This window comes from Actinoplanes philippinensis, assembly GCF_900113015.1.
GTDB classification, from domain to species: domain Bacteria; phylum Actinomycetota; class Actinomycetes; order Mycobacteriales; family Micromonosporaceae; genus Actinoplanes; species Actinoplanes philippinensis.
On record NZ_FONV01000033.1, the window covers coordinates 1 to 54,475 of the forward strand.

General features: G+C 71.1%; 48 protein-coding genes and 1 pseudogene. 28 read left to right on the forward strand and 21 right to left on the reverse strand.

Annotated features, from left to right (window positions below; translation table 11 throughout):
* Window positions 1–483: 483 nt before the first annotated feature.
* Window positions 484–1,380, forward strand: a complete 897-nt coding sequence (locus tag BM290_RS44960) for an aminoglycoside phosphotransferase family protein (RefSeq protein WP_239144123.1) — start codon at window positions 484–486, stop codon at window positions 1,378–1,380.
* Window positions 1,381–1,424: 44 nt separating this feature from the next.
* On the opposite strand, the gene BM290_RS44965 is transcribed toward BM290_RS44960, so the two are convergent.
* From BM290_RS44965 to BM290_RS44975, 3 genes are read right to left on the reverse strand one after another with little or no spacing between them, the layout of a single operon-like run.
* Complete coding sequence (locus BM290_RS44965) at window positions 1,425–2,051, reverse strand: hypothetical protein (RefSeq protein ID WP_093622149.1); 627 nt, start codon at window positions 2,049–2,051, stop codon at window positions 1,425–1,427.
* A gap of 45 nt (window positions 2,052–2,096) precedes the next feature.
* On the reverse strand, window positions 2,097–2,576 hold the full coding sequence (locus BM290_RS44970) for a SigE family RNA polymerase sigma factor (protein WP_093622150.1): 480 nt from the start codon (window positions 2,574–2,576) through the stop codon (window positions 2,097–2,099).
* A gap of 53 nt (window positions 2,577–2,629) precedes the next feature.
* The gene (locus BM290_RS44975; RefSeq protein WP_093622151.1) at window positions 2,630–3,343 is read right to left on the reverse strand and encodes an alpha/beta hydrolase; all 714 of its coding nucleotides are present in this window, start codon (window positions 3,341–3,343) and stop codon (window positions 2,630–2,632) included.
* A gap of 87 nt (window positions 3,344–3,430) precedes the next feature.
* Between BM290_RS44975 and BM290_RS44980 the strand changes: the two genes are divergently transcribed.
* The 3 genes from BM290_RS44980 to BM290_RS44990 all read left to right on the forward strand — a co-directional run bounded on the left by BM290_RS44980 (window position 3,431) and on the right by BM290_RS44990 (window position 6,868).
* A complete protein-coding gene (locus BM290_RS44980) occupies window positions 3,431–4,390 on the forward strand; it encodes a GlxA family transcriptional regulator (RefSeq protein WP_093622152.1) in 960 nt (319 codons plus the stop codon).
* Window positions 4,391–4,432: 42 nt separating this feature from the next.
* The gene (locus tag BM290_RS44985; protein WP_093622153.1) at window positions 4,433–5,803 is read left to right on the forward strand and encodes a DJ-1/PfpI family protein; all 1,371 of its coding nucleotides are present in this window, start codon (window positions 4,433–4,435) and stop codon (window positions 5,801–5,803) included.
* A 66-nt stretch (window positions 5,804–5,869) separates the two neighbouring features.
* Complete coding sequence (locus BM290_RS44990; RefSeq protein WP_177320175.1) at window positions 5,870–6,868, forward strand: GNAT family N-acetyltransferase; 999 nt, start codon at window positions 5,870–5,872, stop codon at window positions 6,866–6,868.
* Between the two features lie 1,066 nt (window positions 6,869–7,934).
* Here the strand turns inward: BM290_RS44990 and BM290_RS44995 are convergent.
* On the reverse strand, window positions 7,935–9,032 hold the full coding sequence (locus tag BM290_RS44995) for an alpha/beta hydrolase (protein ID WP_093622155.1): 1,098 nt from the start codon (window positions 9,030–9,032) through the stop codon (window positions 7,935–7,937).
* Between the two features lie 121 nt (window positions 9,033–9,153).
* Between BM290_RS44995 and BM290_RS45000 the strand changes: the two genes are divergently transcribed.
* Both BM290_RS45000 and BM290_RS45005 read left to right on the forward strand, forming a co-directional pair.
* Window positions 9,154–10,446 carry a sensor histidine kinase gene (locus BM290_RS45000; RefSeq protein ID WP_093622156.1) on the forward strand — a complete coding sequence of 431 codons (1,293 nt, stop codon included), beginning with the start codon at window positions 9,154–9,156 and terminating at the stop codon, window positions 10,444–10,446.
* Between the two features lie 346 nt (window positions 10,447–10,792).
* On the forward strand, window positions 10,793–11,437 hold the full coding sequence (locus tag BM290_RS45005) for a response regulator transcription factor (RefSeq protein ID WP_093622157.1): 645 nt from the start codon (window positions 10,793–10,795) through the stop codon (window positions 11,435–11,437).
* A 64-nt stretch (window positions 11,438–11,501) separates the two neighbouring features.
* Here BM290_RS45005 and BM290_RS45010 read toward each other — a convergent pair whose 3' ends face one another.
* Both BM290_RS45010 and BM290_RS45015 read right to left on the reverse strand, forming a co-directional pair.
* The gene (locus BM290_RS45010; protein WP_093622158.1) at window positions 11,502–16,880 is read right to left on the reverse strand and encodes an ATP-binding protein; all 5,379 of its coding nucleotides are present in this window, start codon (window positions 16,878–16,880) and stop codon (window positions 11,502–11,504) included.
* A gap of 328 nt (window positions 16,881–17,208) precedes the next feature.
* Window positions 17,209–17,643 carry a GNAT family N-acetyltransferase gene (locus BM290_RS45015; protein WP_239144125.1) on the reverse strand — a complete coding sequence of 145 codons (435 nt, stop codon included), beginning with the start codon at window positions 17,641–17,643 and terminating at the stop codon, window positions 17,209–17,211.
* Between the two features lie 98 nt (window positions 17,644–17,741).
* Between BM290_RS45015 and BM290_RS51175 the strand changes: the two are divergent.
* The 3 genes and pseudogenes from BM290_RS51175 to BM290_RS45025 form a co-directional block, all read left to right on the forward strand.
* Window positions 17,742–17,819: pseudogene (locus BM290_RS51175) on the forward strand (MOSC domain-containing protein); the annotation flags it as partial.
* A gap of 382 nt (window positions 17,820–18,201) precedes the next feature.
* On the forward strand, window positions 18,202–18,456 hold the full coding sequence (locus BM290_RS50910; protein ID WP_177320174.1) for a hypothetical protein: 255 nt from the start codon (window positions 18,202–18,204) through the stop codon (window positions 18,454–18,456).
* 53 nt (window positions 18,457–18,509) lie between these two features.
* Window positions 18,510–19,043, forward strand: a complete 534-nt coding sequence (locus BM290_RS45025) for an MOSC domain-containing protein (protein WP_244903964.1) — start codon at window positions 18,510–18,512, stop codon at window positions 19,041–19,043.
* Window positions 19,044–19,073: 30 nt separating this feature from the next.
* On the opposite strand, the gene BM290_RS45030 is transcribed toward BM290_RS45025, so the two are convergent.
* From BM290_RS45030 to BM290_RS45050, 5 genes are all read right to left on the reverse strand, one after another.
* Window positions 19,074–19,850, reverse strand: a complete 777-nt coding sequence (locus BM290_RS45030; protein WP_093622160.1) for a GNAT family N-acetyltransferase — start codon at window positions 19,848–19,850, stop codon at window positions 19,074–19,076.
* A 406-nt stretch (window positions 19,851–20,256) separates the two neighbouring features.
* The gene (locus BM290_RS45035) at window positions 20,257–20,952 is read right to left on the reverse strand and encodes a GTP pyrophosphokinase (RefSeq protein ID WP_093622161.1); all 696 of its coding nucleotides are present in this window, start codon (window positions 20,950–20,952) and stop codon (window positions 20,257–20,259) included.
* Window positions 20,949–22,733 (reverse strand): substrate-binding and GGDEF domain-containing protein, encoded by a 1,785-nt coding sequence (locus tag BM290_RS45040; RefSeq protein ID WP_177320176.1) that lies wholly within the window; start codon window positions 22,731–22,733, stop codon window positions 20,949–20,951. Before BM290_RS45040 ends, BM290_RS45035 begins: the two co-directional genes overlap by 4 nt.
* Window positions 22,734–23,003: 270 nt before the next feature.
* Window positions 23,004–23,891 carry an excalibur calcium-binding domain-containing protein gene (locus BM290_RS45045; RefSeq protein ID WP_177320177.1) on the reverse strand — a complete coding sequence of 296 codons (888 nt, stop codon included), beginning with the start codon at window positions 23,889–23,891 and terminating at the stop codon, window positions 23,004–23,006.
* 261 nt (window positions 23,892–24,152) lie between these two features.
* Complete coding sequence (locus BM290_RS45050) at window positions 24,153–24,869, reverse strand: hypothetical protein (protein WP_143134205.1); 717 nt, start codon at window positions 24,867–24,869, stop codon at window positions 24,153–24,155.
* 61 nt (window positions 24,870–24,930) lie between these two features.
* On the opposite strand from BM290_RS45050, the gene BM290_RS45055 reads away from it, so the two are divergent.
* The 4 genes from BM290_RS45055 to BM290_RS45070 are packed head-to-tail and all read left to right on the forward strand — an operon-like array spanning window position 24,931 to window position 28,017.
* Window positions 24,931–25,647 (forward strand): GNAT family N-acetyltransferase, encoded by a 717-nt coding sequence (locus BM290_RS45055; protein WP_093622165.1) that lies wholly within the window; start codon window positions 24,931–24,933, stop codon window positions 25,645–25,647.
* A complete protein-coding gene (locus BM290_RS45060; protein WP_093622166.1) occupies window positions 25,644–26,480 on the forward strand; it encodes an MEDS domain-containing protein in 837 nt (278 codons plus the stop codon). The genes BM290_RS45055 and BM290_RS45060 overlap by 4 nt, the downstream gene beginning before the upstream one ends.
* Window positions 26,477–27,394 (forward strand): sensor histidine kinase, encoded by a 918-nt coding sequence (locus BM290_RS45065; protein WP_239144126.1) that lies wholly within the window; start codon window positions 26,477–26,479, stop codon window positions 27,392–27,394. The genes BM290_RS45060 and BM290_RS45065 overlap by 4 nt, the downstream gene beginning before the upstream one ends.
* 8 nt (window positions 27,395–27,402) lie before the next feature.
* Window positions 27,403–28,017 carry an HAD family hydrolase gene (locus BM290_RS45070; RefSeq protein ID WP_093622168.1) on the forward strand — a complete coding sequence of 205 codons (615 nt, stop codon included), beginning with the start codon at window positions 27,403–27,405 and terminating at the stop codon, window positions 28,015–28,017.
* Here BM290_RS45070 and BM290_RS45075 read toward each other — a convergent pair.
* Complete coding sequence (locus BM290_RS45075) at window positions 28,012–28,344, reverse strand: DoxX family protein (RefSeq protein WP_239144127.1); 333 nt, start codon at window positions 28,342–28,344, stop codon at window positions 28,012–28,014. The two genes, BM290_RS45070 and BM290_RS45075, sit on opposite strands and share 6 nt — an antisense overlap.
* Window positions 28,345–28,473: 129 nt before the next feature.
* Here BM290_RS45075 and BM290_RS45080 point away from each other — a divergent pair, with 129 nt between their 5' ends.
* Window positions 28,474–28,845 carry a winged helix-turn-helix transcriptional regulator gene (locus tag BM290_RS45080; RefSeq protein WP_373871155.1) on the forward strand — a complete coding sequence of 124 codons (372 nt, stop codon included), beginning with the start codon at window positions 28,474–28,476 and terminating at the stop codon, window positions 28,843–28,845.
* Window positions 28,846–28,992: 147 nt separating this feature from the next.
* Here BM290_RS45080 and BM290_RS45085 read toward each other — a convergent pair whose 3' ends face one another.
* From BM290_RS45085 to BM290_RS45105, 5 genes are all read right to left on the reverse strand, one after another.
* On the reverse strand, window positions 28,993–29,379 hold the full coding sequence (locus BM290_RS45085; RefSeq protein WP_093622170.1) for a VOC family protein: 387 nt from the start codon (window positions 29,377–29,379) through the stop codon (window positions 28,993–28,995).
* A 45-nt stretch (window positions 29,380–29,424) separates the two neighbouring features.
* Window positions 29,425–29,898 (reverse strand): DinB family protein, encoded by a 474-nt coding sequence (locus BM290_RS45090; RefSeq protein WP_093622171.1) that lies wholly within the window; start codon window positions 29,896–29,898, stop codon window positions 29,425–29,427.
* Window positions 29,899–30,136: 238 nt separating this feature from the next.
* On the reverse strand, window positions 30,137–31,423 hold the full coding sequence (locus BM290_RS45095; RefSeq protein ID WP_093622172.1) for a PEP/pyruvate-binding domain-containing protein: 1,287 nt from the start codon (window positions 31,421–31,423) through the stop codon (window positions 30,137–30,139).
* A complete protein-coding gene (locus BM290_RS45100) occupies window positions 31,420–32,019 on the reverse strand; it encodes a transcriptional regulator (protein WP_093622173.1) in 600 nt (199 codons plus the stop codon). The genes BM290_RS45095 and BM290_RS45100 overlap by 4 nt, the downstream gene beginning before the upstream one ends.
* A complete protein-coding gene (locus BM290_RS45105; protein WP_093622174.1) occupies window positions 32,016–33,233 on the reverse strand; it encodes a TetR/AcrR family transcriptional regulator in 1,218 nt (405 codons plus the stop codon). Before BM290_RS45105 ends, BM290_RS45100 begins: the two co-directional genes overlap by 4 nt.
* 239 nt (window positions 33,234–33,472) lie before the next feature.
* Here BM290_RS45105 and BM290_RS45110 point away from each other — a divergent pair, with 239 nt between their 5' ends.
* Together BM290_RS45110 and BM290_RS48950 are read left to right on the forward strand one after the other, a co-directional pair.
* Entirely contained in the window at window positions 33,473–35,074 is a 1,602-nt protein-coding gene (locus BM290_RS45110) for an ATP-binding cassette domain-containing protein (RefSeq protein WP_093622175.1), read from the forward strand.
* Window positions 35,071–35,229, forward strand: coding sequence for a hypothetical protein (locus BM290_RS48950; protein WP_177320178.1), 159 nt, complete (start codon window positions 35,071–35,073; stop codon window positions 35,227–35,229). Before BM290_RS45110 ends, BM290_RS48950 begins: the two co-directional genes overlap by 4 nt.
* Here BM290_RS48950 and BM290_RS50915 read toward each other — a convergent pair.
* Complete coding sequence (locus tag BM290_RS50915; protein WP_177320179.1) at window positions 35,217–36,824, reverse strand: methyl-accepting chemotaxis protein; 1,608 nt, start codon at window positions 36,822–36,824, stop codon at window positions 35,217–35,219. The genes BM290_RS48950 and BM290_RS50915 overlap by 13 nt on opposite strands.
* 193 nt (window positions 36,825–37,017) lie before the next feature.
* On the opposite strand from BM290_RS50915, the gene BM290_RS45120 reads away from it, so the two are divergent.
* The 6 genes from BM290_RS45120 (at window position 37,018) to BM290_RS45145 (ending at window position 45,092) form a co-directional block, all read left to right on the forward strand.
* Window positions 37,018–37,416 carry a PLD nuclease N-terminal domain-containing protein gene (locus BM290_RS45120; RefSeq protein ID WP_093622177.1) on the forward strand — a complete coding sequence of 133 codons (399 nt, stop codon included), beginning with the start codon at window positions 37,018–37,020 and terminating at the stop codon, window positions 37,414–37,416.
* Window positions 37,417–37,524: 108 nt separating this feature from the next.
* A complete protein-coding gene (locus BM290_RS45125) occupies window positions 37,525–40,107 on the forward strand; it encodes an MMPL family transporter (RefSeq protein ID WP_239144128.1) in 2,583 nt (860 codons plus the stop codon).
* The gene (locus BM290_RS50920; protein WP_093622179.1) at window positions 40,104–42,335 is read left to right on the forward strand and encodes a YhgE/Pip domain-containing protein; all 2,232 of its coding nucleotides are present in this window, start codon (window positions 40,104–40,106) and stop codon (window positions 42,333–42,335) included. Before BM290_RS45125 ends, BM290_RS50920 begins: the two co-directional genes overlap by 4 nt.
* Window positions 42,336–42,423: 88 nt before the next feature.
* Window positions 42,424–43,545 carry a 5-methyltetrahydropteroyltriglutamate--homocysteine S-methyltransferase gene (locus BM290_RS45135; protein WP_093622180.1) on the forward strand — a complete coding sequence of 374 codons (1,122 nt, stop codon included), beginning with the start codon at window positions 42,424–42,426 and terminating at the stop codon, window positions 43,543–43,545.
* A 207-nt stretch (window positions 43,546–43,752) separates the two neighbouring features.
* Window positions 43,753–44,109 (forward strand): hypothetical protein, encoded by a 357-nt coding sequence (locus BM290_RS45140; RefSeq protein ID WP_093622181.1) that lies wholly within the window; start codon window positions 43,753–43,755, stop codon window positions 44,107–44,109.
* A gap of 41 nt (window positions 44,110–44,150) precedes the next feature.
* A complete protein-coding gene (locus BM290_RS45145) occupies window positions 44,151–45,092 on the forward strand; it encodes a redoxin domain-containing protein (protein ID WP_093622182.1) in 942 nt (313 codons plus the stop codon).
* Here BM290_RS45145 and BM290_RS45150 read toward each other — a convergent pair.
* Window positions 45,064–45,705 carry a nuclear transport factor 2 family protein gene (locus BM290_RS45150; protein WP_093622183.1) on the reverse strand — a complete coding sequence of 214 codons (642 nt, stop codon included), beginning with the start codon at window positions 45,703–45,705 and terminating at the stop codon, window positions 45,064–45,066. The two genes, BM290_RS45145 and BM290_RS45150, sit on opposite strands and share 29 nt — an antisense overlap.
* Before the next feature lie 256 nt (window positions 45,706–45,961).
* Here BM290_RS45150 and BM290_RS45155 point away from each other — a divergent pair, with 256 nt between their 5' ends.
* Window positions 45,962–47,485 (forward strand): FAD/NAD(P)-binding protein, encoded by a 1,524-nt coding sequence (locus BM290_RS45155; RefSeq protein ID WP_093622184.1) that lies wholly within the window; start codon window positions 45,962–45,964, stop codon window positions 47,483–47,485.
* Between the two features lie 722 nt (window positions 47,486–48,207).
* On the opposite strand, the gene BM290_RS45160 is transcribed toward BM290_RS45155, so the two are convergent.
* Entirely contained in the window at window positions 48,208–48,600 is a 393-nt protein-coding gene (locus BM290_RS45160; RefSeq protein ID WP_143134206.1) for a hypothetical protein, read from the reverse strand.
* Window positions 48,601–49,011: 411 nt separating this feature from the next.
* Here BM290_RS45160 and BM290_RS45165 point away from each other — a divergent pair, with 411 nt between their 5' ends.
* Genes BM290_RS45165 through BM290_RS45180 form a run of 4 tightly spaced genes read left to right on the forward strand, consistent with a single transcriptional unit; the run spans window position 49,012 to window position 52,047 of the window.
* The gene (locus tag BM290_RS45165; RefSeq protein WP_093622193.1) at window positions 49,012–49,425 is read left to right on the forward strand and encodes a TOBE domain-containing protein; all 414 of its coding nucleotides are present in this window, start codon (window positions 49,012–49,014) and stop codon (window positions 49,423–49,425) included.
* Window positions 49,422–50,210: a molybdate ABC transporter substrate-binding protein gene (gene modA / locus BM290_RS45170; protein WP_093622186.1), complete on the forward strand. Its 789-nt coding sequence runs from the start codon at window positions 49,422–49,424 to the stop codon at window positions 50,208–50,210. Before BM290_RS45165 ends, modA begins: the two co-directional genes overlap by 4 nt.
* Window positions 50,211–50,215: 5 nt before the next feature.
* Window positions 50,216–51,004, forward strand: a complete 789-nt coding sequence (locus BM290_RS45175) for an ABC transporter permease (protein ID WP_093622187.1) — start codon at window positions 50,216–50,218, stop codon at window positions 51,002–51,004.
* On the forward strand, window positions 51,001–52,047 hold the full coding sequence (locus tag BM290_RS45180) for an ABC transporter ATP-binding protein (RefSeq protein ID WP_093622188.1): 1,047 nt from the start codon (window positions 51,001–51,003) through the stop codon (window positions 52,045–52,047). The genes BM290_RS45175 and BM290_RS45180 overlap by 4 nt, the downstream gene beginning before the upstream one ends.
* Before the next feature lie 36 nt (window positions 52,048–52,083).
* Here the strand turns inward: BM290_RS45180 and BM290_RS45185 are convergent, their stop codons facing one another.
* Window positions 52,084–52,641: a hypothetical protein gene (locus BM290_RS45185; RefSeq protein WP_093622189.1), complete on the reverse strand. Its 558-nt coding sequence runs from the start codon at window positions 52,639–52,641 to the stop codon at window positions 52,084–52,086.
* A 152-nt stretch (window positions 52,642–52,793) separates the two neighbouring features.
* Here BM290_RS45185 and BM290_RS45190 point away from each other — a divergent pair, with 152 nt between their 5' ends.
* Window positions 52,794–53,189 (forward strand): hypothetical protein, encoded by a 396-nt coding sequence (locus tag BM290_RS45190; protein ID WP_093622190.1) that lies wholly within the window; start codon window positions 52,794–52,796, stop codon window positions 53,187–53,189.
* Window positions 53,190–54,475 lie beyond the last annotated feature (1,286 nt).

Genomic DNA, 54,475 nt, shown 5'->3' on the forward strand with positions numbered 1-54,475 from the left:
GCTTCGACGTCATGCTGATGTGCTCTCCTCAGGGCCGTCCAGGAAGAGTATCCCCTGGTAGACGGGCTGTCTCACATCAGCGTGACAGGGAGGGCTCGCGTTACGGTGCGGCGGTTCCTTTGCCGTGGTGGCTGTTGCGTTGCGGCGTTGCCGGTTCCTTTGTCGTGGTGGCGGTTGGTTGCGGTGTCTTCGGTCTCCTCGCCGTGGTGGTGGTCGCGTTGCGATGCCGGCGGTTCCTTTGCCATGGGTGTGGTCGTGTTGCGCTGCCGTCAGCTCTTCTCCCATGGTGCTGGCCCGCTTACCGTGTCGCGGTTCCGTTCGGCGTGGTGTCGGGAATTGCTCCGCCTTGCCCCGCGCATCCCGCTTGCGCCGGTTGAGTTGCTCGGCGTTGTGCCGGCATCGGGAATCCGCCGGCGTTCGGTGACGTCTCGGGCCTCCTGCTCGTAGCATCGGCACCGCGTCCACGCGTCTACAGTGGCGGCGGTGAGTGTTGATCGTCGGCCGCTGCTCAGTGAAGCGCCGGACCTGGTTCAGGACTGCGTGGCCGGGCTGCTCGGCGAGCCCGTCCTGGTGGAACAGGCTGCGGCGGCCGGGTTCACGCCGTCGATCGCCTCCATCGTCATGGGGCGGTCGGGAGTCCGGCTGTTCGTCAAGGCTGCACCCGTCGGGAACGGACTCGGGGAAGCTGTCGAGGCCGGAGCCGTGCTGGCCGACGCAGTCGGGGATCTCGGACCTCGCCTCGTGGGTGCTGCCACTTGCGGCGGTTGGCGGGTTGCCGCCTATCACGTTGTCGACGGAGTGACGATCGAGTCGTGGAGTGCTGCCGACGTCGACGAGTTCCTGCGGATCGTCGACCGGATGCGGGAGCGGCTCGAACCTTGCCCGGTCGAGGGCGTTCGGCCGTACGCCCACGATTTCGTTCCCTTGCTCGGGGATTGGGCGACGCTCGGGGTGACACGGCCGCCACCGATCTCCGCGCCGGTGGCTCGGCTCGCCGAGCTGGAGGCGCGCTGGACGGCCGTGCTCTCGCCGGGTGTCGCGCTGCACCATGGTGATCTGCGGCGCGACAACGTGATCCGGGAGCCTGGCGGGCGGCTCCGTATCGTCGACTGGACGCATCTGTGGACTGCCCCCGGCTGGTTGGACCTGGTTCGTGTGCTTCCCGACCTGGCGTCGTGCGGGCATGATCCGGAGTCCGTGCTACGACGGTCCTGTTGGAGGGACACACCGGCCGACGATGTGAACGTTGCGCTCGCCGGTCTTGCCGGACGGGCATGGCGTGACTGCGTGCTACCCGGCGAGCCGCGGCTGCGAACCATGCAGCGTGAGCAGGCCGAGCAGTTGTTGTCATGGCTGGATGCCCGCCTCCGCCGGAAATGAGTCCACAGCCCATGGCCCGGCCCCGCGCCGGTGGGTGCCGCGGTTCAGGCTGGGGTGAGGCCGGTGGCTACCGCCTTCAGGACGTCGGCCGGCACCCGGAGGTTGGCCTCGATCGTGATCACGGTGCGATCGGTTCCGGCGATCACGATGCCGTAGCCCGCGTTGTCGGCGGTGGATGTCCTCGTCAGGCGTGCCTTCCCGGCCGGGACGTCGAAGTTCTCGACGATGATCGCTCCGGTCAGATGACGGTTCAGGAGCCCGTTGAACGTCGTTGCGGAGACAGGTTGTGACGGCGGCGTCGACGGGCGGAACACCGTGATCCACATGTACGAGCCGCCATTGGCCTGCTCGAAGCGGCGCATCGACACTGCCACGTTCAAGTCCTGAGGGCCCGACGGGGTGCCCGCGTCGGTGCCGTCCGATCGGATGATCAGGGTGCTGCTGCTGCCCTGCTCGTCGATCCGGACACCGGTGGGGATGTAGCTGATCAGGAACCGGTCCACGTCGGGGACCGCTGCGGAGGCCGCCGGAACCGAACCGGGCGCCGGACGCAGTTGCGTGACGGCGACGGCGCTGGTGACGGCCAGAACCGCGAGCCCAGCGGCAGCGACCCGGAACATCCGGCGGCGGCGGACACCGCGCTGAACCCGATGCAGGAACTCATCCGTCACGGGTAGATCAAAGTCGGTCGTTTTCAGAATCTCCGGCATATGAGATCAGCCCTCCGCCGTCATGCGTTCACGAAGTGTCGCCAGGCCCCGCGACAGGTAGGAACGAACCGTGCCCGCGCTGCATCCCAACGCTGTGGCGATCTGGTCGTCCGGTTGATCGGCCAGGTAGCGCAGAGCGATCGCGGCCCGCTGCTGGGGTGGCAAACCGGCCAGCAGGTGCCGAACCGCCGCGATGTCGGCAACCGACGCCAGCGCCGCATCCTCGGCCGGACGGTCCGGCACCTCAGCGACCGGAATCGGACGGCGACGCCGCCGCTCGTTGAGGAACAGGTTGACCATGGTGCGCTGGGCATATCCGACGGGATTGCCGTCCCGGCGTACCCTCGACCACGCCAGGCCCACGCGGATCAGCGTCTCCTGAGCCAGGTCCTCAGCCGCGGTCCGATCCAGGGTCAGAGCGTTCCCCAGGCGCAGCAGGGCGGGAGCGCTCTGCCTCAGGAACGCTTCGAACCCGTTACCTCTCATACCCCTAACTACACAGCGGCGCCCCAGGTCTGTTGCGTCCTCGGCGGAATTTCCTAGGAGAGATGTGCGAGCACGCTGTCGAACGCCTGCACGACTGCTGTCCGGGACTCCTCGGTGTGGTCGAGCATGTCGAAGCCATGCCGGCCGTTCGGCACGTCGATCACTTCCAGGCGAGCGTCGGTGGCGGCTGTGACGAACTCCTGGACCGCCTCCGCTACGTCCGGGCGCTCGAGACCCGCACGAGTCAGCACGATCGGTAGCGTGCCGGAGCCGGTGACCGCCTCGATCGGGCGGAAGGCCGGGTCGACGGGCCAGCCGGCCAACGGCGCGAGAAGGGGATAGGTGGCCGCGACACAGCGCAGCCAGCCGGGCGGGGTGCGCAGCCAGTCGGCAAGCAACAGGCCACCTCCGGAGAAGAACCAGACGGCGATCCGGTCCGCGTCGACCTGCGGCAACTCGCGAGCGAGCCGGACCGCCGCGGCAACATCGGCGGCCGCCTCCGGATAGGCGGCCGGATGGTGCAGCCGGTGATCGACGGTCACCCCGACGACACCACGGGCCGCCGCGAGCGAGCCGTATCCCCGGTAGATCGGCCAGTCGCGTGGCGTCGGGCTCACCGCGGCCGGCACCGGGCCGCCGTGCACGAAGATGATCGCCGGACGCGTCTCGGTCGTCGCGGGAAGATACACGTCGACGTTCCCCCGGCGATCCGGCGTCACGGTCTCCACCGGCAGGACGAACGGCTGAAGGTGCTCGGGAAGCGGCATCCCCGCAGAGTACCGCTACCGGATCCGTCCGGTGGGTGACGCTCACAGCCCTCCTCCCAAGCTCGCCCGTCGCCTACCGTCATTGCCGTGAGCAGCAAAAACAAAGCCGGACGGCGAGTGATCGTGCTGGTGCTCCCGGACGTGAACCTGCTCGACCTCGGTGGTCCGGTGCAGGCCTTCGACGCGGCGGCACACCTGGGCGCCGACTACCGCCTGGAGTTCGTCGCCGCTGGTGCCGGCGAGGTGCGCTCGGCGCAGGGACTTCACCTGGCCGGCCTCGGGCCGCTGCCGGAGACCGGCCCCGGCGACCTGGTGCTGGTGCCCGGCCCCCGGTTGCCGGCGCCCGGCCCTGACTTCCCCGAAACAGCGGTGACCTGGGTACGTGCCGCGGTTCACGCCGGTGCACGAGTGGCGTCGGTGTGCACCGGCGCGGCCGTGCTCGCCGAGGCCGGCGTGCTCGACGGCCGCCGGTGTACCACGCACTGGTCGCTGGTCGATCTGATGCGATCGCGCTATCCCCGTGCTCGTGTCCGCGACGCTGTTCTGTACGTCCACGACGGGCCGGTCAGCACCAGCGCGGGAATCGCGGCCGGCATCGACCTGGCACTGTCCCTGATCGAACGCGATCACGGCCCGTCCCTGACCGCCGCGGTCGCTCGGGACCTCGTCGTCTACCTCCGCCGGGACGGCAGCCAGCGACAGGTCAGCGCCTTCCTCGAGCACCGGGGTCACCTCCACTCCGGCGTCCACCGGGTCCAGGACCATCTCGCGCAGCACCTCGACTCTCCACACACACTCGATGAACTGGCCGCCCTGGCGAACCTGTCGCCACGCGGCCTGAGCCGAGCCTTCACCGCGGCTACCGGTTGCACTCCGCTCGAATACCAGCAGCGCCTTCGCCTGGACCTGGCCGCGAACCTGCTCGCAGAGACGACGCTGACGGTGGAGGCGGTCGCCACCCGCTGCGGTTTCCGTGACGCCCGCCATTTCCGGCGGTTGTACGGCGCCCGCTACGGCAGACCACCCTCGGCCGGCCGGCCGGTGTGACCGTCTGAGCCCATCGTCCGGCATCACCACGGAAGGACTGCCATGCTTCGTGTCCTCGTCGGAATCGTCTCGGCCGTAGCCGTGCTCGTCGGCGCGGTGCTGGGCGGAGTCACCGTCACCATGAGGGACAGCTATTCCGCCGGTGGCGGGAGCGGCCCCTTCTCGGGCGGCTGGCCGGTTCCTCGCAGCGCACCCGCCGGAGCAACCGTGGTCGCGGTGCTTCTCGGCACCGACGGGACGGTTGTCAGCGACGCCCTGCTGCCGTACGAGGCGTTCGCCCGTGACTCCCATTTCTTTGTCTACACCGTGGCCGCGGAACGTCGGCCGACTCCGCTCTCCGGAGGACTCGGAGTGGTGCCCGAGCACACCTTCGACACGGCGCCCTCGCCCGACGTGGTGGTCGTCCCTGCAGTGGTCCGGCAGGAGCCGCAACTGCGGGACTGGCTCCGCGGGCAGGCGTCGCGCGGGGCGTACCTCCTGGGGGTCTGTGCCGGTGCCGAGGTGCTCGCCGATGCCGGACTGCTGGCCGGGCGCCGGGCGACCTCGTTCTGGCAGCGTCTCGGCGGGCTCCGCGACTCCCATCCGGACACCACGTGGCTGGCCGGCGAACGTTTCGTCGAGGATGGCCGGATCATCACGACCGCCGGTGTGACCTCCGGTCTGGCCGGCTCGCTGCGCCTCATCGAGCTGCTCGCCGGCCCGGACGTGGCCACCCGAGTCGGACGCGAGGTGTCTTACCACGACTGGGCGCCGCGAACACTCACCCACATCCCGGAGCGAAGCCTGGTTGTCGGCGACCTCCCCTATGCGCTGAACGCCGCGTTCCCCAGGCTGCGCCCGACGATCGGCATCGGCCTCACCGACGGCGTCGGCGAGATCGATCTTGCGGCAGCCTTCGAGACCTACGCCGGGACGTCCTTCGCCGCCCGAACAGTGCCGGTGGCCACGCAACCGACGGTGACGACACGCCACGGCCTGCTGTTGACGGCCGACCTGATGCCAGTGGACCGGCTCATCGTCCCCGGAGTGGACCGGCCCGGATCCGGGACGGCCATCTGGGCCGCTGACCGCCACATCGACATCACGCTGCCGCACGCGGGCCGGAAGCCGGGTGAGTTCGCCTTCGATCCTCTGCTCCGCGACCTCGCCGAGCACACCGACCGGGCGACCGCCCGTACCACCGCGAAGTTCACCGAATACCCCGTCGATCATCTGATGCTCACCGGTGCTGCATGGCCTTGGCGGTCCACCGTGATCGCTGTGCTGGTCCTCGGCGCCGCTGTCGGCGCGGGTGTCCTGCCCACATGGGTCGCGCGACGCCGTCGACGACGTATGCATTCACCTGTGCTCGGCCTCGGGCCGGCGACGACGCACGCTTCTGCCGATGCTCGATCGCCGTCTCTGCCGGGGTAGGCGTCAAATGCAGTCGACACGATAATCACTGTCGATGTCGTAAGGGGCATGGCTACTCTCCTTCGGATGGAGATCCGGAAGCTGACGGCATTCGACGGTGCTGAGGCCCAGACCTGGTACGACGCGCGGCACGCGGGGGCGACAGCGGATCGGCATGCGGCGCTGGTGACCGGCCGCGCCACGGAGTTGCGGTCACTCGCCGCCAACGACACCAACCCCAACCGGCATCGCGAGGCTTGGGGCGCCTGGAACGGAGATACCTGCGTCGGCGGAATGCTCGTCGAATGGGCGCTCCAGGAGAACCCGCACCGCGCCGAGATCGACATCGCCGTTCCGGTGCCTCATCGTCGTCAGGGCGTCGGGGCTGCACTGTGGGAAGCAGGGGCCCAGCGGGCGGCCTCGGCCGGGCGGACCACCGTCAACGTCGAGGTGCACGTCCCACGCGGCAGGCTCCTCGGCGAATGGCCGGGCGGCCGCTTCGCGTTGGCTCGCGGCTTCGTCTCCGGACTCGCCGAGGACCGTCTTGTTCTCGACCTGCCCGTGCCTGAGCAGACCCTGGACCGGTACGAGCGGCCGGCTCCCGGCTACGGGGCCCACTCCTGGCACGGGCCGATGCCGGCGACATGGTTGCCGGCGCTCGCGGAACTCGTCAGCGAGATGTCGGCCGACGTGCCGACCGGCGATCTCGACGTGGCGGCCGCGCGGTGGGACGCCGAGCGGGTCGGCACCAACCAGGAGCGGCTCACCACGATCGGGTACGCCCTCATCACCACCGTGATCACCACCGGCGGGGGTGAACCTGCCGGCTACACGCAACTGCTCGTCGACGGCGACGGCGTCCACGTGCACCAGGACGACACCTACATACGCCGAGCACACCGCGGCCACCGGCTCGGTGGCCTGGCCAAGGCCCGCAACCTGCGTGAGCTGGCCGCGCGCCATCCGCACGCCCGTCACGTGCACACGTGGACCGCCGAGTCCAACGATGCGATGCAGGCGATCAACGATCGGTTCGGCTTTCGCCCGGTCGAGACCAGCCACTCCATGGAGTCGTCGATCGGCTGACAGCCGGCGATACGTCTTCGGCGGGTGATCACGCCGCTCGCCGAGGAGCACCGCCTGACGGCCTCGCAGCTGGTGGCCCGCTGCCGGGCGGGTTGCACTTCCCAGATGGCGGCCGCCCGAGTCGTTGGTTGCGAGCACCTGTCGCGGATCGGTCGGCTCGCGGAGTACGGGTGGCGGTTGATGGCGGGCTGATTCGCTTGTTGCGGGCTGTAGTTGGTGATCGATCGGCTCACTGGTTGCGGGCATCAGCTGAGGACTGGCCGACTCGCGGGCCGCGGGCGCCGGCTCACGGCTTGCCGGCTCGGTCATCGTGGGCATCGGATGACGGCGGTTCGGGCCGCTGGCCGTTACCGCCCGCCTCCGGAACAGGGCATCAACGGAGGTTGCCTGGGATTGTGGAAGGTCGTCGACCCGATGAAGGGGAGCCGTCACGACAACGGACTGGCTGGTCATGAGGACCGGGCCGCGGCGGTGCTGACGCGGGGAACAGCAAAGGGCCGGCAGCGGTCCTCCCGGTGACACGGACTGTGAAGCGGGCGCCTTCGATCGGCGCGGGGGCGTCGTGGACCACAGCGCCCAGGTGCAGGACCCAACGCCCCGGCTCGAGGTGTGCCGAGCCGGGTACTTGAGCCTCGAAGTAGCAGGTGAACGGCTCGCAGCGAACGGCGCGAGCCTGCCGTCGAGGCTCTGACTCGGTCGATCGCGGTCGCCCGACGGTGGCGCCGGATTGTCGCCGGCGTGACGCAGCATCTGACGGTTGAACGCGCTGGTCGGACGGTGTGGACGGGAGCTACGGCCTGATGCGAATGGAGCCTGGACCGCCTGACATGGATCGAACACGGGGTCGACAGTCCCTTCGCTGTAGCTGATGTGGCGCGCTGACCCTGCTACCAGTCCTTTGGAGGAGTGCGTCTCTTCCGGCGAGGGCTGAGGCCTCGTCGTGTGAGGCGTCCTGTTTGTTGGGCTGCTCTGCTGCATGGAGGGGGAGCTGCTTGCGTCTCTCTTGGCCGGATCTCCGGCGTGGGTGGTCGGCCCCAGCGTGCGAGCAACTCGAACGCGTCCATGATCACCGTGGATCGCCAGCCGGCGGGACGCTGAGCAATTGATGCCCGGCCGCCTTGTCTGCGGCTCTGTTGCCCGTGACGACGGCTGTCATCGCCGCCAGCGCGGAGGCCCGGGGATCGAAGTAGCCGTCATGACCGTCGACGTCGCCGCACGGAAGGGGGCGAGCTCCGAACTCGGGGTCGGAGGGCAACCGGCCGTGACCGAGACCCAGAAGGCGTACGCCGGGGACCCGGCGGATCCAGTCGCCGGGCGCGGCACACGCCCACACCTGGGCGGTGGTGCCCAGGTCGGACCGGCTGCTGACGCCCATACCGGGGCTACCGACCGCGATCAGATCGGTGACCTGGCCGCTGAGGTGAGTCGCGGCGAGGCCGGCGACGGTGGAACCGTAACTGTGACCGATGACGACGATCGACCGATCGGGACGATCGAGCACGAGGCCGTCCACGAAACGGCGGAGAGACTCCGCACCGGCGATGGCCCGATCCTCACGTACCGCATGGAGGTCGAGGCCCTCGGGCGCGTCATAGCCGAGCCATGCGATGACGGCCACGTGTGAGCCTGCACCGGTGGCGCGAACCGCGTCGAACAGCTGCCCGGCCTGCCAGGCGGGTGCGCGTCGCTGCACCCCGCCATGGCCGGTGTCGAACTCGGGCAACTCGTTGTCCGAACCCGGAACGAGGATCACCACCCGGGTGGCCGTCTCGAGATCGCCCAGAACCTCGGCGATACGGCCATCGCCACGGTCGTCGTAGACGAGAGTCTGCCGACCGGCATCCGACGGACGCCTCGCCCGGTTGGCAGCGAAGCGAAGCGATAGCGGTGCCCCGTCGAGATTGCCGACGATCTCCGGATAGCGACCGGTGAGACCGGCCGCTTCGGCGGGGGTGAGATGGGCGAAGAACATGGCTGTCCGCTCCGGGGTCGCCGCGCCGGGGTCGGGCGGAGCGGTCGGCTCGGCGAGCCATGCGGGAAGCGACACCGGTGGCGCCGGCGCCTCGGGTCGAACTGGCCCGAGCAGCGTGCCGCCGATCAGGCCGAGGCCGGCAAGGGTGGCTGCCGCCAGGGTTTTCCGAGATGTGAAGGCGATGCGAGGCATGGCATCGAGACTCGTGGTGAATCGGTCCCGGCACAGTGGAGCAGGCACGCGCTTGATGGTTCGGTTATCCGAACCCTCGATGCTAGTGCTGGCACCATCGCGCTCGGCGGTTCGGAGAGGGATGCTTTCCGCGATGAAGCTATTGACAAGGATCTTCGACAGTCGCTCGCGGCGCGGTCTGGCATACCTACTGCTGGTCCTGCCGATCGATCTGCTGAGCTTTCTCCTCCTGGTCCTGGGTTGTCTGTTCGGCACCGTGTTGCTGCTGACCCCGCTCGGCACCTGGCTGCTCGCCCTGGTTCTGCAGGGGGCGGCGGGCCTCGGCGGTGGGCGGAGAGCGCTGGCCGCCCGGATGCTCGGCGACGAGGTTCCCGCGCCGGCTCCCCCGGTTGCGCCCGGGGGAGGCCTGTTCAAGTGGCGACGAGCGGTCCTGCAGGATCCGGTCAGTTGGCGGATTCTGGCATATGCCCTGATCAAACCCCCGGTCGCGGTGCTGTCACTGGCGCTGGCCGGCGGCTTCTACCTGTACGGGCTGATCAGCTTGATATACCTGCCCTTCTACGAAGGAGTGCTCGGCGTCGAGGCGGTCGCCATCCTGGTGACCAGCGTGATCCTCCTGCTGCTCGGGCCGTGGATGCTGCGCTCCGTGCTCGGCATCGAGCGGATGTTGATCCGTGGGCTGCTCGGGCCGACCAGGGCCAACCAGCGGATCAGCGACCTGCAGGACTCCCGGGATCGCGCTGTCAAGCACGCCGACATCACCCTGCGGCGGATCGAACGAGACCTGCACGACGGTGCCCAGGCGCGGCTGATCGGAGTCGGCATGCACCTGGCTATCGTTCGCGAGCTCATCGGCGCCCAAGCATCCACCGAGCAGGTTGTGGCAGCGGTCGATGCGGCCCAGGACACGCTCGCCACCGCCGTTGCCGAGCTGCGAGATCTGGTGCGCGGCATTCACCCGCCGGTGCTCGACGCCGGGCTGGAGGCGGCGCTGGCGACCGTTGCCGCGGGCAGTGCTGTTCCGGTGACGGTCGAGGTCTGCCTGCCACAACGACCGCCTCCGGCACTGGAGAGCATCGCCTACTTCACCGTTTGTGAGTTGCTGACGAATGCGGGACGCCACAGCGGGGCCCGCAACGCTTCGATCCGCGTCGACCTGAGTGGAGACGTGCTGCGGTTGCGGGTCCGTGACGACGGGCAGGGTGGTGCGTACCAGCGGGCTGGTGGCGGACTTGCCGGGTTGTCGGAGCGGATCCGGGTGGTGGACGGCGAGCTGCAGATCGACAGCCCACCCGGTGGTCCCACCATCGTCACGGTCGAAATTCCATGCCCAGCGGCAGAGGAGCCACCTCAACACCAGCGACCGGGGTCGAAGGGTTTGGGAGCCGCATCAGGCCTACCGGTTCCGCGGTGACAGGTGCCATCCGGGGCGAGGCCGTCGTGGGGCATGCAGAGTTGGCCTCAGCTGCAACAACGGATGGGCCCGCTTTGCCCGGCCGGCGCAGCTGGCCCGGAGGCAGCCGCAGCGGCGGACGCCGCGGGATGAGGACGAGGGATGACGTCGCGGGATGGCGGCGCGAGGAGAAGGTGAGGGGATGACGTTGTGGTGTAGATCGCGGCGCTCTTCCTGCCGGAGGCGATGGGAGGGGCGGGCATGAGAGCCGGCCGACGGTAGGGGGCGTTACCCCACGAGGTGGTTTGGGACAGGTAGGGATCGGCTCGTGGAAGCGCCGATTGTGGGAAAGGGCCTTGAGAGAGACATGCGTGTCGTCATCGCTGAGGACTCCGCGATTCTGCGGGAGGGCCTTGCCCAGTTGCTGGCCATGAGGGGCCACGAAGTGCTGGCCGCCGTCGTTGATGTGCCCTCGTTGTTCGAGGCGGTGGATGCTCAGGCGCCGGACGTGGCGATCGTGGACATTCGATTGCCGCCCAGCCACACCGATGAGGGTCTGCGGGCGGCGATTCGGCTGCGGCGGGAGTGGCCCGGGGTCGGTGTGCTGATCTTCTCGCAGTATGTGGAGACCGCGTTCGTGGCCGAGTTGCTGGCCGGCGGATCGGAGGGGGTCGGCTACCTGTTGAAGGAGCGGGTTGTCCAGCTGGACGACTTCGTGGACGCGCTGCACCGGGTGGCCGCTGGTGGCACCGCGCTCGATCCACAGGTGGTGACGCAGATGTTCGGCCGGAGCCGGCACCGGGAGTTGCTCGGCGAGTTCACTCCGCGGGAGCGGGAGGTGCTCGCACTCATGGCGCAGGGGCGCTCCAACACGGCGATCGCCACGGCGATCCGGGTTTCCGAACGGGCGGTGGAGAAGCACGTGAGCAACATCTTCGGCAAGTTCGATCTGCCGCCGTCGGATGCCGATCATCGACGGGTGCTGGCAGTCATCCGCTACCTGCAGAACTGAGACGGCGATGAGAACGCAACGCGGCGGCCCGGAGACCGGACCGCCGCGATGGAGCAGGGACGGATCAGCTCTTGAGGCCGTGCTCGATGGCCTCGATGATGCGGGGTCGCAGCTCGGCGGTGCTGACGATGGCGTCCACCGAGCCCACCTCGACCGCGCGCTGGATGCTGTGGACGCGGTCGAACTCGGCTGCCACCTCACCCAGTTTCTCGGCGCGGACCGAGCCCTGGATCTCGGCGAGGCGAGCGTTGAGTGCCGCCCGCTCGGTGGCCGACGCGGCCGCCGCCTGAGCCTGAAGCTCGGTGACCCGCGGGTCGTTGGCGGTGCGGTTGTTGACCTCGCCGGAGAAGACGACCGCCGCCGCGGGGGCGCCACCCAGGACCGAGGCGAACGAGCCTTCGAGAGCCAGGACCGTCATGTTCGGGTTGAGGGCCTTGGAGAAGACGACGAACGCGCCGCCGTGATAGCGGGAGATGACGGTGAACACGATCGGGCCGTCGAAGTTGACGATGGCACGGCCGATCTCGGCGCCGTACTCCAGCTGCAGGTTCCGCATGGACTCGGGGGAGCCGTCGAAACCGGACAGGTTGGCCAGCACGACCAGTGGGCGGTTGCCGGAGGCGGCGTTGATCGCCCGGGCCGTCTTCTTCGACGAGCGAGGGAAGAGCGTGCCGGCGGTGTAGGTGTCGGGGCCGTCGGTGGGCGGGAACCCGCGCCGCGGCACCGACCGGGACTCGATACCGATGAGGCAGACCGGTCGGCCGCCGATGTGGGCGTCCTGCACGACCGAGGTGTCAGCGTCGGCCATGCCCGCCCAACGTTCCAGGACCGGGTGATCCTGATCGGACACGGCACGCATCACAGTACGGATGTCGAAGGCCTTCTTGCGGTCCGGGTTGTGTGCCGCCGAGAAGATCTGCCCGACCGTGGTGAAGTCGCTGCCGGCCCACGTGTGCGGGAAGTCGGAGACGTCCCGGTCGGCGGGGTCGGTGGTGAGAGCCGGACGCGGGCCGGTCTCGCCGGGAGCGACGTAGGTGTGATCGTAATGAGCCATCAGCACATCGCGCGCTGCGGGCAGCGACGGCGCCCAGTACTGCGCCTGGCCGTTGGGGCCCATCACCCGGTCGTAGCCGCCGATGCCGAAGTTGTCCTCGGCCGACACACCGCCGGAGAAGTCCAGCGACTGCTTGCCGGTGAGCACCATGGCCGAGTCGGGGGTCATGACCAGGATGCCCTTGGTGTGCATGAGCATGGTGGCTTCGGCGTTCCAGTAGGGCTGGGCGCCCACGTTGATGCCGGCGACGACGATGTTGATCTCGCCACCGTTCTGGGTGAACGTGACGATGCGTTTGAGAGCAGCCGCGACCCAGTCCATGTTCTCGGTGCCGGAGCTCATCGAGATCCGGGCGCCGGCGGACAGGGCGAACCACTCCAGCGGCACGTTCATGGCCTCGGCCAGGTCGAGGGCGGCGATGACCCGCGCGCACTCCGGCTCGGACAGCGCGCCCAGCGACTTGGTCGGGTCACCGAGCAGGACCACCCGGGTGATGCCCTCGGGGTAGCGGTCGGTCGGGGTGGTGACGACACCCGCGACGATCGCGGCGCTGTTCCTGCCCTTGGGCCGATCGACCGGCTCGAGCGCCCCGGAGGAGGCGAGGTCGTACTCGGTGAAACTGCCCAGGAGCCCGGTCAGTTCGTACGGGTAGACCGTGCCGCGGCGAGCCGCCCGCAGCACCTTCTGCCGGTAGTCGTCGAGTGGCTGCACCGGATCGGTCGACGGCTCGCCCACATGCAGATGCGCGCCGTTGCCCGGCTCCAGGGTGATGGTGACGGCGACCTCGGTCAGCTCTCCGCTGGAGCGGCGCTGCCGGGCGATGAACTGGACCTCCTCCAGCCCGGCGCCGCTCGCGGTGGGCAGGATGCGCTGGACGAGGGCGTTCAGTTCGTCGATGGACAGCTCGGTGACCGGCCAGACGTACATCATGATCCGGTTGGTGTCGAATCGCTTGTTCTGCGGACGCTGAGCCTGGATGTTGCGGATCGCGTCGAGGGTGAGGGTGATGCCCTCCTCCAGGGCCGGCAGCGCCACGAGCCGCCCGTCGGTCTCGCGCAGGGCGGTCAAGTCGCGGACCTGGTACATCGCGATCAGCCGCTCGTCGGACGGGTTCGACTTGGCGACGGCCTTGAACAGGTACATCTCTTCGTCGGTGGACGGCAGGCGGGTGAGGTCGAACTCGCGCAGCCGTTCGAGCTGCAGGCGCAGCGCGATCTGCGGGTGCAGCCCTCGGATGAGCCGGTCCTCGGTGAAACGCCCGTCCTGGTCGGCGCGGAACGTGAAGTGGTGGTGCATGACCGCGCCGCTGGTCCCGGCGATGGTGGCGGTGATCCGCCGCGTGTTCGGCAGGCGCAGGGAGGCGAAGATCGCACCGAGCTGGGCGGCCATCTCGTCGGCTCCGGGCTGACCGTCCCAGGAGACGTAGATGTCGGCCACATCCGACGACACGGCAGCCAGCGTCTCCGGCAGGTCCGCGATGTCGATGGCGGCTGCCGAAACGCGAGTGACGCGGCCGCCGCCGGTGTGGGTCGTGGTCATGAAGCCCGACCGGACGGCGAATTCGGAGAGATCACGATTCTCGTAGTAGCGCCGGGTCAGCACCTCGAGAAGCGGCATGTGATCCCGTCCTGGCCGTCCGATCCGCTGGCCCACGAGCCGGACCAGTGGTTCCGAGCAGGCGACCATCCGCTGGATCCGTTCGTCCCGATCAGGAGAGTCCGGGTGATGATCGAGATGGCGCAGGTCGGCGCGGACAGCCGCGTAGACCTCGGCGCGGGTACGGCGCAGCAGTGGCTGCGCATACCACCGGAAGACGATGCCCCGCGCCAGGTCGGAGACCGACGGGAAACGAACCTGCGTCGCCTCGATCAGGTGCTCGAGCGCGATGCCGGCCCGCTCGGCGAGCGGCTCCACCGGCGGCGAGCCGGCGATCCAGTGCCGGAGCAGGGTGGACACGACACCGATGTTCGCTGCCGACTTCTGCAGCGCCAGGAAGATCCGGAAGACCGCATCTTCCAACTCCGGAGTCCTGTCGAGACCGGTCACGCCGTAATGCGCGAGAACCCGGGTCAGCCGGTCCTGGAACGCCGCGGGGACCCCGGCGCGCTCCACGTCGAGGCTCTGCAGGTAGGTGTGGAAGTTCTCCCGCGGGCTGTGCACGGCGTTGCCCGGTTCGGTCTTCCACCCGTCGCCGGGCTTGTTGCGGCTGAGTTCGAGCAGGTCGGCACTGATCGTGAGCAGGTCGATCTCTTCGGCGACCGGCCGCCGGCCATGGTTGACCGGCAGGGTCGGCTCGACGTCGTAGCCGAGCAGCAGAGCCCGCAGATCGTCCAGCCCATGGTCCGCCGGTGCGCCCACGGGCAGGTCGATCTCGACAGCGGCGGTGGGGGTGGCGACCTCTTCGGAATCGGAGGAGGCGAGCGGCTCCAGGCGCATCAGCGGGGCGCCGGTCTCGACCTGGCTGCCGACGGCGACGGGACATTCACGTACCCGGGCCTTGAACGGCGCCCGGAGCACGTTCTCCATCTTCATGCTCTCCAGCACCAGGATCGGCGCGCCGGCCTCCACCTCGTCACCGACCGCGAGCGGGGTGGCCACGACCAGGGCCGGAGCCGGGGAACGGACCACGCCGCCCTCGTCGCGGCTGACACGGTGGGTGACCCCGTCGACCTCGATGGTGTGGATAGGCCCGTGAGTGGCGGTGGTCAGCCGGAAGCGGTGCCCGTTGACCCACATCTGGCCGCTGTGCTCGTCGAAGCGTTCGCTGATCACGTCGGCGTGCCCGTGGGAGGCGCCGGAGAAGATCCCCACCCGGAAACGCTTGAGGCCGAGCCGGGAGACCTGGACGCGGTAGCCGACGCCACGCAGCTTCAGGTCCAGGGGCCGGCCGGTGTCGTGCTGGACCTGGGGACGTCCGCCGTGGGCGGTGGTGAGCAGACGCTGGCGGCTGAGCTCCTCCTCGTCGAGGTAGGCCTCGATGCCGGCGGCGGCCAGCGCGATCGCCGAGTGCCGGTGGCTGACCAGCCGTCCCTCGGCGCGGACCCGGTCGATCCAGCCGGTGTCGGCGCTGCCGTCGATCACCTCCGGCTGGTCGAGCAGGTCCAGGACGAAGCTCTTGTTGGTGGAGCCGCCCTCGATGATGACGGTGGTCTCGGCCATCGCGCGGCGCAGCCGGCCCAGGGCCTCGTCACGGTCCTTGCCGTAGGCGATGATCTTGGCGATCATCGAGTCGAATGCGGCCGGGATGCTGTCACCCTCGCTGACGCCGGTGTCGACCCGGATACCGGGCCCGGCCGGCAGCGCCAGCCGCGAGATCCGGCCCGGCGACGGCGCGAAGTCACGGTCGGGGTCCTCGGCGTTGAGCCGCGCCTCGACGGCGTGCCCCTGCTCGGCCGGCGGCGGACCGTCGAGAGTGCCGCCGGCGGCGACGTGGAGCTGAAGCTTGACCAGGTCGGTTCCCGTGGTGATCTCGGTGATCGGGTGCTCGACCTGCAGACGGGTGTTGACCTCGAGGAACGCGAACAGCCCGTCGCCTGGGTGGTAGAGGAACTCGACAGTGCCCGCGCCCTTGTAGCCGACAGCGAGCGCCAGCCGGACGGCCGACGCCTTCAGTTCGGCAGCCTGCTCGGGAGCCATCACGACCGACGACGACTCTTCGATGATCTTCTGGTTGCGGCGCTGCACCGAACAGTCCCGGACACCGAGCGCCCACGCGCCACCCTGCCCGTCGGCGATCATCTGCACCTCGACGTGCCGCGCACCGGTGACCAGGCGCTCCAGGAACACCACACCGGAGCCGAACGCCCGCAGCGCCTCCTGGCTGGTCCGCTCGTAAGCGTCGGTCAGATCCTCGGCAGAATCGACGCGCCGGATGCCGCGTCCGCCACCGCCGGCGGTCGCCTTCAGCATCAGCGGATAGCCGATCTCGTCACCGGCCCGCAACGCATCCTCGAGCGTTGCGACCTCGCCGCGGCTCCACGGCGCCACCGGCACGCCGACTTCCTCGGCGATCAGCTTCGAGCCGATCTTGTCGCCGAGCTTGCGCATGGCCTCCGCGCTCGGCCCTACGAAGGTGACCCCGACCCGGTCGCACAATTCCGCGAACACCGGGTCCTCAGCGACGAAACCCCAGCCCACCCACGCCGCGTCGGCCTCGACCGCCAGCAGCGCCTGCTCCAGCAGGCCGTGGTTGAGGTAGGGCCGCGCCGCCGCCGGACCCAGCGGATATGACAGATCGGCTTCCCGCACGAACGTCGAGGTCCGGTCCTCATCGGTGTAGAGCGCGACCGTCTCGATCCGGGTCCCGGTCTCCGCGGACAGATCCCGCACGGCGTGGATGAGCCGCATCGCGGCCTCTCCACGGTTGATGATCGCGACACGCCTGAACACTTGCCGAGCCTCCCTGACCCCATCAGCAATCTCCACCCCCACCCTCCCGGCTACTGCCCGGTCGAGCCATGGGCCGGATCATGCATGTCGTGCAGTGTTCGTTGTAGGAATCCCACAAACCCCGTTGTCTCCGACGGGCAAATTCCCACCCATGCGGGGTACGAGCCATCGCTGCGACAAGCGCATCCACCCCGAACCGGGCCTACCCCGCGAGGTCATCCCGACACACGACCGCACCGCCGTACCGCGCCGCGGGTGCGCCGATGCGGCGGGTGCGCCGCTCGCGGGAGGTGTGCTTGCCCGACTGGTCGTTTGCCGTGTGGGTCGCTTACTGGTGGGAGAGCCGGAACACTTTCGAGTCGCGGACCTTGAAACCGAGCCGCTCGTAGAGCCGGTTTGCTGCTTCCCGGGCTGGGCGGGAGGTCAGGTCGACGGTTCGGGCGCCGGCTGTGCGTGCGAGCCGTACCGCCTCGGTGGTCAGCGCCGCCCCGACGCCGAGTCCGCGGGCCTCTTCGTCGACCACAACGTCCTCGATCCAAGCCCGCAAACCTGTCGGGATCGGGAAGGTGACAAGCGTCAACGTGCCTACGATCCGGCCGTCGGCCCGCGCCACCAGCACATGGTTGCCGGGCCAGTCGATCAGCCTGCGCAGCGCCTTCGCGTCGAGAGTGGGCGCTGATCTGGACAACTGGGGTAGCAGCCGGTCGAACGCTTCGACCAGTTCGTCGGTGACCGCGCGCACGATCTCGATGACCACACTCACACCGCCGACCCTAACAATCGCTTTTCCGCATCCCCTACTGTCGGCGCGTGCAACTCGTCGAGATACGTCGCTACCCCGTGAAGTCCCTGCTCGGAGAGGTGGTCGAGGTCGCCGCGGTCGATGCCCGCGGCCTGGTCGGTGACCGTCTGTGGGCGATTCGCGACGCTGACGGGAAGTTCGGCAGTGGCAAGAACACCCGCCGCTTCCGCCGCATGCCCGGCCTCTTCGACCTCCGCGCCTACTTCGACGCCGTCAACGCCTTGGATCCGTCGGTCGTCCCCGGCGGCGCCTCCATCCTCCGATCGGCCGGCCCACATCTTTCCGGCGGTGCGGGTGCCGACCACATGACCGGATCGTCCGCGACAAACGATGCCGTTACTGTCCAGGTGGCGGGCTCGGACTCAGCAGGTGATGGGGCGGGAGGCCCGGGTGTTGAGTCGGGTTCGGCGAGTGGTGAGGTCGGCGTTCGCGTGGTCGGGTCGGCTTCGGCCGGTGGTATCGGTGCGGTGGCGGGGTCGTCCGAGGTCCCGGTTCCGGGTATCGGGTCGGGTCCGGCGGGTGGTGGAGCCGGCGTTCCCGCGGTCGGGTCCGCTCTGGCGGGTGGTGCCGCTGCTGTGGTGGGGTCCGCTCTGGCGGGTGGTGCCGCTGCTGTGGTGGGGGCCGCTCTGGCGGGTGGTGCCGCTGCTGTGGTGGGGGCCGCCTCGGCCGGTGGTGCCGCTGCTGTGGTGGGGTCCGCTCTGGCGGGTGGTGCCGCTGCTGTGGTGGGGTCCGCTCTGGCGGGTGGTGCCGCTGCTGTGGAGGGGTCCGCTTTGACCGGTGGTGCAGGTGCCCTGGCGGGATCTTCCGGGGATGGTGGCGCCGTTTCGGTGGTGGGGGTGTCGCTCGGCGGGGGCGGCGTTGTCGTTCCGGTGGTTGAGTTGCCTGATGGGCGGCGGTTTGCTGCGGATGACCCGGCCGGGCATCGGGCTGTCAGCGAGCACCTGGGACGGGCGGTCACTCTCGTGCCGGAGGCGGCTGTTGCGCACCACGATGAAGGGCCGGTCAGTCTGATCACCACGGCCGGGCTGCGGGCGGTTACCGCGATGGCCGGCGCCGAAGCGGGGGGCGCGTCGGTTGATCCGCTGCGGTTTCGGGCCAATCTGCTGGTCGACCTGCCTGGCACCGGGTTTCCGGAGGACGACTGGGCGGGCCGGCGGCTGCGGATCGGGGGCGACGTCGTGCTGCGCGTGGTGCGGCCGCTTACTCGGTGCGTGATGATCGACATGGCTCAGGAGCAGGCCCCTGAACGTAAGGACCTGCTGAAGACACTGGCCGAGCACAACGACATGACCTTCGGGGTCTTCGCCGTCGTTGAGCGCGCGGGTCGGCTGACGACGGGCGACACCGCCACCTGGCTCTGAACAGCCCGGGGTCGCGGTGCCTGAGAACGATCAGGATTTGTTGTACGGGGTGGTGCTCGTCAGGACCGCGAAGCCGAGGCGTTCCAGGATCGGGCGGCTCTGGTCCGAGGCGTCCACCTGCACGTACTCGTAGCCCTGAGCTGCGGCTATGCGAGCCCGCTCGGCGACCAGAGCCCGATAGATGCCCTTGCCGCGCCACGCGCTGACCGTGCCGCCGCCCCACAGGCCGGCGAAGGCGGTGTTCCGGTAGAGGTCCATCCGTGCGCCCGACACCGGTTCGTCGCCGGCCATCGCCACGAAGAGGTACGCGTTGCCGGGATCGTTTGCCAGCTGGTCCAGCAGGCGGTGCCGTAGCCAGTCCGCGTTCTCGCCGAACGCCTGTTCGCTGACGCTCGCCATCAGTTCGACACCGGCCGGGTCGGTGACGCGGTCGATGCGTACGCCGTCGGGCAGGGGCACGTCCAGCTCGAGGTCGCTGATCGCGGCGATCATCAGCGTCTCCTCGTCGTCCGGCACGAAACCGGCCGCGATCAGGCGTTCGCCCAGGTCCGCGGGACGGTCGTAGCCGTAGAGCTTCCACTCGAACGGGTAGCCGATCTCGGCGAAACGCCGCACCTCGCCGGCGATCGCCGCGTCGGCGGTGGTCTCGTCCAGGTCCGACCAGACGACGGCGTTCCAGGCCTGCGGGCTCGCGCCGACGTGCCGGATCACCGGCCCGTCCCGCTCGATCCGGGAACCGTCGCCCTCGCTCTGCATGTCCCGTCGCATCTGCCGGTCGAACAGAGCCAGCACCTCTTGATGATCCACTCACCCACCCCAGCACCCTTGCCTCGGCCCGGCAACGCATTTTCCGAACTGCCACGAGGGCCTGGGGACAACCGGCGGAGGCTCACCCGTTCCGGCCGTTCGCGGCTGGTGAGGGCTGGATGGGCGCTGAACGTGGTCGTCCTCGGTGGCGGCGCGTCGCCGTGGACGCACCGGCGCAGGGCCACCGGTGGTGGGAGGTGGCCTGTGACGATGGCGAACATGATGGGGCGGGCATCGCCGTCGTAGCGGGTGACCTGCGGGAATCTCTGGAGAAGCTGACGGTGGGCGGATCACCGGGCTCTGAGCCACCGCATCGGCCCGGTGGGCGCGCTGCGGTCCTGAGGGAATGCGGACCTCGCGTGGCGCGGGCGGGGCGGCGTGGTGCGGCGGGAGGGGTGGCCGTACCTCAGCGTCTTGGTCCGTGGATTTCGCGGTGTAATCGTTCCATCCGGATGTCGAGACGCGCGGCATCCTCCGCCGCCGCCGTCAGCTCGTCGCGCAGGCGAGGGGGGACCACGTCCGGGTCGTGCTTGTAGTAGATCTTGTGTTCGAGGCTGGCCCAGAAGTCCATGGCGACCGTGCGCAGCTGGACCTCGACCGGCACGGCCACCACCCGGTCGGACATGAAGACCGGGATCTCGACGATCAGGTGCAGGCTGCGGTAACCGTTGGGTTTCGGCTTGGCGATGTAGTCCTTGGTGACGACCAGGTTGACGTCGGGCTGGCGGGTCAGCATGTTCGCGACCGTGTAGACGTCGGAGACGAAACTGCACACGATCCGGATGCCGGCGATGTCCCGGATCCGGGAACGCAGGTCGTCGAAGTGCAGGGGGCAGTTCAGGCGGCGGGCCTTCGCGGTGATGCTGGCCGGGGACTTCAGGCGTGGGCTGACGTGCTCGATCGGGTTGCCGGAGCCGCGGTGGGTGAGTTCCTCGGCCAGGATCGTGATCTTCGTATTGATCTCGGCCAGTCCGAACTTGTAGACCATCAGGAAATGATTCAGGTCGGTCCACTGCTCGTGCCAGGCCTCGGGGTGACCCCGGCGGGCTAGCTGGCCGGGCTGGTCGGTCGTCACGTCGCGCTTCTCCACGAAATCCGTCATCGTCGGCGGCTGGCCGACTTCGCCCGGTACATGGCGGCGTCGGCCTCCCGCAGCAGCAGGTCGGGGTCGGCCGACCCGTCACCGGAGACCGCCGACCCGATGCTCAGCCCCACCTCGACGACGTGCCCGTCGAGCGTGTACGGCTCGGTCACCGCTGCCTCGATCCCGGCGCGGACCGCACTGTCCCCGCCCGGCCCGGAGACGTCGTCGATCAGCACGACGAACTCGTCCCCACCCAGCCGGGCTACCGTATCGGTGCGCCGCAACAGCCCCGTCAGCCGCCTCGCCACCTGAATGAGAAGCTGGTCGCCGGCGGCATGCCCGAGACTGTCGTTGACGGCCTTGAACCCGTCGAGATCCATCAGCAGCACCGCGAACCGGTAACCGGGCTCGCGCGTGGCCCGCAAGCCCGCCTGGGTCAGCCGGTCCTCCAGGAGCAGCCGGTTCGGCAGGCCGGTCAGATGGTCGCGCATCGCGGCCGTACGCAGCCGTTCCTCCACCACCCGGTAGTCCAGGGCCTTGGCCAGCAGCGACCCGGAATGGTTCATCATCTCCCGGCCCGGCGGGGTCGTCGACTGGATCCGGCCGACCGCGGCGAGGATTCCCCAGTCGCGCATGTGGCTGCGCACCGGCACGGTGAACACGATGTCCCCGCGGGGACCGTCGGCCAGGTCGAACAGCTCGGCCGGCGGAAATTCATCCACCGGGAGGACCTTGCCGGCGGCGGACGGGCACCGGAACGCCCCCACCGTCTCCAGCGTCTCCGGCTGATCCGGATGCCACAGCCCCAGGCACCCGGCCAGCGCCGTCGTCTGATCCAGCCAGTCCAGGTGGGCCGGGTCGGCAGCCTGGTCGCCGAGCAGCGCGATGCCCAGCTCGTACTGCACGTTCAGGGTGTCCTGCAGGTAGGTGACCTGCCCGAACAGCTCCCGGGTCTGCTCCTCGGACAGTGGCAGCCCGTCCGACTCGCAGCCGCACGACTCCCGCGGCACGAACACCGTCGCCACCTGCCGCTTCTGCGGCGGCTCCGACATCAGGTCGTACACGGCCGCGCCCAGCGCATCGAGCGGCTGCCGCACGCTCGACAACGCCGGCCGCAGGTAGGCGGCGTCGGCGATGTCGTCGAACCCGACGACCGCCAGCTCCCGCGGCAGGTCGTAGCCGGCCGCCGTCAGCCGCCTGATCAGGCCCATCGCGTTGCGGTCCGTGCCCAGCACGATCGCCGTCACCGGCATGCCCGCACGGATCAGCGCGTCCGCCACCGACTCGCCACCGGACTCGTGGTTGTCGCCGGTGTCGAACACCATCGGGCTCAGGTCGTGCTCGGCCAGGCCGGCACAGTATCCGGCCAGACGCTCCCGCAGGTCGAAATGTGCCATGTATCCGGCGAACGCGATCCGCTCATGACCGTGTTCGATCAGGTGGGCGACGGCGTCGCGGACACCGCTGCGGTTGTCGGCGGCCACCACCGACATGCCGTCGCCGGACTTCTCCGCCGCCACCAGCACCACCGGCAGACCGGCCTGGCGGGCGGCCTCCGCATACTCCGGCCCCACCGCTCCCGGCAGCACCGCCAGCCCCGACAGATGCCGCCACGCCACCGGGCGGTGGAACTCCGGCAGGCCACTGCGGTCCGCACTGTGTGAACCCGGATCCAGCGTCTGCAGGGCCATCACCCGATCTCCGCCGGCGACCGCCGCCGCGTTGATCCCCTCGATGATCGCCCCGTAGTAGTCACCTCCGACGAACGGCGACAGTATCCCGAACGTGCGCGCACTCACGTTGACCATGATTCCGCAAATCGGCGGCGCTCACGTCCGTACCCGCTGTCCGTAATCGTTCGGCGCGGACCTATTTACGGCAAAACCTCCTTCACGGTACGGTCCGGGCCGCTCCTCGCCGGGCTGTGGCCGTCCCGTCTGCCACCCCGCGAGGGGGCTGCCGGGTCACGGCCGAAACGCGGCCGCCGGGCCGAGGCCGCTGGTCACCGGGCGTGGCCGTCCCGCCGTGGGCCCGTTTCGTTCCCACGTCGGATCGGCGCCCTCGGTGGCTCACGTCTCACAGACCACCCCGTCGCCGTCGCGGTCCCGGTACCAGTCGTACTCCGGGTCCACGCCCTGCACGTAGTCGCCGTAGCCCGCATCGTTCGCCGCGGCGCACGTCCGGAACCGGGGGTCGGTGCCGCTCGTGGGCTCGTCCTCCTCGACCGGTTCGTCGTCGTCCCCGCCCGACTCGCAGGCGACGCCGTCACCGTCACGGTCCAGGGCCTTGCGGTAGCCCGGATCCGACCGCGTCAACTCGCCCGGAGCCGCGTCACAGTCGGCGTAGTAGACCGGCTTCGGTGACGGCGGCCTGGTCACGGGCTTGGTCGGCGTGGCTCTGGCTGTCGTGGGTTGTGTCGTTGCGGGCTTTGTCGTTGCGGGCTCGGTGCCGGTGGCTTCCGTCCGCGGGGTGCCGGTGGCGGCCTGCCGCACCGCTGCGACTTCGGCGCTTCTGTCCGTCTCGGGCTTTTTGTTGTCGTCCGGGTCGGAGGAGAACAGCGCGACACCGCACAGGCACAGGGTTAGCGCACCGAGAACGCCGAGGACCGGCTTGAGCCGCGGCTTTCGTCGGGTGGCTGCGAGCGTCATCGTGGGCGCGGGCACCGACCCCGGCTGGTGGCCGGCCGCGGTCGCCGGGTGGTAGGGAGCCGATTGGCCGGGTGGGTAGATGGGTGGGCCGTAGGCGGCGGACTGGCCGGGTGGGTACGTGGGTGGGCCGTAGGCGGCGGGCTGGCCGGGTGGGTAGGTCGGTGGGCCGTAGGCGGAGGGCCGGCCGGGGTCGTAGCCGCTCGGTGGCCCGGGGACGGTCGGCGGGTGGTGGCCGGGGGCCTGGGCCGGGCCGGGCTGTGCGGTGGGTGGCGCCGGTGGGGTGGACGGACCGTGACCGGGGCTGGGCACCGGTGATGGTCCCGGCCGGCCGGCCCAAGGGTCCTGTGGTGGCGGCAAGTTCACGCAGTGAGCCTGCTGTCGGCTCGTCACGTACGGTACCCGCCGTCCGGTTCGGTTCGTGAGACGTACGGCGTCGACCGTATGGGCGAATCCGGCACCACCGCCCCGGCCCGGCGGGCGCGGTGCGGCCGGGAGCGGGCAGCCATCTCGCGGGGGAGCAGGGGGCGCGTCGGTTGCGGTTGTGGGGTGGTGGCCGTACCGGAAAGGGGGTTATGAAAGCGCGGAGAACAGGGAGCGGATCGCGGCGCCGGTGGGGCGGATGATCTCGTCGCGGAGCCAGCGGCCGGTCGGGGCGACGATGTGCCGCCAGAGGGCGCCGAACGTGTATCGCCAGGTCATGGCTGCCGCGATGCCGATCGGGCGGAGCAGGAAACGGTAGATCTGGCGGAACAGCCACGTCGTGCCCTGCCAGCCGAGGCGGAGGAACCAGACGGTCCCGCGGCCGAGAGGGGCCAGGATCCATGTCCACAGGAAGACGGCCACCGGGCGCAGCACCCACTCGTGGAGCAGGCGGGCGCCGGGGACGACGGCGTGCTCCCACAGCCACGTCGCGGGCACGCCGATCAGCAACACCGGGATCGCCATGAGCCAGCCCAGCAGGGTGAGCAGGGCTTTTCCGAGCCACCGGGCCGGTGGGCGCAGCACGGTCACCCACAGCCAGGTGGCGGGCACGACAATCAGACAGCGCCACAGCCAGGTGGCGGGGACGACGATCAGCCAGCGCCACAGCCACGTCGCCGGGATGACGATCGCGTGGTGCCAGAGCCGGCCGAGCGGCACGAGCAGGTAGCGGTGCAGGAAACGGCCGATCGCGGTCAGGGCCATGCCGAGCAGACGGAACGGCAGCACCACGACGATCGCGACCGCCCGGATCGGCCAGAGCAGCCAGCCCGGCACGGACTCGGGGGACTCGTCGGCTCTCGGCATCGGCCCAAGGTAGCGGACACCACAAAGGCGTTCTCCCCGGAGATCCATAAGATCAACGATCATGGCGAGCATCGCGGAGATCGAGAAGCACGCGGTCGTCGCGTGGCCGTCCACCCACGCCGAGCAGACCGGCGGCTGGCTGCTGCGGCACACGCCGGGGGTCGGCAAGCGGCGCAACAACTCGGCGCTGCCGGCCGGGCCGGTGGTGTCCGTGGACAGCGCCGAGGCCTTCTATCGGGAACACGACATGCCGGTGACCGTGCAGATCAGCCCGGCCGAGGAGCACGCCGAACTGGACGCCGTCCTGGCGGCGCGGGGCTACCGGCACGACGCGCCGACACTGGTCCTGACCGCGCCGGCCGCCGTGGTGGCGGCCCCGGAGCCGTCGGTGACGATCGAGACGCGGCTGTCGCCGGCCTGGCGGGCGGCCTACGGCAACGAGGCGGTCAGCGAGCACGTCCTGCAGCGGATCGGCGTCGCCACCGGGTTCGCGTCGATCACCGTGGACTCCGGGATCGCGGCGCTCGGGCTGTTCGTGGTGGCCGGCCCGCTGAGCGGCGTGTTCTGCATGGCCACGGCGCCGGAGCACCGGCGTAGGGGGCACGCGGCGGCGATCCTGCGGGCCGGGGCGGCCTGGTCCGCCGGACGCGGCGCCGACATGCTCTATCTCCAGGTCGAGGACGACAACGAGGGTGCCCGCGGGCTGTACGGGAAACTCGGTTTCACCCGGTCCCACAGTTACCATTACCGGGTCCTTTCGACGGAGGAGTCGTCATGATCGAGGCAGGGATGCTCGGACGGCTCCGACCGGGCGACCATGCGTGCGTCGTCGTCGACGATGACGACGTGCGGCTGCGCAGCCTCGCCACGTACATCAACGCCGGTCTCCGTGACGACGAGCGGATCCTCTATTTCGGACCGCACCCGCAGCGCCTTGCCGATGATCTGGATCTGCACGCCGCCGTCGGGCGTGGCCAGATCGAGGTGGTGACCCCGGAGGACTCCTATCTGGCGGGCGGCGCGTTCGACCCGGAGGCGACCATGGCGGTCTGGCGGTCCGAGGCCGCCCGGGCCCGCGCCGACGGCTACCGCGGCCTGCGCGCGATCGGTGACATGTCGTGGGCGGCCGGTCCGGTGGCCGGCCGGGAGCGGCTCGCCTGGTATGAGGCGAACGTGAACCGGGTCTTCGCCGAGCGCCAGGCGATGGCGATCTGCCTCTACGACCGGCGGCTGTTCTCCCCGGCCGAGCTGCAGCGGGTCACCTGGGCACATCCGGCCGCCGTGGACGGCGCCACCAGCCCCGACGCCGAGCCGGCCCTCCGGTTCGCCCGCACCGTCGACCCGCCCGGCGTCCGGTTGCGGGGTGAGGCCGACCTGTCCAACCGGCAGGCGCTGCGGGCCGTCCTCGAGCGCCTCGCCGACGACATCCCGGGCGACGGCTCACCGGTCACCGTGGACGTGTCCGGCCTGCGGTTCGCCGACGCCGCCACGGTGCGGATCCTGCTGGAGGCCGCGGTCGCCGGCGCGCCCCGGCTGCGGGTCAGCGGCTGCTCGCCCGGGTTGCGGCGGCTGCTGATGTTCAACGGCGCCGAGGCGGTCTGCGAGTCGTGACGTTCGATCATCCGGGCCTGCTCTACCGGGGCGACGGCGACTACCTGCATGTCACCACCGGGTTCGTCCGGGAGGCGGTGGCCGCCGGGGACGCGGTGCTCGTCGCCGTGACCGGGCATCGTCTCCGGTCGCTGCGCGACGCGCTGTCCGATGTCGCCGGGGCGGTGTCGTTCACCGACATGGCCACCGCCGGCCGCAATCCCGGCCGGATCATCCCCGGGCTGCTGCTGGCGTTCGCGTCGACTCACGCCGAGCGGCGGATCTCGGTCGTGGGCGAGCCGATCCGGCCCGGCCGCTCCGCCGTCGAGTACCCGGCCTGCGCTCAGCACGAGGCACTGATCAACGCGGTGTTCGCGGGGCGGGACGCGGCGATCCTGTGCCCCTATGACGCGGGCCACCTCGAATCGGCCACCGTCGACGACGTGTGGCGCAGCCACCCCGTGATGATCGTCGACGGGCGGCGGCGCGACAGCCCGTCGTTCACCGACCCGTATGCCACGGCCGCGCGTTTCAACCTGCCGCTGCCGGCGGCGCCCAGCGGCGCGGCCCGGCTCACGTATGCGGCGGCCGGCGACCTGAGCCGCGTCCGGCGCTTCACCGGGCGGCACGCCGTCGAGGCCGGGCTGCCCGGGGCACGGGTGGAGGATCTGGTCACGGCGGTCAACGAGCTCGCCGAGAACACCCTGGTGCACACCGCGGGCGGTGGGAGCGTCACCGTCTGGGTGGAGGACGCCCGGTTCGTCTGCCAGGTCGGCGATCAGGGTTTCGTCGCCGATCCGCTGGCCGGGCGGATCCCGGCGGACCCGCGGGTGCCCGGCGGGCGGGGGCTGCTGCTCGCCCACTACCTGTGCGACCTGGTGCGGCTGCACACCCAGCCGGGCGCCACCACCATTCGTCTGCACATGGCGCTGTAGGGGACCGTATGCCGCTGCTGCTCGTCGACCTCGACAACACGCTGATCGACCGGGATGCCGCCTTCCGCAGTGCCGTCACCGACTTCCTCGACGAGCAGGGGCTCCCGGCCGCCGACGTCGACTGGGTGATGAGCGTCGACGCCGGCGGATACACCGACCGTGACCAGGTCGCGGCTGCCATGGCCGGACGGTTCGGGGCGCGCGGTGTCCGTACCCTCCTGGACGGCGGCGCAGCCGATCGGGTCGTTCTCACCGCGCCGGTCGCCGATGAGCTTCGCCGGGTTCGCGCCGCCGGATGGACGTGCGTCATCGTCACCAACGGGCGGACCGTCCAGCAGGAGGCGAAGATCCGCAACTGCGGCCTGGACCGTCTCGTCGACGGGTGGGTGATCTCCCAGGCGGCCGGCTGCCGCAAACCCGATCCGGCGATCTTCCGGGCGGCGGGCGCCGATCTGGCCGGCGCCTGGATGATCGGTGACTCGGCACACGCCGACATCGCCGGGGCGGCAGCGTTGGGCCTGACCAGCGTGTGGGTGTCCGGTGGGCGGCCGTGGACCGAGGCCGCCCACCGCCCGACGCACACGGCCGCCGACATCGTCACCGCCCTGGGGCTGGTGTCATAGCCAGATCAGCGCGACGCTCGCCGCCAGCAGCGCGATGTTGAGCCCGATCACCTTCGCCTCGCCGCGCGACAGGTGCACGGTGATCCCACCGATCTGGATCAGGGACAGCCCCGCCGCGGCGGCGGTGGCCAGCCACGGGGCGATCCCGGTGAGCGGCGGCAGGATCAGCCCGGCGGCGCCGGCCAGCTCCAGCACGCCGATCACCCGGACCACGGTCATCGGCGTGCGGTCGACCCAGCCCATCATCGGGAGCAGCTGCTCGCGGCTCTGCACGACCTTCTTCCCTCCCGCATATCCGTAGAAAACCGCCAGCAGGACAGCGAGCACCCAATGAACGATGTGCATGGTCAGGCCTTTCCCGATGGTTACCATCCGTAAGTGGCCACATCATGCGGTACTTTCATGTGGCTTACAAAAGGCACAGGGATGTGCCTTACCGACAAGGAGCTGTCACCGGTGGACTACGAGCACACCTGCATGATCCGCGGCGACGGAGGGCGTGCGCTGCGGCGCATCCTCGACCAGATCTGCAACAAATGGACGCTGCTCGTGGTCGCCACCCTCGATCAGGGGACGCTTCGTTTCACCGATCTCCACCACCAGATTCCGGGTATCTCCCAGCGGATGCTGACCCTGACACTGCGCAATCTGGAGCGGGACGGATTGATCACCCGTACCGTTCACGCCGAGGTTCCGCCGCGTGTCGAATACGCCCTCACGGCCACCGGCAAAAGCCTGATCCCGCCCGCGTTGTCGCTGGCCAAGTGGGCGATCACCCACGCGCCGGGGATCGAGGCGGCGAGGGAGGCCCATACCCAGAAGAATTAGGGGTACGGCCACACCTCCCACAACCGCAGCCACCGGCTCTCCGCCTCCGGCGGCTGCCGCCGGTTCATTCGGCCGCTCTCCATTTCACGACGATCGAGATCGCCCGATCGTGCGCCGTTTCGGCGGGCTTTCCGGGCGCCACCGAAATCAGGACGTGTACAGGCAGAACGGGTGACCGGCCGGGTCGAGCAGCACCCGCACGTTCTTCTGTGGCTGGTGATCGGGCAACTCCGCACCGAGCCGGACAGCGTGCGCCACCGCGGACTCCAGATCGGTGACCTCGAAATCCAGATGCAGCATCATCTGCTGCCGGCCGCCCTCGGCGGGCCACACCGGCCGCACGTAGTCCGGATTGTGCTGAACCATCAGGTAGGCGACGCCCTCACCGAGGTCGAGCACGATGTTGCCGGGCTCACGCCGCCAGATCGACCAGCCCCGAAGCTCCGCATAGAACGTGGCCAGCACCTCCACGTCGGGCGCGTCGAGCACGACACCCCACCAGTCGGAACGGGCCCAGCGATCGGTCTCCGGCATACCCTCACGCTACCCACCGCGAGGGTCCGCCGGGGGAGCGCGGCCTCAGCCGGCGAGGATCTGCTCCCGGAGGATGTCGGCGTGGCCGCAGTGCTGGGCGATCTCCCGCAGGAAGTGGAGGTAGATCCAGCGCAGCGGCACCGGCCCGCGACGGTTGCCGGTCACCACGTCGTCCAGGTCGAGGCCGGCCACAGCGGCCCGGGACGCTTCGCAGGCCGCCCGGTACGCGGTTCGCACACTGTCGATGGTGTCGCTCTCGTCGAGCACGAACGACTCGTCCGGTGTGGCCGGAATGCCGATCTCGCTGCGCGGCCGCCCGGTGATCGCCTCGTCGAACCACACCTTCTCCACGAAGGTGACATGTTTGACCAGCCCGAGCAGTGTCGTCCGCGACGTCACGAGCCGTCGCCGGGCCTGCTCCTCGGTCAGCCCGTCCAGGCTCTCGTCGAGCGCCGCCCGGTGTTCCTCGAGGAACGACTCCCACTGAACCCGCAGCGGCTGATCGATCACGTCATCCATCGGCACCGCCCCAGCCTGCCACGCCCCGCGCCGGCGCCTGCCGCGAACCCCCACCCCTGTCACCGGCGCGTGGCGCCGGGCGCCGGGGTGGGCGTCACCGTCTCGTGGCGCGGGTCGCCGGGCGTCGGGGTCGGCGTCATCGTCTCGTGACGTGTGTCGCCGGGTGCCGGGTCGGGGTCATCGTCTCGTGGCGCGGGTCATCGGGTGCCGGGTCGGGGTCACCGTCTCGTGGCGCGGGTCATCGGGTGCCGGGGTCGGCCCAGGTCAGCAGACGGCTCAGGTGGGGGTCGGTGTCGGCTGTCGTGGTCTCGGCGGGGCCGGCGACCACGTCACCGCCGGCGCCGTCGATGGTGAGCACGGACCCCTCGGCGAGCGTGCCGCCCGGCACGTGAACGCACCCCGCCACCGCATCGACGGTGAGAGCGGCCGCACCGACCACGGCGGGCCGCCCGAGCGAACGGGCCACCACCGCGGCGTGACTGGTGGGCCCGCCGACCGTGGTGACGATGCCCGCGGCCGCCGCCAGCCCGTGCATGTCGAGTGGTGAGGTGTGTGGCCGGACCAGAATGACGGGACCTTCCGCCGCCATCCGGACGGCCCGGTCGGCGGTGAGCGCGATCCGGCCGGACGCCACGCCGGGACTCGCGCCGACACCCCGGGTCAGCACCGCCGTGCCCACCCGGATCCGCGGGGTCCGGGCCGCGCGCAGCTGACCTGCCGAAACCCGGCGCACGGCGGTGGCGCGGTCGATGAGCCCTTCGTCGGCGAGGTCCACCGCGGCCCGCACGGCCGCCCGCCCCGCCAGCCCACCCGGCCGCACCTGCAGGAACCACAACCGGCCCGACTCGTACGTGAACTCGACGTGGCACACGTCCCGGTGGTGGCGTTCCACCCGGTCGAGTCCGTCGAGCAGAGCCGCCCACACCACGGGTTCGCGGTCGGCGAGCTCACCGAGCGGGCGGGTCGCCACCCGGCCGGAGACGACGTCGTCGCCCCGGTGCCCGAACAGCACATCGCCGTAGGGGCCTTTGACACCCGTGCCGGGGTCACGGCTGAACGCGACCCCGCTGCCACTGTGCTCGTCGCGATCGCCGTACACCATCGCCTGCACGATGACCGCCGTGCCCAAATTGTGCGGAATGCCGTGCAGCTCCCGATAGGACACCGCCCGTGGACTGTCCCACGACGCGAACACCGTCTCGACGGCCTCCCCGAGCGGGCCCCGCACGTCGAGGACGGTGGTCATCATGCCCGGCATCGACACGGCTGCCCCGGACCGCACCGACACCGGCAGCGGCCGGCCGGTCGCGGCCTCGAGATCACGCATCGCGTCGTCCAGGGAAGTCGTCAGCCCGTCCGGCAGACGCCCGTCCTCCAGGAATTTCCGGCACGCGGCCGGGGAGACGGCGAACCCGGCGGGCACCGGCAGCCCGAGCCGCATCAACGTGACCAGCCCGGCTCCCTTGCCGCCGAGAATCCCGGCGTCGGCGGGTGTGGACGGCGCCAGGACGTGCAGGTGGGTCATCGCGGGATCCCCAGCGTGACCAGCAGGTCTTCGTGGAGTTGGAACCACACGTTGTGATACGAGGTGGTGGTGTCGGCAAGATGTTCCAGCTTGCCGGCCTTCGCCAGGTCGAGCGCCGCCGTGAGCCGCCCCCGATACCGACCGAACCGTGGGAGCGTCGCGCTCAACGCCGAACAGACGTCCGAGGCGCGCCGATCGAGGTCGACGAAACGGGCGAGGACCCGTGCGTCGTACGCCGGATCGGTGTGATCGTTGACCTCGGCGACCCCGTCGACCGGCCGCATGTGCCAGGCCGTGCAGAGATCCATCAGCTCCGGGTTGAGGATCATGAACGCCTCGTACGCCGTCGTGACCGCTGCCCGGCTCCCCGCCGCGTCCAGCTCCTCGGCGACCAGGCGAGCGTCCGCGGTTTTGCCCGCTGCGGTCAGACCCCAACCCCCGAACGCGCCGGAGGTACGGGTGACAAGCCCGCCAACCGCAAGATCAATGAGCCGTGACTCGGCGTCGGACGGGGTCAGGCCCGCGGTGTCGGCCACCCGTTGCAGATCGGTGAACCCCAGGCAGCGCAACGTGTGCAGCACCAGCAGATCGGTCACGGCTGCCCCGCCCCACCGTCACGGAGGGCCACCGCCACGGCATGCCCCGCCCCGCGCCCCGAGGCCCACGCGACGATCCGCCCCCCACGGATCCGCACCGCGATCTCGGTCTCGTCGCCCACGGAGAAGTCGCGCCGAACCGGCGTCGACGTCGAACCGCCGGACAGCCCTCGCCGGGAGCCGGTGGAGTGTTCCGGCATCGAGGCGGAGCGAGGGCCCGGCACGGCATCGGCCGGGTGGTGTGGCGGAGAGCCGGTCGTGTGGTCCGATGGCGAGCCGGTCAGGGCGGCCTCGACGGCAGCGGCCAGGGATGGGCCGTCGTCGAGCTCGATGTGGAGGGTGCTCGCGACACCCACGGGGAAGGAGCGCCGCAGGCAGACGGTCAGATCGGTGAGGCGCAGGCGGGCCAGGGCTCCGGTCTCCGCCGGGTCGCTGGAGACCACGGCGACCGTGACCTGATCGTCGGGGGCGGCGGCGCGGACCGCCTCCTCGGCGGCGCCGAGCCGGGCCGTGCCGAGGATCACCAGCAGGCCGTCGCCGCCGACGCCGTCCGGTGGGGTCCAGGGGGCGTCGCAGCGCTCGGCGGGGGGAACGAAAGCCAGGTGCGGCGGGTCCCACTCGTCGGTCAGGGGGATGCCGGCCAGGTGCCCGCACGCGCGGGTGAGGTCGAACAGGTCACCGAAACCGGGGGCCGTGCCGGCCAGGTGGTCGGCGCCGTGCAGCAGGGTGAGCATGAGCTCGGCCAGGCGGACCCGGCGCCGGGCGACCGGAGGACAAGCCTCCAGGGCGCGGGCCAGCAGCAGCGCCTCCAGTTTGGTGATCTGGGCCAGGGCGGCGCGGCCGGGCTCGTCGTCGAACACCCCGGCCACCGAGCGGGAGCGCAGGCGCCCGCCGGCCGCGGTGTCGCCGGCCAGCGGCAGACGCTCCAGCCAGGCGCGCGCGAAACCCTCGGCGGCCGCCGTCACGGGGATGACCTCGGGCAGGTCGAGGGCCGCGGCGGCATGCCACGGCGCGTGGTCGAGCAGGACCGCCAGGTAGAGCGATCGTTTGCCGGCGAAATTCGAATACACCGCCCCGCGGGTGAGGTCGGCGCGCGCCGCGATCCGGTCGATCTTGGCGTCGGCATAGCCGTGCTCCGCGAACTCCTCGACCGCCGCGTCGAGGACCGCGGATCGGGTCCGGGCCTGCTGTTGCGCCCTCGTCAACCGCACCATGCCCGCCAAGATACCTCCACCATCGGGATGATGAGAACATCCGGAAAATGACTGGCCGCCCGCGTACGGGCTCGGCTAGGGTCTGCGGCATGTTCGAGGGAATCGCGTTCATGAGGTTGCGCAGCGGCCGCTGACGGCGGCGCTGCCTGCATCGACCTGCACCATGCCCGCCGTCTCGGCGTCCTGCCGGGCGGTCGCATCCGGCTGCCCGGCTCACTCTCGAGCTGCGGAGCACACCCATGTCCCTCGCACATCTTCGTGCCGACGACATCACCGTCCGTCTCGGCGCGCGTGTCGTCCTCGATCACGTGTCCGTCACCGTCTCGGCCGGCTCGCGCCTGGCGGTGGCCGGTGAGAACGGGCGCGGCAAGACCACCCTGCTGCACGTCCTGGCCGGCCTGATCGTGCCGGACGCCGGCACGGTACAGCGGGCCGGCACGATCGGGCTGGCCGCCCAGGCCCTGCACGTGCGTCCCGGCGACACCGTCGGCAGCCTCACGTCGGCGGCGCTGCTGGAGTCCCGTACCACGATGGACGAACTGGAATCGGCGACCGGTGATCTGGCCGCCGGCCGCCCCGGGGCGGACGACCGTTACGCGGCCGCGCTGGAGGCCGCCGCCCGGCTGGACGCGTGGGACGCCGAACGCCGGGTCGACATCGCCCTCGAAGCGCTCGACGCCTGCACCGACCGGTCCCGGGAGCTGGACACCCTGTCGGTCGGCCAGCGGTACCGGGTGCGGCTCGCGTGCCTGCTCGGCGCCCACCACGACCTGCTGCTGCTGGACGAGCCGACGAACCATCTGGACGCGGCGGGGCTGGCGTTCCTGACCGACCGGGTGCGTGCCCATCCCGGCGGCGTCGTGCTGGTCAGCCACGACCGGCAGTTGTTGCGCGACGTGGCCCGGGAGTTCACCGACCTGGATCCGAGCCGGGACGGCCGGGCCCGCACGTATGCCGGCGGCTACGACGAGTGGCAGCGCGGCCGGCGCCGGGACCGGGAACGATGGGTCCAGGAGTACGACGAGCAGCAGGCCGAGCACCGCCGGCTGACCGAGGCGGTGGATCGTGCCCGGTCCCGGCTGAGCACCGGCTGGCGCCCGGACAAGGGCGTCGACAAGCACAAACGACAGTCACACACGCCCGGGGTGGTGCAGGCGCTCAACCGGGAGCGAGCGGCCCTCGACGCGCACCGGATCACCGTGCCGCCGCCGCCCGCGGTGCTGCGGTGGCCGGAACTGACCACTCGCAAGGGTGTTCCGCTGCTGCGCGCCGACGCGGTGCGGGCGCCCGGCCGCCTGGACCGGCCGGTGACGCTGAGCCTGGACGGCGGCGACCGGTTGCTGATCACCGGCGCGAACGGGGCCGGCAAGTCGACGCTGCTCGCGTTGCTGGCGGGCCGGTTGCCGGCACCGGACGGCGCGGTGCGCCGTGCGCCGGGCGCCCGGATCGCGCTGGTCGCCCAGGAGGTCCCGGACCGGCCGGACGACGTCACCGCGCACCGCCTGCTGGCCGGGCGGGGCACGATGGGCCTGCTCGACGCGGAGGCGCTGCGCACCCCGGTGCGGCTGCTCTCCCAGGGCCAGCAGCGCCGTCTCGACCTGGCCGTGCAGCTGGCCGGTGAGCCGGATCTGCTGATCTTCGACGAGCCGACCAACCATCTCTCGTCCACTCTCGTCGACGAGCTGACCGCGGCGCTGCTGAGCACCCCGGCCGCGATCGTGATCGCCACCCACGACCGCCGGCTGCTCGCCGACCTGGCCACCTGGCCCCGTCTGCACCTGACCGCGGATGATCAGACGGGCGCCACCGGCCGGCGACAGCTTCCGGGAAGGACGGCATGATCGACGGCCGGCAGGGGGATCCCCCGCTGTTCGCGGGGACGGCCGGGTTCCACGAGCGGGAGTTGCGGATCGTGCCGACCGAGCGGGGCGGCAGGTTCGCCGGGCATCTGCCGCCCACCGGGATCCGCATCCGGCGTACGGGTCAGACCCGGTAGCCGCTGACCGCGCTGCCGAGCCGCTGGGCCATCCCGGCGAGCTCGGCGGCCGTGGTCCGGGCCTCGTCGGCGCTCTGCGTGGTCCGGTTGGCGGTGGCGGCCACGGTGGTGATGTCGCTGGCGATGTGCCCGGAGCCGGAGGCGGCCTCGGCGACGTTGCGGCCCATCTCGCCGGTGGTGGCGGTCTGTTCCTCGACGGCCGCGGCGATCGTGGTGGCGTAGTCGTTGATCTGGGCGATGACGTGTCCGATGTCGCCGATCGCGGCGACCGCCGCGTCGGTGTCGGACTGGATGGCGGCGATCCGCTTGCTGATGTCCTCGGTGGCCCGTGCCGTCTCCTGGGCCAGATCCTTGACCTCGGAGGCGACCACGGCGAAGCCCTTGCCGGACTCGCCGGCGCGGGCGGCCTCGATGGTGGCGTTGAGGGCCAGCAGGTTGGTCTGCTCGGCGATGCTGGTGATCGCGTTGATCACCTCGGTGATCTCCGCACTGGCCTGACCGAGTTTGGCCATGGTGTCGCTGGTCCGCTGCGCGGCCGTGGTGGCGGATCCGGCGACCTGGGCGGCGTCGCCGGCGCTGGTGGCGATCTCCCGGATCGACGCGCTCATCTCCTCGGTGCCGGCGGCGACGGTCTGCACGTTGGAGGAGATCACCTCGGCCGCGGCGGAGACCGAGCCGGCCTGTTCGGCGGTGGTCTGCGCGGACCGGGTGAGCTCCTCGGCGATGACCGACAGCCGCGCCGACGTGGTGGCCAGGGCCTCGGCGTCGTCGCGGACCTGCCGGACGGTGCCGGCGACCGCGCCGGCGGTGCGGTTGAGGGCGGCGGACAGCTCGCCCAGCTCGTCCTCGCCGCCGACGTCGGTACGGGCGGTCAGGTCCCCCTCGTCGATGCGGCGCAGCACCTCGACGCAGTGGGCGAGCGGCCGGGTGATGCCGCGGGCGAACAGCACCGCGACGACCGCGCCGACCAGCAGCACGACCACGATCGCGGCGATGATGACGGTCCGCCCGCTGTGGTACGAGCTGTCAGCGCCCTCGTGGGCGCTTCTCGCCTGCGTGACGGCCGAGTCGGAGAGCTTCGTGAGGGCCTCGCGCATGGTGCTGACGAGAGGCTTGACGTCCTGGTCCCGGACGGTGCGGACCTGGTCGAGCCGGCCCTGGTCGGCGAGGCGGAACAGACGGTCCGTGACCACCGACACGTAGTCTCCCCAGGTGGCGGTGAAGGAGTCGGCGACGCCGTTCTCCGCCTCGCCGGCCAGGGCTCGATAGGCGTCGGTGAGAGCGGCGACGTTCGCGACCTCGGTGTCGAACTCCTTGCGTTCGGTGGCCCGGGTGGCGTCGTCGCCGGCGAGCAGGTACTCCAGCGCGTTGATCCGGGTCCGGTTGAAGGCCGAGCGCAGGTCGGCGACGGCCTGGGCCTTGAGGGTCTGGCCGTACTCACCTTCGCTGGCGTCGGCGAGCGAGGACATCTGGCGCAGCGCGAACAGGCCCACCGCCCCGCCGAGCGCCGCCACCAGCAGCACGACCATCAGGATCTTGGTGCCGATGCGTACGTTTCCGGCCAGGCGGGCCGCCGATGGTACGGGCTCGCTCATGACGTCGTCCCCCTCGTCTGCAATTTCGCCCCGAAAGGAATCATTGGCCATCGGTGCCGGCTCAACAGGCCGTTTGCCGGTAAAAGGGGCCGGTGTTGTGCGGTGACGACACGTCCGGGCCGACCGCCGTGCCGGCGTCGCACCGGGCGGAATGGGGCCACGCCGGGGCCGATGCTCTGTCATCATCTCCGGCGTGATTCGCCTCTATTCGCTGTTCGCGCTGATCGACCTCGTGTTGATCATCACCGCGTTGATCTCCTGCCTGTCCGCCGAGGAGTACGAGATCCGTGCCCTCCCGCGGGTCGTCTGGGTGATCCTGATCCTGCTGTTCTCGCCGGTCGGCCCGATCGCCTGGTTCGTGGCCGGCCGTCCCGCCCGTCCGATCAAGCTCAGCAACGGCACCGTCTGGAAGCCGGGCAGCGGCTTCCCGGAGAACGAGCGTCCCCGCCCGGTGGCGCCCGACGACGACCCCGAGTTCCTCCGGCGGGTCGCCGAGCGCAGCCGTCGCGAGGACCAGGACCTGATGCGGAAATGGGAGGCCGACCTGCGGCGACGGGAGGAGGAGCTGCGTAGGCGGGAAGGCGGTGAGTGACCCTTAATTGCACACCGGTGAGCAACTAAGTAACCTGCACTTGACTGTGCAGGTTCTGCTCACCGGAGGTCGGCTCTGTCCACGACCCTCTATCGCGTCGCCACCGCCGTGGTCCGGCACCGTGCCCGGACCATCGCGCTCTGGCTCCTCGCGATCCTCGCCCTGGCCGGCGCCGGCAACCTGATCTCGGTCGGCGCCGATGACGAGTTCACCATCCCCGGCTCGCCCTCCCAGACCGCCCTGGACACCCTCTCCCGCGTTTTCCCGCAGGTCAGCGGCGCCTCCGCGAAGCTCGTGCTGACCGTGCCGGACGGCCGTGACGTGCGGGACCGCGCGGTCCGCGACGCCGTCGCCCACGCCGCCGACCGGGCCGCGGGCGTCGAGCACGTGGTGGCGGTCGTCTCGCCCTACGACGAGCGGATCGCAGGGGCGGTCTCCGCCCGCGGCACGGCCGCGATCATCACCGTCCAGCTCGACGTCTCGGTCACCGAGGTCCAGCCGGCCACCCGCGAGCGGCTCACCGCCGTCGCCGACGAGCTGCGGCGGAGCGCCGGGCCGGGCGCGCGGGTGCTGGCCGGCGGCGACGCCTTCGCCGACCGGGTCCCGAAGCTCAGCCCCACCGAAGGGCTCGGCCTGCTCGTCGCGCTCATGGTCCTGCTGATCACTTTCGGCTCGCTGCTTGCCGCCGGGATCCCGCTGCTCACCGCGGTCCTCGGTGTCGGCCTCTCCGCGTCGCTGCTCTACGGCCTCACCGCCGTCACCGCCGTCCCGTCCACGGCGGTCATGCTCGCGGTGATGCTCGGGCTCGCCGTCGGCATCGACTACGCGCTGTTCATCCTGTCCCGGCACCGCGACCAGCTGCGCGACGGCCTCGCCGTGGACGAGTCGATCGCCCGGGCTGCCGCCACGGCCGGGTCGGCGGTCGTCTTCGCCGGGCTCACCGTGGTGATCGCGCTGGTCGGCCTGATGGTCGCCGGCATCCCGTTCCTCACCACGATGGGCCTGGCCGCGGCACTGGCCGTGGTCGTCGCCGTGCTGATCGCGGTCACCTTCATCCCGGCGTTGCTCTCCGTGGCCGGCGAGCGTCTACGTCCCCGCCGGCCCCGCCTGCGGCTGCCGAAAGTCAACATCTTCGATCCTTGGGTACGCCTCGCGACGCGCCGCCCGATCATCACCATCCTCGTGATCGTTTTCGGACTCGGCGCGGCCACCCTGCCCGCCTCCGAACTACGCCTCGCCCTGCCCGACAACGGCAGCGAAGCCCACGGCAGCCCGGCCCGGGTCACCTACGACACGATCACCGAGCACTTCGGACCCGGCTTCAACGGCCCCCTGATCGTCACCACCAGCGTCATCGCCGGCCACGACCCGGTCGGTGACGTGAACCGTCTCGGCGCCGAACTCGGCGCCCTGCCCGGTGTCGCCCTGATCGCGCTGGCCACCCCGGATCCGAAGGGCCAGGTCGGCATCGTCCAGGTCATTCCGGACAGCGCCCCCGACTCGCAGGCCACCACCGACCTCGTGCACCGGATCCGGGAGAAGTACGGGACCCGCGTCGCGGTCACCGGCATCACCGCCGTCGGCATCGACGTCTCCGCCCGGCTCGGCGGCGCGCTGCTCCCGTTCGGCCTGCTCGTCGTCGGCCTGTCGCTGGTCCTGCTGACCATGGTGTTCCGGTCGATCGCCGTGCCGGTCAAGGCGACCGCCGGCTACCTGCTCTCGGTCGGCGCCGCCTTCGGGGCCACAGCTCTCGTCTTCCAGCGTGGCCGGCTCGCCGGCGTCCTGCACGTGTCGCACACCGGCAGCGTCATCAGCTTCCTGCCGATCATCCTGATGGGCGTCCTGTTCGGCCTGGCCATGGACTACGAGGTGTTCCTCGTCTCGCGGATCCGCGAGGAGTACGTGCACACCGGCGACGCCCGGCACGCGATCGGCGCCGGGTTCACGGCGTCCGCCCCGGTCGTGGTGGCCGCCGCGCTGATCATGTTCGCGGTCTTCGCCGCGTTCGTGCCGGAGGGCAGCACCACCATCAAACCGATCGCGTTCGCGCTCGCCGTCGGCGTGTTCACCGACGCGTTCCTGGTCCGGATGACACTGGTCCCGGCGGTGCTGCGGCTGCTCGGCGACCGGGCCTGGTGGCTTCCCGGCCGGCTCGGCCGGGCGCTGCCCGCCCTCGACGTCGAAGGGGAGGGGCTCACCCGGGAGCTGACCCTGGCCGACTGGCCGGAGCCCGGCGCCGCCGACGTGGTCGCGATCGCCGGGTTCACACCCGACGTGCTGCGGGCCGGGCCGGGCGAGATCGTCGAGATCGTGGGGGAGCCGGCCGCTGCCCGCGACCTGCTCTACGCGATCGGCGGACGGATCACCGCGCTGCCCGGGGCCGCCCGCACCCTCGGGCTCGTGTTGCCGCAGCGCGCTTCGGCCGTACGCCGCAGGGTCGTCCTGATCCGGTGTCCCGCGCTCGCCGAGCCGGGCCGCCGGACCGTGGCAGCCGCCCGCCTCGCGCCGCCGTTGCTGCTGGTCGAGGGCCTCGACCGGATCACCGGGCAGGCCGGACGGGACGCCGCCCAGCAGGCCCTGCGCGCCGCCGCCCGCACCGGGACCACCGTGATCGTCACCGCCCGCGACCACGATCCACGCCTCGCCGCGACCCGCACCATCGATCTCAACCCCTCCGAGGTGTACGCATGACCAGGCTCCGCCGCGCCGCCGCCCTCCTCGTGCCGGTGCTCCTCGCCGGCACCCTGATCGGCGCCTTCGACCGGCCCGCCGAGCGTCTCGCCACCGTGACCGCCGCCGTCGTCAACCTCGACGAGCCCGTCCAGCGCGACGGGCGGACCGTCCCGCTCGGCCGTGAGCTGGCCGGACGCCTCGTCGAGCACTCCGGCGACAACTACACGTGGGTGCTCACCGACGCGTCCGACGCCGCCGACGGGCTGCGGACCGGCGGCTACGCGGTCGCCGTCACCATCCCGCCCGGCTTCTCCGCGGCGGCCGTCTCCACCGGCGGCCCCGCCGCACGGGCCGAGCAGGCACGCATCGACGTCACCGCCTCCACCACCGTCGCCGGCGTCGACCCGCTCGTCACCCGCACCCTCACCGACGCGGCCGTCACCACCCTCAACCACACCGTCGTCGAGACCTATCTGGACAACGTGTACCTCGGCTTCAACCGCATGCACGACCAGCTCGGGCAGGCCGCCGACGGCGCCGGCGACCTGGCCGACGGCGCCGGCCGCCTCGCCGACGGGAGCGGCCGGCTCGTCGTCGGCCTGCGCCGTCTCGCCGATGGCAGCGACGAACTGGCCGCCGGACTCGGCCGCCTCGACGACGGCAGCCGCGACCTGGCCGACGGCCTGGCCCGCCTCGACGACGGCGCCGGCGCGCTGGCCGGCGGCGCCCGCGAACTCGGCGGCGGCGCCGGCGCCCTGGCCCGCGGCACCGGCGACCTCGCCACCGGAACCCGCGCCCTCGCCGCCGGCGCCGGGCAGCTCTCCACCGGCCTCGACACCCTCGCCGGCAGCACCGCCGCCCTGCCCGCCCAGACCCGCGCCCTCGCCGACGGGGCCCGCCAGGTCGCCGACGGCAACCGCGAACTCGCCGACACCGTCGTCCCGCTCGCCGGCCGCGCCGTCGACGGCATCGACGCCCTGCCCGACCTGACCGCCGAGGCCGCCCGGATCCGGCAGCTCGCCGACCGGTGTACGACCCCCGCCGACCTGTGCGAGCAGCTCCAGGCCCTGGCCGGCCGGATCGTCGCCCGAGCCGGTGAGGCGGAGAGCGCCAAGGACGACGTGCGCGGCAAGGTCGTCGGGGTCCGCGACGGCCTCACCGGCCTCGCCGACGGCTCCGCGAAGGTCGCGGACGGCGCGGCCGCGCTCGCCGGAAAGACACCGCAGCTGGTCGCCGCGATCGACCGGGCCGGCACGGCCGCCGGACAGCTCGCCACCGGCGCCCGCCGGACCGCCGACGGCGCCGCCGCCGTCGACCGCGGCGCCCGGCGGCTGTCCGCGGGCGCCGGCACGCTCGCCGACGGCGTCGGGCGCCTGGCCGGCGGGACCGGCGACGCCGCCGCCGGCGCGCAGCGGCTCGCCGACGGCACCACCGACGCCGCCGCCGGGGCCGGGCGGCTCACCGGCGGCGCCCGATCGGCCGGCGACGCCGGGCAGAAGCTGTCGGACGGCTCGTCGAAGCTGGCCGAAGGCGCCGGCAGCCTCGCCGGCGCGCTCGGGGAGGGCCGCGACCAGGTGCCCACCTACAGCGACGCCGACCGGGAGCACCTCAGGACCGTCGCCGCCACCCCGGTCGCCGGCGCGGCCGGCGACGACGGCGCGAGCGTCGGTGACCTGATCGCCGGAGCGGTCATCGTGATCGCCCTCTGGATCGGCGCGATGGTGATCTTCCAGCTGACACCGGCCGCCGCCCACGACCCGCTCGCCTGGCAGGGCAGCACCTGGCGGCTCGCCCTCGCCAACGCCCGGCTCCCGCTGGCGCTCGCCGCCGGCCAGTCGGTCCTGGTCACCGCCGTCGCCGGGGCACTGCTGCGGCCCGCGCCGGTCGAGCTGGCCGCCCTGCTCCTCGTCGACCTCCTCGTCGCCGTCACGTTCCTGCTGCTCAACCAGGCGATCGCGGTCGCTTTCGGCCGGGCCGGCCGGCTCCTCGCGATCGGAGTTCCGGTGATCGTCCTCGCGGCGGCGGTCGTCTCCGGGGTACCCGCCTGGGTGACCACCGCCGACGGCCTGCTGCCCGGCCACGGACCGGTCCTGGCGATCCGCGCGATCACCGCCGACGCGGGACTGGGCCCGGCCGGCATCGCCCGCACCCTGGCCTGGCTGACCGTCGGGGTTCTCGGTTGCCTGCTGGCCACCGCCCGTCGCCGGACGACCCGGCCGGCATCGCCCGCGCCCTGGCCTGGCTGACCGTCGGGGCGATCCGCCCGGTATCGATGGTCATTGATCATCCTGGGGCGTAGGTTGGCAGCGGGACCTACTGAAGGAGGACACGCCAATGACGCTCCGTGACACACCTCCGTTCCGGGCCGACCACGTGGGCAGCCTGCTGCGGCCACCGCGCCTGCTCCGGGCCCGCGAGCAGCGGGCGCTCGGCGAGATCACCGCCGAGCAACTGCGCTTCGTCGAGGACGACGCGATCCGTGAGGTGGTCCGGATGCAGCGCGACGTGGGGCTGCGGTCGGCCACCGACGGCGAGTTCCGGCGTACCTCCTGGCACATGGACTTCATCTACCGGCTCGGCGGGATCCGGCCGACCGACGAGAAGATCCAGGTGCACTTCCGCAACGAGAGCGGCGAGCTCGACTTCGAGTCGGCGGCGCTCGCCGTCGACGGGCCGATCACCCTCGGCGAGACGATCTTCGGCGACGACTTCGCGTTCCTGCGCGCCGAGGCCGGCGACGCGGTCACCGCGAAACTCACCATCCCGTCGCCGAGCATGGTCCACTACCGGGGCGGCCGGGCCGCGATCGACCCGGCCGTCTACCCCGACGAGGAGCGGTTCTGGGCCGACCTGAGCGCCGCCTACGCCGAGCAGGTGCGCCGCGTCGCCGGCCTCGGCTGCCGCTATCTGCAGCTCGACGACACCAGCCTGGCGTACCTCAACGATCCGGCGCAGCGGCGGCTGCTCACCGACCGCGGCGACGACGCCGAGCACCAGCACCTGCGCTACATCCGGCAGATCAACGCGGCGATCGCCGGCCGTCCCGCCGGGCTCAACGTGACCACCCACATGTGCCGCGGCAACTTCCGGTCCTCGTGGGCGGCCGAGGGCGGCTACGACTTCGTGGCCGAGGCCCTCTTCAGCGAGCTGGCCGTCGACGGGTTCTTCCTGGAGTACGACGACGACCGCTCCGGCGGTTTCGCCCCGCTCCGCTTCGTCCCGCCCGGCAAGATGGTCGTGCTCGGCCTGGTCACCACGAAACGCGGCGCGCTGGAGTCCAAGGACGACCTGAAACGCCGCATCGACGAGGCCGCCCGGTATGTGCCGCTGGAGCAGCTGTGCCTGTCACCGCAGTGCGGCTTCTCCTCGACGGTCGAGGGCAACGTCCTCACCTACGACGAGCAGGTCGCCAAGCTACGCCTGATCGCCGAGACCGCCGACGAGGTGTGGAGTTAGCGCCACACCTCGTCGGTGAAGGCTTTCTGGACGATCCGGGTCGCCGCCGGGAGGGGGTCCCGGCGGCGTCGGTCCAGGCCCCGCCCGGTGGTGCTGCCTCGCGGGAGCATGATTGCCGGCCACCTTCGGCCGCCGGCATCTCACCGATTGATTCGCCGACATTCTTCCGGTGCGGTGAATCGTCCCGGATCCGGCAGAATCCCGCACATGAGAGCCACGAGCGTGACGGCGGCTGCCCGGACCCTGATCGCGGCCGGCACCGCCGACGCGATGCGCGACTTCACCGAGCGTCTCACCTTCGCCCCCGCCGACGAGATTCTCCACATGCTGCGCACCCTCGCCGCCGAGGACTGGATCGCCCTGCCGCCGTGGGCCCGCAATCTGGCGTACCGCCTGGCCTGCCTCCAGCGCCCCACCGATCCGGACCTGTTGCGGGAGGCCGCCGCCGACCTGCTCTCCTTCGGTCCCGACTGGGACTCACACGCCTATGAGCTGCAGGAACGCGCCGCCGCCGCTTCCGTGCACGGTGCGGCTGCGTCCACCGGCGAGGCGGCCGATCACTAGGCTTGACCCGGACCCGTGGGTACGGGTTTAGCGTCGTCGTCGTGCGAGTGGGTGAACTGACGGCGGCGACCGGCGCGACGGTACGGGCGCTGCGCTACTACGAGGCGGCGGGGCTGGTGGTGCCACGCCGGGAACCGAACGGGTACCGCGTGTACGAGCCGGTCGCGGTCCGGCAGGTGGAGCGGATCCGGGCTCTGATCGGGCTGGGACTGACCGTCGAGCAGACCCGGCCGTTCGTGGAGTGCCTGGCCGGCGGCGGCGCCGAGGCCGACGAGTGCCCGTCGGCGCTGGCCGGCTACCGGCGGGCGATCGACGAGTTGGAGGAGCGGATCGCCCGGCTGTCCGAGCAGCGGGACAGCCTGCGGGCGAGCCTGGCGGAGGCGACGGCCCGGATCGCCGCGCATCGGGGTGTCCGGCGGGCACCGTCCCGGGTGGTCGAGCCGTCGGCGCTGGTGGGGGAGCGGATGCCGGAGCTGACGCTGGCCGCTGCCGACGGGCGGCGGCCCCGGCTGGACCGGTTCGGCCCGGGGCGGACGGTCGTCTTCGTCTACCCGATGACGGGACGACCGGAAGGTGACATGCCGGCCGGCTGGGACACGATCCCGGGGGCCCGTGGCTGCACCGCCGAGGCCTGCGACTTCCGCGATCGGATCGGCGAGCTGCGGGCGGCGGGGGCGGCCCGGGTGTACGGACTGTCCGCGCAGTCACCTGCCTACCAGCGGGAGGTCGTGCACCGCCTGGGTCTGCCGTACCCCTTGCTCGCCGATCCTCGATTGACCGTGGCCGACGCGCTCGGCCTGCCGACGTTCGAGGCCGACGACATGACGCTGTATCGCCGGCTGACCCTGATCGTCGCCGGCGGGGTGATCGAGCACGTCTTCCACCCGATCGACGAGCCGGCCGCCCACGCCTCGCGGGTGCTGGAATGGCTGGCCGGCCGGCCCGGAGACGACGTCAGTGCGCGATCGGGCAGCCGCCGGTGAGCTTGCCGAGGAACGCGTTCGGGTCGTAGTAGTGCTCGACCTCGAGCAGCTTCAGGTCGTCGTCGACCTTGGCGACGCTCATGCCGAACATCTCGATGGTCTTCCCGTTCGGCTGGTGGCCGTGGTACTCGCCGTCGAACGAGCCCCAGTGCCGCCACTTGAAGGTGACCACCGGCGGCGGGCTGAGAACCTGCAGGACCTCCCAGTAGAAGCCGTTCGGGAACGCGCCGTGGAAGATGTCGTGCTGGCTGTCGAACGACTCCTTGCCGACCCGGTAGAACGGGCTGTCGCCGATCAGCACGTTGTAGCTGCCCTGCTCGGCGATGTCCTGCGCGGACGCCCAGCCACCGCCGTTGATGTTGGTGCGGAACTTCTCGGAGACCATCGAGACCCAGGTCGCGGGATCGTGCTTGTGCGAGACCTCCATCTCGAAGACCTGCACGATCGACTCGACGATCGCCTCCAGCGAACCGGGCGCGTGATCGGTGGTGCGCTGCCCGGGCATGACCGTATGTGACAGGTGGTAGTCGGGCGTGCCGTGCCGGAATTCCGACGGGTCAGCGGCTTCGATGACGGCCGACCGGCCCTGCAGCCACAACGGAGTCTCAGACAAGACGAAACGTCCTTCCGGAATGAGGGAAGGGGTATCTGTTTGTTGCGCTGCGATTACCCCCCGTAGTGCCTAAAGGCGGAGATCACCATATCCACGTTGGACAGTCCAGGGAAGGCCGGAACTGTTAACAACTGAATTCGCGCGTATAGCCTATAAAGCCGACGGGTTATGTGGTTTGCTTGGGTGGAAGCGATCAGCGGGAGGATCCGATGCACTGTTGCTGTACCGAGCGGCCGACGACCGAGGCGGTAACGCAATGACCAGCGTCGTTGCGCACAACACGGTCACGGCCGCAGCAACCGGGCGCTCCCGCAACACGGTCGCCGTCATCGGCGGCGGCTGCAGCGGCGCCCTCACCGCAGCCGCAATCGCGCGAAATCCCGCATGGCGGACAGTTCTGATTTCTCCCGAGGACCGCCCCGGCCGGGGTGTCGCCTACGGCGCCGCCGAACCCTGGCACCTCCTCAACTCCCGCGTCGGCGCGATGTCCGCCGACGCGGGCGACCCCCAGCACCTGCTGCGCTGGTGCCGTTCCCGGGGCCTCCCGGCCGATGCGGCGACATTCCTGCCCCGGGCCTGGTACGGCGACTACCTGTCCGGCCATCTGGCGTCCGCGGCGTCCGCGGCCGGCTCCCGGCTCGTTCATCACAAGGCAAAAGCAGTGGAGGTACGCCCGGAGCAGTCCGGCTACACCATCACCGACGCCAACGGTTGCCACATCCACGCCGACCAGGTGATCCTCGCCCTCGGCAACCCACCGCCCCGCCCCCCGGCAGCCGTCTCCGAAGCCACCCTGCGCAGTCCCGCCTTCGTGGCCGACCCGTGGGCTCCGGGCGCCCTGACCAGGGCCCTGGCCGCCGCCCGGGCAGCGGCCCCCGCCCCGGGCCGCGCCGTCGCTCTTTCCGGGTCCGCTGCCTCCGCGCTTGCGGGCTCCACTCCCGTTGTTGCTGCTCCCGTTGTTGCTGCTCCCGTTGTTGCTGCTCCCGTGGCCTCCGCCTCGGTGGGCGCAGGCGACGACACCGCGCCGATCCTGCTGCTCGGCACCGGGCTGACCGCGATCGATGTGGTGTTGACGATCAACGAGCAGGCGCGCGGCGTACCGATGGAGGCCCTCTCCCGTCGCGGACTCCTGCCGCGGACCCACCCGCAGCGACCCGCGCCCGCCGTCGATCTCGCCCTGCCCGAATCGGCCGACCTCGCCCCGCTGCTGCGCCGCGTCCGCGCCGCCATAGCCGAAGGCGCTGACGGGACCGCCGTTGTCGAATACGTCCGGCACAACGCCGATCGCCTGTGGAACGGCTTGACCCCGGCCGCGCAGGAGCGTTTCCTGCGGCACGTCCAGCGCTACTGGGAGGTCCACCGGCACCGGATGGCCCCACCGGTCGCGGCCCGCATCACCCGCCTCCGCGACCAGGGCACCCTGCGAATCCGCTCCGGCCGCCTGCTCTCCATCGATCCCGACCCGCACGGCGGTTTGACCGTCCGCATCGAGGGCGAGGCGCCCCGCCGGTATGCCGCCGTCATCTCCTGCACCGGCCCCGGTCCACTGCCGTCCTCAGCCGGCCCCCTGCTCACCGGTCTGCTCGCCGACGGCCTGGTGAAGACCGGCCCGCACGGCCTCGGCCTGGACTCCGACCCCGACGGCCAGATCCGCCCCGGCCTATGGCTGATCGGCCCGCTCCGCCGAGGTCGCTCCTGGGAGGCCACCGCCGTCCCGGAGATCCGCACCCAGGTCGAACGTCTCCTTGCCGCCCTCCCACAGCCGGCCCCCGCCCTTTGACGCGGCGGGGTCGTTTCTGGGAGGCCACGGCTGTTGCGCCGGCCCGTGCCGAGGTCGAATGTCTTCTCGCCGCCTTCCCACAGCCGGCCCCCGCCCTCTGACGCGGCGGGGTCGTTTCTGGGAGGTCGCCGCTGTTCTGCTGGCCCGTGCCGAGGTCGAATGTCTTCTCGCCGCCTTCCCGCAGCCGGCCCCGTCCTCCCGCCGCCCGGCCCCGGCCTTCCGCGACTGGCCCGCCCTTCCGCGACTGCCCGGTCTTCCGCGACTGCCCGGTCCTCCGCGACCGCCCTGTCCTCCCGCGACTGCCCGCGCCCTCTGGCGCGCCGGGCGCCGGTCTTCCCTCCCGCCCGCGCGTCGGCGCGGCTTGGCAGAGGCCGGCGCACGGCTTCGGCCAGCTCGGGAACGGCAGGTGTGCCACGTCCGGATGGCTTCGCCCGGGTCGGACCGATCAGCAAGACCCTCACCTGGCTCCTGAGCCTGATGGCCAGGTCCGCCTCGGTCGGTATTTGGCCGATGGTCGCGCCAGGGCCATCCCTGGAGAGCCATCACCATCCCGGCGTCGACGCACGACCGATCGACTGCTGGCCGCACGTCGTGGTAGGCCGCGATGTCGTCGACTTGCGGCACCCGCTTTGGCAGGGCCCGAGATCGTGTAGGAGTGGGCCCCCACTGTGCGCTGTCCGCTGGTAGAGACCGTGGTGGCGCCGGGAGCCGTGTGGTTCTGGTCAGGGAAACACGGCACCGGAGGCGTCGATGAACGGTGGGTTCTCCAGCTTCACCTCCAGAGCCTGACAAGCTGCCATCGCGGCGGCGAACTTCATGTCTCCTGGTCCGGTGTCCACGGGAGTGTCGAGGATCCGAATCAGCGTCACGGAGCGCCCGGTGTGGTGACCGCTACGAACCAGCACGTACCGCACGCCCGCGACCGCCTCAGCCACCAGCTCCTGGTCGCCGGGGCCGCCACTGACCGCCTGCGGGCCGTGGACGTCTCGCCGCCAGGCGAACACCTCGTCGGACACGACGACCTCGTCATGGGCGCACGCCTCGACCCGGACAGAGACCTTCGCCACATGCGGAATCCGGCTCACAATTTGCCGAAGCCGATACGAATGCTCCACCACGCGATCGTAGGGAACGCCGGAACCCACGGAACGCAGAAGGCCACGGGCCGGGAGCCGAGGAAGCGCACCGGGGCCGCGGAGGTCAGGGAGGCCGCGAGCCAGGAGCCGAGGAAACGCACCGGGCTGCGGAGGTCGGGGAGGCCACGGGCCGGGAGCCGAGGAAGCGCACCGGGGCTGCGGAGTCAGGGAGGCCGTGAAACACGCGGACCGGTCGGCCCGCGCCGGCGAGACAGGTGCGGCGAGGTGCGGCAGGACCAGCCCGCGCCGGGTCCGGATGGGGCGGAGAAGCAGGCGGCAACGCTCATGCCGACATCATGCAGGAACGAAGGTGACAGCACGGTGACAGCCGCATCTGCGAGTGAAAACACCGCCCTGTGATCGCAGGTGCGGAGCGGATACAGTGCCATGGTGACGGATTTTCGGATCGGCGAGGCAGCCGAGCTGCTCGGGGTCAGCGCTGACACCGTGCGCCGCTGGATCGATGCCGGGCGGCTTCCCGCGGGGCGCGACGAGGCCGGTCACCGGGTGGTCGACGGGGTGGAGCTGGCCGCGTTCGTGCGGGCCAAGGGCAACGAGCCGGACGATCGGGCCGACGAGTCGTCGGCGCGCAACCGGCTGCGGGGCATCGTCACCGCGGTGGTCAAGGACACCGTCATGGCGCAGGTGGACATTCAGGCCGGGCCCTTCCGGGTGGTGTCGCTGATGAGCCGGGAAGCCGTCGACGAGCTGGACCTGCAGGTGGGTTCGATCGCCGTGGCAGTGATCAAGTCGACCACGGTCGTGGTGGAGCGGGCCGGGGCACACAAAGGGAGAAGCAGTTGAAAACCCTTCGCACGGTGGCGGCCGGTCTGGCTGCGCTGATCGCTTTCGGCCTCGCGGGCTGCGGCGGCGAGAGGACCGACAACGACACGGGCGACAGAGCCGGCACCGTGACGGGGCCGATCACGGTCTTCGCCGCGGCGTCCCTGACCGAGTCGTTCACCACGATCGGCAAGCAGTTCGAGGCGGCCCACCCGGGCACCACCGTCACGTTCAACTTCGCCGGCAGCTCGGCCCTGGCAACGCAGATCAACGAGGGCGCCCCGGCGGACGTGTTCGCCTCCGCCTCCCCGAAGAACCTGGCCGTCGTCGTCGACGCCGGCAACAGCGAGGGCCGGCCCACCACGTTCGTGAAGAACCAGCTGGTCATCGCGGTCGCCAAGGGCAATCCGAAGGGTGTCGCAGGCCTGGCCGGCCTGACCGAACCGGATGTCAAGGTGGCGCTCTGCGCGGAGGCCGTCCCGTGTGGCGCGGCGGCGAAGGCGGCGATCGAGGCGGCCGGTGTCAAGGTCACCCCGGTGACGCTGGAGCAGGATGTGAAGGCGGCCCTGGCCAAGGTCAAGCTGGGTGAGGTGGACGCCGCGCTGGTCTACCGCACCGACGCGAAGGCGGCTGCCGCCGACGTGGACGCCGTGGAGTTCCCGGAGTCGGCGAAGGCGATCAACGACTATCCGATCGTCGCGCTCAAGAACGCGAAGAACGGCGCCGGGGCGCAGGCGTTCATCGCGTACGTGTCGTCGCCCGAGGCCACGAAGGTTCTCACCGAGGCCGGGTTCCAGGCACCCTGATCATCATGAGAACGGCGCGTGTACCCGTACCCCTGCTGTTGCCTGCGGGTTTGGGGTTGATCTTCTTGCTCCTGCCGCTGGCCGGGCTGCTGGCGCGCACGCCGTGGTCGACGCTTCCGGCGCGGCTCGCCGAGCCGCGGGTGGTCGAGGCGCTGCGGCTGTCGCTGCTCACGTCGACGCTGGCGACGGTGTTGTGCCTGGTCCTGGGAGTGCCGCTGGCGTGGATGCTGGCCCGGGTGAGTTTTCCGGGCCGGCGTCTGGTCCGGGCGCTGATCACCGTGCCGCTGGTGCTGCCCCCGGTCGTCGGGGGCATCGCGCTGCTGCTGGCGCTGGGCCGGCGCGGGCTGGCCGGGCAGTGGCTGGACGCGACGTTCGGAATCACGCTGCCGTTCACCACCGCCGGAGTGGTGATCGCCGAGTCGTTCGTGGCGCTGCCGTTCCTGGTGATCGCGGTCGAGGGGGCGCTGCGCGGCGCCGACAGCCGGTTCGAGGAGGCCGCCGCCACGCTCGGGTCGACCCGCTGGACGACCTTCACCCACGTGACGTTGCCGCTGGTGGCACCGGGGATCGCGGCGGGCGCGGTGCTGTGCTGGGCGCGCGCGCTGGGCGAGTTCGGGGCGACGATCACGTTCGCGGGAAACTATCCGGGCATCACCCAGACGATGCCGCTCGCCGTCTACCAGACGATGGAGAGCGGTGACCTGGAGGGAGCGGTCGTGCTCAGCCTGATCCTGCTGGTCGTCTCGGTCGCGATCCTGGCCGGGCTGCGCGACCGCTGGCTGACCGCGCCGTGACCGCGCTTCTGGACGCCCGCCTGGTCGTTCGGCGGGGCACGTTTCTGCTGGACATCGAGTTGCGGATCGCTCCCGGCGAGACGGTCGCGCTGCTCGGGCCGAACGGCGCGGGCAAGACCACCGCGCTGCGGGCCCTCGCCGGTCTCGCTGCGCTCGACGACGGCCACCTGCGGCTCGACGGCCGCGACATCCGCGACGACCCGCCGGAACGGCGTCCGATCGGCGTCGTCTTCCAGGACTACCTGCTGTTTCCGCACCTCACCGCCCGCGACAACGTGGCCTTCGGCCCACGACGGCAAGGTCAGGATCGCAAGCAGGCGTACGGGGTGGCCGACCGCTGGCTCGACCGGGTCGGACTCGCCGACCACGGGCGCCGCAAGCCCCGCCACCTGTCCGGTGGTCAGGCGCAGCGGGTCGCGCTGGCCCGGGCGCTGGCCGTCGACCCGACCCTGCTGCTGCTCGACGAGCCGCTCGCCGCCCTGGACGCCCGGACCCGGCTGGAGACCCGCGGTGAGCTGCGCCGGCACCTGTCCGCGCATCCCGGCGCGACCCTGCTCGTCACCCACGATCCGCTGGACGCGCTGGTGCTCGCCGACCGTCTCGTCATCGTCGAACAGGGCCGGGTCGTGCAGGAAGGCGACGCGGCGACGATCACCGCCCGGCCGCGCACCGACTACGTGGCCCGACTCGTCGGGCTCAACCTCTACCGCGGCCACGGCGACGGGCACACCGTGACGATCACCGACGGGTTCGCGCTGACCAGCACCGACAGTGTCGACGGGGACGCGTTCGTGGCGTTCCCGCCGGCGGCGGTCGCCCTGCACCCGGCCCGGCCGGACGGCAGCCCGCGCAACACCTGGCCGGCCGTCCTCGCCGACGTGCAGCGCCACGGCGACAACCTGCGGGTCCGGCTCGACGGGCCGATCAGCGTGGCCGCCGACATCACCCCGGCCGCAGCCGCCCACCTGCACCTCGAACCGGGCCGGGAGCTGTGGGTGGCGGTCAAAGCGGCCGAGACGCGTGCCTATCCCGGTGACGGCTGAGGCCGGCGCCCGCTCGGCGCCGGCCTTCTCACCGGGTCAGACCCGGCACTGCCAGGTGGAGGCGTCGTAGAAGTTCACGAACCGGTCCAGCTTGGCGTAACCGTGGGTGAGGGTGTTGCACGCCGCGGCGATGTCGATGTCGTAGTAGGTCGGGCCGGCCCGGCTGTACTGGACGCAGTGCCAGTCGTAGACGGTCGTGCCGAGCAGGGCGGCGTCGCTGTAGCCCTTGCCGGTGCAGTAGTCGGCGAAGACCGGGGTGACCACGTCACGCTGGACCAGCCAGCAGCGCACCGACGCCGGGTCGTGGAAGTCGCCGATCCGGTCGACGGCGTAGTCGGAGGCGTACGTCCACCGGCAGGCCGCGTCGAAGGCGAGGTCACCCTGCTGCCCGCTGCCGCTGACACAGTGCCAGTCGTACGCCGTCGGCCCGGTCAGGGTGGCGTCGGCATATCCGATCGACCGGCAGTAGGCGCCCAGGTCGAGCCCGCCGAGGTCGGTGGGCGGGGGAGGAGACGCCGAGGCCGGCCCGGCGACCGCCAGAACACCGGCGAACCCGACGAGCAGGGCGAGCAAGAACTTGCTGACAGAGCGCATAGCTCTCCCGAGATGACGATGGTCCGGCTGAACAGGACGAACCAGCCGGAGCCTCCTCAGTGGAGGAGGCAGGGTCAGCTTAGTGAGGATCGATGCATTTGCAAGTTCTTGCATCGGTTGCTTTATTGTTTCGTACGTTAGAGTTCGCCTCCGTGACATCGACCTCGCTGCCGTTCCGTATCGAGCAGACCCGGAGACTGCTCCGGCTCCAGCCCGTGCTCAACATGGTGGGGATCCTGTTCCTGATCCTCATGGTGGTGAACTCCGGGCCCGCGTCGACGCCCGGCGACGGTGTCGCCGTGTACACGGTCCTCGGCGGGCTGCTCCTCGGCGGCCTGCTGTCGGCTGTGGCAGCGAAGGGGTTCGCGGGCGGCCGGGCGTCCGCCTGGTTTCTGGCGCTGCTGGCCCAGCCGCTCGTGATGGTCGCCGTGTGGGGCGGGTGGCGGCTCGACCTCACCCTGCGGGTAGGTATCCTGCTCACCCTGGTCCTGGCTGGACGGATCACCGCCAACCTGCTGCGCGCTCAGGTCCGCGACTACTTCTTCTGAAATCCGTCGCCACGCTGCCGTCGCCGTGCTGACGCAGCGGATCATCGAAGAAGGAGTTCGCGTTGTCCGGGTCGGAGCAGAACCCGGACATCACGGCGTCGGACCGGCGCGGGTTCCTGCGGCAGCGGTTGTTCGGCCTCGTGCGGTTCGTTCAGCGGCCGCCGTACGGCGTGTGGTCGCCCTCGGATCTGCCAGGTGCGGCGTTGGACCGGCCTCGGGTCGTTGCGTCGGGGTTCGCTTGGCGGACCTTGCCGTGCGTCGGCTTGCGGTTGGCTTGGCGGGCCCTGCCTCGGGCCGGCTTGCGGTTTGCTTCGCGTGGGCCTTTCCTTGCGCTGGCCAGCGGTTCGCTCCATGTGGGCCTTGCATTGCTGTCCTGTGCTGGCGCCCTTGCCCTTCTGTCCCATCGGGCGCGGCGGCCTCCTTGCTTCGTCAGGCCTCGCTTCGCGCTGTGTCGGTGTTGCCAATAGCCCGTCGGCACCCGACTTTCCCTGGCGTATCTTGCCGCGCGCGACCCGCCATGCCTCGCCTCGCCCGGACCGCCAGCCCCCACCCCGCCCCTGCTCACCTGCCCCTTCTTCGGCTTGACCGTGATCGCCCCGGTCTTCTCGGGATCATCCCGGCCCTATAGGGATCGACTCGGTCTTATGGGGTATTGCTCCCGATTTTATAGGATCGCTCCGGTCTTATCGGGTATCGCCTGGGCCTTATAGGGGATCGCCTGGGTCTTCCCGGGATCGCCGCCCGCCCCGGCGTCGGCCTGCGCGGGCCGGCCCCTACCTGCCTCGGCTCGCTCCGTTTCACCTGCCCCGAGTCCGCGAGAGCCAGGCTTGCCTACCCCGGCCGCCAGGCACTGACCCGGCCTACCCCGGCTCGGTCCTGGCTTGCCTACCTCGTTAGCTCGCCCGGCGCCGCCATGGCCTGCCTGGCCGTGGCCCGCTTGCCTCTGCCGGCCGCACCCGTTCTTGCTCGCCAGCCAGCCCGCCCCGGCTCCTCGACCTCTCAAGCCCGCCTGGGTCCGTCTGCCTGGGCGGGCCTATCCGAGGCCGCCTGCCATTGGCCGGCCTTCCGGCCTTCCGGCCTTCCGGCCTTCCGGCCTTCCGGCCTTCCGGCCTTCCGGCCTTCCGGCCTTCCGGCCTTCCGGCCTTCCGGCCTTCCGGCCTTCCGGCCTTCCGGCCTTCCGGCCTTCCGGCCCAGGGTCATTGCGTGTTCGGGTAGCTGCTGGTCACGGCCGTGATGAGGTCGTTTGAACGGCGGTCGGCGCGTCGGTTGGCGCGGGCGATGTTGGT

Coding starts and splice junctions, on each gene's coding strand:
- BM290_RS45110 (WP_093622175.1), top strand. CDS start 33,473: ATGTCCCTCGCACATCTTCGTGCCGACGACATCACCGTCCGTCTCGGC.
- BM290_RS45135 (WP_093622180.1), top strand. CDS start 42,424: ATGACGCTCCGTGACACACCTCCGTTCCGGGCCGACCACGTGGGCAGC.
- BM290_RS44985 (WP_093622153.1), top strand. CDS start 4,433: ATGCTTCGTGTCCTCGTCGGAATCGTCTCGGCCGTAGCCGTGCTCGTC.
- BM290_RS45155 (WP_093622184.1), top strand. CDS start 45,962: ATGACCAGCGTCGTTGCGCACAACACGGTCACGGCCGCAGCAACCGGG.
- BM290_RS48950 (WP_177320178.1), top strand. CDS start 35,071: ATGATCGACGGCCGGCAGGGGGATCCCCCGCTGTTCGCGGGGACGGCC.
- BM290_RS45105 (WP_093622174.1), bottom strand. CDS start 33,233: ATGGTGCGGTTGACGAGGGCGCAACAGCAGGCCCGGACCCGATCCGCG.
- BM290_RS45000 (WP_093622156.1), top strand. CDS start 9,154: ATGCTTTCCGCGATGAAGCTATTGACAAGGATCTTCGACAGTCGCTCG.
- BM290_RS44975 (WP_093622151.1), bottom strand. CDS start 3,343: ATGCCGCTTCCCGAGCACCTTCAGCCGTTCGTCCTGCCGGTGGAGACC.
- BM290_RS45175 (WP_093622187.1), top strand. CDS start 50,216: ATGAGAACGGCGCGTGTACCCGTACCCCTGCTGTTGCCTGCGGGTTTG.
- BM290_RS45055 (WP_093622165.1), top strand. CDS start 24,931: ATGGCGAGCATCGCGGAGATCGAGAAGCACGCGGTCGTCGCGTGGCCG.
- BM290_RS45050 (WP_143134205.1), bottom strand. CDS start 24,869: ATGCCGAGAGCCGACGAGTCCCCCGAGTCCGTGCCGGGCTGGCTGCTC.
- BM290_RS44970 (WP_093622150.1), bottom strand. CDS start 2,576: ATGAGAGGTAACGGGTTCGAAGCGTTCCTGAGGCAGAGCGCTCCCGCC.
- BM290_RS44990 (WP_177320175.1), top strand. CDS start 5,870: ATGGAGATCCGGAAGCTGACGGCATTCGACGGTGCTGAGGCCCAGACC.
- BM290_RS45085 (WP_093622170.1), bottom strand. CDS start 29,379: ATGCCGGAGACCGATCGCTGGGCCCGTTCCGACTGGTGGGGTGTCGTG.
- BM290_RS45095 (WP_093622172.1), bottom strand. CDS start 31,423: ATGACCCACCTGCACGTCCTGGCGCCGTCCACACCCGCCGACGCCGGG.
- BM290_RS50915 (WP_177320179.1), bottom strand. CDS start 36,824: ATGAGCGAGCCCGTACCATCGGCGGCCCGCCTGGCCGGAAACGTACGC.
- BM290_RS50920 (WP_093622179.1), top strand. CDS start 40,104: ATGACCAGGCTCCGCCGCGCCGCCGCCCTCCTCGTGCCGGTGCTCCTC.
- BM290_RS45090 (WP_093622171.1), bottom strand. CDS start 29,898: ATGGATGACGTGATCGATCAGCCGCTGCGGGTTCAGTGGGAGTCGTTC.
- BM290_RS45070 (WP_093622168.1), top strand. CDS start 27,403: ATGCCGCTGCTGCTCGTCGACCTCGACAACACGCTGATCGACCGGGAT.
- BM290_RS45060 (WP_093622166.1), top strand. CDS start 25,644: ATGATCGAGGCAGGGATGCTCGGACGGCTCCGACCGGGCGACCATGCG.
- BM290_RS44995 (WP_093622155.1), bottom strand. CDS start 9,032: ATGCCTCGCATCGCCTTCACATCTCGGAAAACCCTGGCGGCAGCCACC.
- BM290_RS45185 (WP_093622189.1), bottom strand. CDS start 52,641: ATGCGCTCTGTCAGCAAGTTCTTGCTCGCCCTGCTCGTCGGGTTCGCC.
- BM290_RS45035 (WP_093622161.1), bottom strand. CDS start 20,952: ATGACGGATTTCGTGGAGAAGCGCGACGTGACGACCGACCAGCCCGGC.
- BM290_RS45140 (WP_093622181.1), top strand. CDS start 43,753: ATGAGAGCCACGAGCGTGACGGCGGCTGCCCGGACCCTGATCGCGGCC.
- BM290_RS45005 (WP_093622157.1), top strand. CDS start 10,793: ATGCGTGTCGTCATCGCTGAGGACTCCGCGATTCTGCGGGAGGGCCTT.